This window comes from Bhargavaea cecembensis (genome assembly GCF_001619585.1).
GTDB classification, from domain to species: Bacteria; Bacillota; Bacilli; order Bacillales_A; family Planococcaceae; genus Bhargavaea; species Bhargavaea cecembensis_A.
In genome coordinates this window covers 55,156-112,017 of record NZ_LQNT01000012.1, presented here as the reverse complement: position 1 = coordinate 112,017, position 56,862 = coordinate 55,156, and the positions used below count along the sequence as shown (strand labels likewise).

The window sequence follows — 56,862 nt, the reverse complement described above, 5'->3', positions numbered from 1 at the left end:
GGACGGATTGTCCCGGTAAAATTTCACGGTCCCCTGCGGGAGCGGGAAGCCGAGGCCGGCCGCCTCAGTATTGTCGAACTCAAAGTAAATGCCCGGGTTGCGGTCATACGGGCCTGCTTCGTAGATGGTGCGGCCCTTCGCCCCCTCCGCGCCGATCAGCCGGACCTGCTTTTGCTGGCGGTCCTTGATGGTGACCGTGCCAGGGATCGTATAAAGGTGATAGTCCGCAAATGATTCGTGTTCCGGCATGCCCCGTTCCTCGACAGCGCTGTAGAGGATGAACCGGTCAGGCCCCTCCGCACGGTGGACCTCCCCTGCCAGCACGCGGAGAACCGCATCCTCATACGTCATCCCCGACTCATTCCGGAGCGTCATCCAGCCGGTCAGGCTAAATGTCTCCTCGTCGGCAGACTCAGCAGGGAGTGCGATGACATAATCCGTTTCCCACGTCATTCCCTGTGTCAGGTAGCTGACCCGAACTTTATCCGAGGCGGCCTGAGCGGCGTACCACACGAGAGCGGGCGTCAGAATCAGCCCGCCCGGGAGTTCCGGCAAGCGGACCTGCCCGACCGGATCAAGGACGATTTCTCCCGTCTCCAGATCTTCTACGACCATGCCGTTCGCGACGCTCAATAGCCGGTACCCCGTCCGCTTGCCGGATTTCGGGTCAACGACTGTGAGCTCGCGCCCAATATACTTCTCCAGCAATTTATTCTTGTCCACGAGGTCGTATTCGTAGTTCATCTCACGAATGTCCAGCCCCTCCACAAGGATTGACTCCGTCTCAATGCGCTGTGCGACGTCCAGATAACGAAGTACACCGTCCGCCGGGAACTCCGGCAGTCTCCTCGTTTCCTTGACCAGCGCAAAACCGTCGTTATAGACCGTCAATGCGCGCGACAGCGTGTCCTTACCCGAAATATCAGCCGGCATGGCAATTCCCCCTTTTCTCCGATTGTATCACCGGGCTCTGCCGTGCGCTTCTATGAATCTGGAGATCACGCGGGCGAACAACTCCTCATTCAACTTACTCTCCGCGCACTTCCGGCATGATACACCTTCCACAAATGAAAAAATCGGGTAGAAGCCCGATTCCTCATGCATGAATTGCCGTATTTTCCTGCTCTGCCGTGTCCCCAAGAAAATCGAGGACCGCTCCGATGAAGGTTTTGCCAATGTATTGGATCGAACGCTCATCCACATCAAATTTCGGATGGTGATGCGGATAATCGGCCCCAATCTCCGGGTTGCCTCCGCCGACGATGAAATAGGAAGCTTTCACGTGCTCGGTGTAGTAGGCGAAGTCTTCGCTGCCGGACATCGGTTCAACATAGCGGACATTTTCCCCGCCGAAGATCGAAGCCGCCACTTTGGCGACGCGCTTTGTTTCCACTGCGTCGTTGTGGATCGACGGACAGTCGCGGACATATCCGAACTCGTAAGTTGCGCCATTCCCTTCGCAGGTGGTGCGGGTCAGGCGTTCCATTGCTTCCTCGATCAGGTCGCGCACTTCCGGATCATAAGTGCGGACGGTGCCTTTCAGAACCGCTTTGTCCGGAATGACATTCGTCGCTTCACCGCTCTGGAACGAGCCGACCGTGATCACGCCCGAACGCATCGGGTTCACGCGGCGGCTGAGGATCTGCTGGAAGTTGACGACAAGCTGGCTGCCGGTCACGAGCGGGTCGATCGTCGTGTGCGGCGCCGCTCCGTGGCCACCCTTGCCGAAGATCGTAATTTCAAAATCGTCCTGTGCAGAAGAGGCGTAGCCTTCCATTACCCCGACGGTGCCGAGCGGCTCGTCGGCCATGACATGCGCCCCGTAAACCACGTCGACTCCGTCCAGACAGCCGTCCCGGATCATGAATTCCGCACCGCCCGGTGTTGTTTCCTCCGCGTGCTGATGGAGAAAGACGACCGTGCCGGAAAGCTCATCACGGACTTCAGAAAGCACTTTTGCCACGCCGAGCAGTGTAGCTGTGTGAAGATCGTGGCCACAGGCGTGCATGACGCCCGGCACCGTCGACTTGTACGGGACATTCTTTTCATCCTGGATCGGCAGCGCGTCAAAGTCCGCGCGCAGGGCGACCGTCCTGCCGGGTTTTCCGCCCTTTAGCGTCCCAACGACCCCGCGGCCGCCGACACCCGTGCGGACCTCAATGCCGAGATTCCGCAGATACTCGGCGACAAACGCCGGCGTCCGCTCCTCGGTGTGCCCGACTTCCGGGTGCATATGGAGATCGCGGCGGATCGCGACAAGTTCGTCCTGAAGTTGTTCGTATCGGTTAATCAGTTGTTCCAACATGGTTATTCCTCCTGCCTGAAATGTGCCGGGCCGGCTCAGGCCGGCCAGACAAACAGATGCGCGACCGTGACGAAGATGATCGCCAGCGCGAACTGGATAACGAATAGTGGCGCCATCCACTTAAACCACTTGACGATCGGGATGCCGGCCATCGCGAGTGCCGCGAACAGCAGGCCGCTCGTCGGCGAAAAGATGTTTGTGATGCCGTCGCCCATCTGGAAGGCAAGAACGGCCGTCTGGCGGCTGACGCCGATCAGGTCGGACAGCGGTGTCATGAGCGGCATCGTGAGCGCCGCCTGGCCGCTTCCCGAAGAAACGAGGATATTCATGAAGGCCTGGACAACGACCATCGCGCTTGCCGCGATGACGGACGGGAGGCCCTCGACGAGACCTGATATACCGTAAAGAATCGTATCGATCGTATTGCTGTTCTCAAGGATGACGACCGCCCCGTAGGCGAACCCGACGACGAGCGCGCCGACCAGCAGTTCTTCACAGCCGCGGACGAATGCCATTGTCGTCCCGTTGACGCCCATTTTGTTCACGATGCCGATCAGGATTGCCATGATGATGAACAATGCGGAAATCTCCTGGATGTACCAGCCGTACTTGATCACGCCGAAACCAAGGGCGATGAAGGTCCCCAGAAGAATCAGCAGGGTCATCCCCTGGCTGCGCGTCAGCTTCATGTCCATTACAGACGAAGGATCGACGTCGCGTTTCTGGTCTTCTTCGAACATGATGCTTTTCTCCGGATTCTTCTTGACTTTTGCTGCATACCGCATGACAAACAGGATGGAAACCGTCATGAAGATGAGCCAGAAGAAGATCCGGGGAACCATGCCGGAGAAGGTCGGCAGTTCTGCAATGCCCTGGGCGACCCCGAGCGTGAACGGGTTCATGAACGCTGCTCCGAAGCCGGATGCGACCCCGACAATGACAACAGCAGCCCCGGTCATCGAATCAAAGCCAAGCATGATGGCAAGCGGCACGAGGATCAGGGTGAACGGAAGCGCTTCTTCGAACATGCCGATCGTGGCGCCGGCGAATGAGAAAAAGATCATGAAGATCGGAATCATGAGCATCTCCCGGCCTTTCAGCTTTCCTGAAACAGAGCCGAATGCCCCTTCGATCGCCTTGGTTTCCTTAAAGACATTAAATGCCCCTCCGACGATAAACAGGAAAAACACGATGCCGGCGCTTGCGGAAAGACCGGCATGGACCGCTTTGAAGATATCCATGAATCCGGCAGGGGTGGATTCGATCTGGTGATACGATCCGTCAACAACGAGCGTTTGCCCTGCGTCGTTTGTGGTCCGGTCGTATTCACCGGCCGGTATGACATACGTCATCAGCGCGGTCAGAAGGATGATCGTGAACAAAATGACGAACGGATGCGGAGCTTCGAATTTAAACCGCTTTTTGCGGGTAATGGGTTCTGAAATATTGGCCACCGATTGCCACTCCTTTTGACGCATGCAATCAGCGTCTAGAATATGTATAAATATACAGTTATACGGATTTACAGTCAATATGAAATCCACAAAAATAGAATGGAAATCCCCTCTACCTAATGGGCCAAAATGGAAAAACCGGGCATCGCCCGGTTTTTTGCATATTGTATGAAGGATTCTCTTATACCGTCTGCCCCATCTGCTCCCGCAGCTTCGCCTTGAGGAATTTGCCGACGGACGTTTTCGGGATTTCGTCTAGGAAGACGACGTTGTCCGGGACCCACCATTTGGCGAACTGGCTTTCCAGATAGTCCAGGAGTTCCTGCTTTTTCTCATCACTCCGACCGATGCCGTCTTTGAGCACGACACATGCGAGCGGACGCTCGAGCCACTTTTCATGCGGGATGGCGATGACGGCGGCTTCGAAAACATCTTTGTGCGTCATGAGTGCGTTCTCGAGGTCGACCGAGGAGATCCACTCGCCGCCCGACTTGATCAGGTCCTTGGTCCGGTCCGTGATTTTAATGTAGCCTTCCGGCGTCATGACGGCGATGTCGCCGGTGTAGAGCCAGCCGTCGCGGAAGGCGTCTTTCGTGCGCTCATCCTTGTAGTATTCATCTGCGATCCACGGGCCGCGGACGGTCAGCTCGCCCATCGTCTTGCCGTCCCACGGCACTTCCCCCTGCTCGTTGATGATGCGGGTGTCGATGCCCGGAATGGTCATGCCCTGCGAGGCGCGGAGGTCAAGCTTTTCTTCCGCCGAACGGTCTTCAACCGAAGAGGTGAAGTTCGACAAGCTGACGAGCGGCGACGTTTCGGTCATTCCGTAGCCGACGATGAATGGGACGCCGTATTTTTCCTCGAACGTCTTGATCAGGCCTTTCGGCGAGGCGGATCCGCCGCACACAATGGTGCGCAGCGAGCTGATGTCACGCGGTTTCTGCTCGAGTGTCTTCAGCACGCCGAGCCAGATGGTCGGCACGCCTGCCGTGAGTGTCACTTTTTCCTGCTCGATCAGGTCGAGCAGAACATCCGGGTTGAATCCGCCCGGTCCCGGCAGCACCTGCGTGATGCCGAAGAAGACGCCGGCAAAAGGCAGCCCCCATGCATTCGCATGGAACATCGGAACCACTGACAGCGTGATGTCGCGCTCCGACAGGCCCATGCCGTCTGCCAGCCCGAGCGCATAGCTGTGGAGAACGAGTCCGCGGTGCGAGTAGACGACGCCCTTCGGATTGCCGGTCGTTGCACTTGTGTAGCACATGCCCGCAGGCGCGTTCTCATCCAGATCATCCGGGAATACAAAGTCGTCCGCCGCTTCCGACATGAGCGCCTCGTAGGAGTGGACGTTCTCGAGGGCCGTTTCCGGCAGCTTGTCCGAGTCCGACATGACGACGATGTGTTTGACCGTCTTCAGCTGCGGCGCGAGCTTCTCGATCAGCGGGAACAGGTCATCGTCGACAAGCAGGATCTCGTCTTCCGCGTGGTTGATGACATAGACAATGTGCTCCGGCGACAGCCGGATGTTAATCATATGAAGGATTGCGCCGGCGCACGGGACGCCGAAGTAGGCCTCCAGGTGGCGGTGAGTGTTCCAGGCGAATGTGCCGACCTTCGTCCCCCGTTCCATGCCGAGTGCGGTCAGGAGTGACGCGAGTTTCCGGGTGCGCTTGGCGAATTCGCGGTACGGAATACGATGCGTCTGTGTGGCGGTTTTCGAGATGATCTCCTTGTCCGGGAAAAACCGCTCCGCGCGGTCCACGAACGTTTTCAAGAGCAGCGGCGTCTTCATCATTTGAATCCATCTCCTTTTGTATGGCGGATTGGCGATGGTGAAGGTCTGGTTGAGTTGGAGCTGCATGGGACTGGCGACTGTCGGCTGTGAGTTTGAAGATTAAGCCTGCGAGTTTGAAGATTACTGGCCTGAGTTTGAAGATTGATGTCCCGGGTTTGAAGATTACGTCCCGTTCAGCCCTTCTTCCAGTGCGGATGATCCTCAAGCTCGCCCGGACGCAGAACCGGGGTCAGGCAGAAGTCGGTCCGGAGCGAGACGTCAAGCCAGTGGCCGAGGGGTTCCGCCCCGAAGTAGCGGGCGACGTCGTCGTGGACATCATCGCGTTCCTTCCATTCCGGATGTCCGGCGAACTCACAGAAGGCATTCCAGAACTTGTCCTCAAGTGCACCGAGCGCGACGTATCGGCCGTCGGATGTCGGATAGATGGCGTAACGGGCTCGGGAGCCGTCAAGATCCGGCACCCCGCGGTCCGACAGGCCGGCTTCTTCGAACGCCTTGTGGACGCTTTGCCAATGTGTGAGTCCGTCGGTGATCGACACGTCCAGGCGCGCACCTTCCCCGGTCTTCATTTTCCGGACAAGGGCGGCCAGGACGGCCTCCGCAACAAAGTGACCGCCGGCAAAATCGGCCAGCGTGTTTTTAGGCTGGATCGGCCGGCCGCTTTCATCGGTAAGCTGCGACAGGACGCCCGACAGCGCCAGATAATTGAGGTCATGGCTGCCGGCCCTGGCAAACTCGCCCACGAGCCCGTAGCCGGTCATCGAGCAGTAAATCAGTCCGGGGTTCAGCGAAAACAGCTCGTCCTCGCCGAAGCCGAGCCGCCCCAGTGTGCCGGGGCGGAATGACTCGATCAGGACGTCGGTTTCACGGATCAATTCCCTCATCAGCCTGTTGCCTTCTTCGGACTTCAGGTCGAGCTCGACAATCGTCTTGCCGGCATTCTTCTTTTCATGGATCAGACCGCCGGCAAGCCGGCGGGCGGGTTCCCCGCCGGGCGGCTCGACCTTCGTGACGTCGGCGCCCATCTCGGCGAGGCGGTAACTCGAATACGGTCCCGGCAGATAATATGTCACGTCCAGTACCTTTATGCCTTCGAGGAAGCCGCCGCCGGGCGGGCGGACGGCATTCTGTGTGCGTGTTTCCTTCATGCTGGTCATGCCTTCCTTCCTCCCGACAGCCCCATGTTTTTCGCGATGATCGTCTTCATGATCTCGTTTGTACCGGCGTAGATCGACATGACCGGGATATCGCGGTACCAGCGGGCAATCTTGTATTCTTCCATATAGCCGTAGCCGCCGTGGAGCTGCATGCATTCGGCCGCTGCCTTCCGCGCGGTCTCGGTGATCCAGTACTTTGCCATCGATACCTTTGTCACGATGTCCTTGCCTTCAAGATGGTCTGCGATCAGCGACTCGAGGAATGCCTTGCCGAGCTCGGCTTCCGTTGCGAGTTCCGCCAGCTTGAATTGCGTGTTCTGAAACGCAGCAACCGGCCGTCCGAACGCTTCGCGGGATTTTACGTAGTCGAGCGTGATCTCGAGCATGTCCTCCATCGCGGTCTGGGCGCCAATTGCGACGGTGAGCCGCTCCTGCTGCAGCTTTTCCATCATGTACTTGAAGCCCTTGCCCTCTTCGCCGAGCAGGTTTGTGGCCGGAACCCGGCAGTCCTCGAAATACAGCTCCGCCGTGTCCTGCGAATACATGCCGACCTTGTCGAGCTTCCGGCCTTTCGTAAAGCCAGGGGTCCCTTCTTCAATCAAAAGCAGACTTACACCCCGGTGCTTCGGCTCGGCTTTCGGATCGGTCTTTACCGCAACCAGCGCCAGGTTCGTGTTGATCCCGTTCGTGATGAACGTCTTCTGGCCATTTACAATGTAATGGTCGCCGTCTTTGATCGCGGTCGTCCTGATGTTGGCCAGGTCCGATCCGGTCCCCGGCTCGGTCATCGCAATCGCGGTGATCAGGTCACCCGTCACGCAGCCCGGCAGGAAACGTTTCTTCTGCTCCTCGGTCCCGTATGCTTCGATATACGGCACGACGATGTCATTGTGCAGTCCGACACCGGTGAGTCCGGCGCCGACACGCTCCATCTCTTCTTCGATCACAACACCGAAGCTGAAATCCAGTCCGAGGCCACCGTACTTCTCCTCGACTTGCGGGCAGAGGAACCCCATCTCCCCGAGCTTTTTCCAGAAGGATTTTGGTATGAGGCGATCGTGTTCCCATTGTTCATAATGCGGCACGGCTTCTTTTTCGAGAAATTTCCGGAGTGACTCCCGGAACAGATCATGCTCTTCGGTTTCCCAGCGGTAACGCGGCATGGCGACCACTCCCTTCTTTCGATATGGCGGGTTAGGTGGGGCAGGAGGAGGATATTTGCGACGGAAGCGGGTGATTTCGCGTCGGCAGGTCGTGTTTTCGCGTCTGCAACTCATAAATCCGCGTCGGCAGCTTTGTTCGCGACCGCAACATCACATTCCGCGTCGGCAACCTGTAATTTCGCGACCGCAACCCGCCATTTCGCGTCGGCATCCCCGTATTTCGCGACGGCTCCCTCCTTTCCCGCTCCCTTTTACTTCGGCTGCATCCGGATCGCGCCGTCCAGACGGATGACTGTCCCGTTCAGCATGCGGTTTGTCACGATCGATTCGACGAGCTGGGCGTATTCTTCCGGCTCGCCTAGGCGTTTCGGGAACGGGACGGTCTGTTCGAGGGCGGTGCGGGCACTGTCCGGCAGGCCGTCGAACATCGGCGTGTTGATGAGGCCCGGGGCGATCGTCATGACACGGATGCCATAGGCCGCGAGTTCGCGGGCGATCGGGAGCGTCATTCCGGCGACGCCACCCTTGGACGCGCTGTAGGCGACCTGGCCGATCTGGCCCTCGAATGCCGCGACCGAGGCGGTGTTGATGATGACGCCGCGTTCGCCGTCCTCTCCCGGTTCGTTGTCCGTCATTACATCAGCGGCAAGCCGGATCACGTTGAAGGTGCCGGTCAGGTTGACGCGGATCACCTGCTCAAACTGATCGAGCGGGTGGACGCCCTTCCTGCCGATCAGCTTGCCCGGCGTGCCTATGCCGGCGCAGTTGACGACGGTGTTGAGGCCGCCCATCGCTTCCTTTGCCGCCGCCACGTTTGCCGTGACGGCTTCCCCGTCGGCGACGTCCGTCTGATAAAAGAAGGCGTTTCGCTCTGCGAGTTCTGCAGCGTACGCTTCGCCTTTCTCTTCATTGACATCAAAGATGGCAACCTTCCCTCCGGAATCCACAATCCGTTTTGCGGTCGCGCCGCCGAGACCCGACGCCCCGCCGGTGACGATTGCTTTCACATTGTTCATGTCCATCTCAAATCCCCCTCATCTGACTGAATGCTCATTCGGTAAAAACCTAACGTCTCAATCCAACCGCTCGATCACCGTGGCGTTCGCCATGCCCATACCCTCACAGATCGCAAGCAGGCCGTAGCGGCCGCCGGTCCGTTCGAGCCGGTTTACAAGAGTCACAAGCAGCTTTGTTCCGGTAGCTCCGAGCGGGTGGCCGAGTGCGATGGCACCGCCGTCCACGTTCAGTTTTTCCGGGTCTGCACCGGTTTCCTTGAGCCAGGCAAGCGGAACAGGCGCGAAGGCTTCGTTCACTTCATACGTGTCCATATCCCCGATCGAGAGACCGGCTTTCTTCAATACTTTCTCTGTCGCAGCGATCGGTCCCGTCAGCATCAGAGTCGGATCTGAACCGACCACCGAACGTGCGACAATACGGGCTTTCGGTTTGAGTCCGAGCTCATCCGCCTTTTCGCGGGACATGAGGAGCACCGCGGAAGCACCGTCGCTCATCTGGCTGGCGTTGCCGGCCGTGATCACGCCGTCTTCCTTGAACACCGTCTTGAGTCCGCCGAGCACTTCCGGCGTCGAGCCTTCGCGCGGTCCTTCGTCCGTGTCGAACACGTTGCCTTCCGCCGTTTCCACGGGAACGATCTCGTCCTTGAACCGGCCTTCCCCGATCGCCTCAAACGCCCGCTCATGGCTTGTCGCGCTGTATTCATCAAGTTCGGTGCGGCTCATGTCCCACTTTTCCGCGATGCGTTCAGCGGACAGGCCCTGGTTGATGATTTCGTACTGCGATGTCAGCTTTTCGCTCGGCCTGACATCTCCGACATTCGAGAACATCGGCTCGCGCGTCATGCTTTCGACGCCGCCCGCGATGACGATGTCCATGTCTCCCGCGGCAATCGCCTGCGCGCCGAAGTGGACCGCCTGCTGGCTCGACCCGCACTGGCGGTCAATCGTGACGCCCGGCACCTCGATCGGGAATCCTGCGATCAGTGCCGATGTTCTGGCGATGTTGCCGCCTTGTTCGCCCGACTGTGTCACGCAGCCGAGAATCACGTCTTCCACCTGTTCCTTGCCGACACCCGCGCGCTTCACCAGTTCATCCAATACGGCCGCCGCCAGCTCATCCGGCCGGGTTCCGGAAAGCGCCCCTTTTCGCCGGCCGACTGCCGTACGTACGCCTTCCACAATCACAACTTCTCTCATTCTCTCTCCCCCTTTATCACAATAGAAAGACTATTCTTAAAAGAATCGTATCATGAAAACGCTGTCATCGTCCATAACATTTGGAGCTCGGAACGGCCATGTCGGTCCGAGTGAAAATCAGCCTCTGGACCTAGACGGAAATCAACATCCGGTCCGTTCGGAAAACTTGAGTTCCTGACTACAATAAGGTTAACAACGAAAGGAGGCGGAAACCTTGAAGAAATTTCTGCTGATTACCATCGGAATCGTCGCAGGGATCACCATCCTTGCCAACCTCGGCGCGATCATCGGTCTCGCCATCTCGGCCGCCATCATGTATGCCGGCTACCACTACTACAAGCGGAGCACATCCGGCTTTGCGCGCTTTTGCTGGGCAGCGGTCGGCATCATCGGCCTCTTGACTGCCATCGGCAACATTCCGGCATTTGTCGGTCTGCTCGCCATCGCGGCACTCTGGTACGTGTACCAGAAGTGGAATGGCCGTGAAGCAGTCCTGTTCGAAAAAGACAGCGACCCGTTCGCCAACTTCGAACGCGAATGGAAAAACATCACGAAATAAGATCCCACCAAGGAGGAATCGTTATGAGCTCACTGTTCAATCGCATCAAGTACTCCGTCCAGGCCGACCTTCATGAGCTGCTGGACAAAAAGGAAGAAAAGAACCCCGTCTCCCTTCTGAATGAATATCTCCGACAGGCTGAAAAGCAGACAGAAGCAACAGGCCGCCTGCTTGACCGGCAGGCGAAGCTGAAAGAAGAACTGGAGAAGGAATGGAAAGAAGCGGCCGATATGCTCGAGAAGCGCCGCGGCCAGCTGGGGGTTGCAGAGAAAGCGGGCGTGGAAGACCTGGTCGCCTTCGCCCGGGACGAAATCCGCGCCTACGGGAACCGGGTCGACGAGCTTGACCGCACCCTTGCCGAGACCGATGCCGAGCTGATCGGCCTCGAACGCAAGTACGAAGAGATGAAGCATAAAATCAAGGACATGAAAGTGCGGCAGCTTCAGCTGATGGGCAAGGAGAATGTGACGCGGGCGCACCGACGCATGGACCAGGTCATCCAGGATGAAAGCAGCGGGATGGCTCCTTACACAGAGATGAAGGCGTACGTCGAACAGCTTGGCGGGACGATCGAGAAAGAACACCGCCATGACACGATGGAGCGCCGGCTGGATGCCCTCGCCATCATTGAGCAGGCTGAAAACACCGGCAAAGCCGATAAAGAAACCGTCTGACGGGGACATCGGCGAAAAGATTTTGTAAGATGGGAAGGGGGATCTCCCCCTTCCCTTAACATTAGCCTAAAATTAGCGAGAGGGGCGGCTGCCCGCTCCCGTTTGGTCCTTATTCCGCCCGAAAGGAGGCCCCGTCATGCATGTGTCGTCCGATCAGATCCGTTTTATCCTCATTGCCTTTGTGCTGCTCGTCTTTGTCGAGGCTGCGTTTTTCCAGGACGGCAGCTTCATCTTTGTCATCATCGGCGGCGCGCTGGCTTATTTCGGTTTCCGGCACCGCAACAAATGGCTTCTCTGGACGGGCGTATTCTTTCTCGGAATCGCGGTGCTGTCGCTATGGAGCCTAAGGCTGCTGGTATTCGGCGTGCTCGTCTATATTTTCCTGAGCCTCTGGAAAGGCGTGCCTGCCGAGGAAATCACCCGGCCGCTCCGCGAAGCGCGTTCCGAGACACCAAACGGCATTCTGAAAAACCGGCTGTTTTCCGTCCAGTCGACCCCGTTCAGCTCCTATGAATGGGAAGACGTCCATGTTCAGGGGCTTTTCGGCGACATCCATGTCGACGTGACGGAGACCGTGCTTCCCAAAGGGACATCTCTGATCTCCATCCGCCAGGGCATCGGCAAAGTCCGGGTCGACGTACCGTATGAAATTCCCGTCCGTGTGCACTACACGACACTTCTCGGCGACTCCAGGCTGTTCGGCCGCCACCAGAACCGACTGTTCAATGAACAACTTCATATGAAGGATGGCTACGGCACGGAAGAGCGTCCGGCGTCCGAGCTGATCATCACCGTCGCCACCTGGTTCGGGGACGTGGAGGTGTCACGGAAATGAGGCAGATCATCGCACGCGGCATCACCTTGTCCGCCCTGTTCCTCGCCGTTTCGGCGGGAGTTCTCTTCCTTTTGCTTGGCGTGCCGGGCGAAGATTGGTGGTTCCTCATTCAGGAGGAACGCTACGGCCTGCCGGCTGCCATCTGGATTGCAGCCGGTTCGCTTGCCTCCGGCTGGCTGATTGCTTTCTGGGCATCCGGACTCGTCCGCTCGAACATCCGCGCGATTGAGCAACGGCTCTACGGCCTGCTTGAGTCGGCACCCGCAAAAAAAACGCGGACGCTCCCCCGCCCGACCGAACGCGCAGTCGGTGAAGTGGAAGGGCTGCTCAACACCCAACGCGAGCGCCTTAAGGAAATCTCCGACAAGCGTGCGGAAAACCAGGAACAGATGGTTCAGGAGCGGCTTGTGCAGGAACGTCAGCGTCTTGCCCGCGAGCTTCACGACTCCGTCTCCCAGCAGCTGTTCGCAGCCTCGATGCTGTTGTCCGCAATGGCGGAAAAGGAACGGGCGGAGAGCGGGGCACCATCCCGGACGCTTGAACAGGTCGAAAAAACCGTCCAGCAGGCACAGCTTGAGATGCGGGCGCTGCTCCTCCACCTGCGCCCCGCCCCGCTTAACAATAAAACCTTGTCGGAAGGACTCCGTGGCCTTCTGCACGAATTGGATGAAAAGGTCCACTTTACGATCCGCGGGCGAATCGAAGACGTTCCACTCTCCAAGGGTGCCGAGGACCACCTGTTCCGGATCGCCCAGGAAACGCTGTCGAACACCCTTCGCCACGCCAAGGCGACCGAGCTCGACGTGCTGTTCGTCGAGCGGGATGGCCTTGCCATCTTCCGAGTGCAGGATAATGGCGTCGGTTTCCGTGACGGTGACGGCAAGAGCGGTTCCTACGGCCTGCGCAATGTGCGTGAACGCACGATCGAGATCGGCGGCACATGCAAAATTGTCTCTGTACCTTCGCAGGGTACGATCGTCGAGGTAAAACTGCCGGTGACCCGCCCCGATGAAGACGGCCAGCCGGAAAACGAAGCGGAAACCGCCCCTCTTCCCCACACAGAGGAAAAGGCGGACGGCCAGCCAGAAGAAACGGAGGAATTGAGATGATCCGGGTATTGCTTGCGGATGATCATGAAATGGTGCGGATCGGCGTATCTGCCTACCTTCAGGTCCAGCCCGACATGGAAGTGGTCGGCGAGGCCTCCAACGGGCGCGAGGCAGTCGATCTCGCGCTCCGGCTGCGGCCGGACATCATCCTGATGGACATGGTCATGCCGGAGATGAACGGAGCGGAGGCGACTGCCGCCATCATAAAGAAGTGGCCGGAGGCGAAGATCATGGTCGTCACGAGCTTCCTCGATGACGACAAGGTTTATCCGGCTCTCGAGGCCGGCGCGTCCAGCTACATCCTGAAGACGTCAAAGGCATCACGCATCGCCGACGCCATCCGCGAAACGCTTGGCGGCCGGACGGTGCTCGAGCCGGAAGTGACGACGAAGATGATGCAGCGCATGCGCGGCACGGAGCGTGCGCCTCACGACGGACTAACCGCGCGCGAAATGGAAATACTCCTCCTGATTGCAAAGGGCAGGACAAACCAGGACATCTCCGACGAACTCTTCATTTCCCTCAAGACCGTCAAGACACACGTCTCCAATATCCTTTCGAAGCTTGGCGTCGACGACCGTACGCAGGCCGCGGTGTACGCCTATCAGAACGGCCTCGCAGAATAAGAAAATCCGCGAAGCCTTTGGCAGTCGCGGAAAAGCAGGTGCATGTCATTGAACAACAAGAACAACCAGAATTCCGCACTTATTCCGGTGGCGGTCATCCTGATGATTGCTGTCATCCTGTTTCTGAATATCGTCCTTCCCGCACTTCCTTTCCGGTGGATGATGGTCATCATCATCGCCGTCATCGGCATTGCCGGAGCGCTTGTGATTTTGTGGATGAAAAGGCGGGGCGGCGGACGCGGCGAGTGAGCAGCCGAAGACACAGGATGCATACCTCCATACTCCCCACCACATAAAAAAGCCGCTCCCCTGCCGGAAGCGGCTTTTTCGCGTATTTGGTTATGCCTTTGACAGATGCACCATGGCGTTCAGGATGCCCCCGTGGACGCCTTCGTGCCAGACGGTGAATTGCAGGAGTTTTTCTCCTGTGTCCATCCGATGTCCCGCAATCTCCAGCGGCTGGACGAGCTGGCTGTCAAGCTTGCCTTCAAGCGCCCCCGCAATGCGGTCGTTCTGCTCCTTAAGCGCCGACAAAAGCTCATCGTTCGATGGGACACCTTCGCTGCAGCTGTATGGGCTGGTTCCGGTGTTGAAGAGGCCGTTCCATTCCGGGTTGACAGTCTCATAGTCCGGGTTGATCATCTTCGTGAAGTTTTCGAGTGATACGAAAATGTGGCCCGCGTTCCACCGGATGTTGTTGCTGAATCCCGGGTGCTTCTGATCCCAGTCGGCCCCTTCCAGCTGTTTTAGCTGCCCGAGGGTGTAGCCGCGGGCAAATTTCATCTGTTGAATCGTTGCCATATGAATTCCTCCTTCTAAGTACTGCATCCATTGTCGCCCAACCGCCGAATTTTTTGAACCGAAACACACACAAAACCGCTGCCCGTCATGGGCCAGCGGTTTTGCTTCACTCTTTCCCGGTTATCGTTCATTTGGGGAGGTGTCGTTATTCCCCTTTATCCGGACTTTCATCACCCTCGAATGCGGACGGTTCGTCGTTGCCGGTATCTTCGTTTTCGTTTTCACGGAAGATATCCGTCGAGTTGGATTCGGACGGATCGGCCAGCGGCAGCTCGCCCTCGTTCCGGTCGCCGCGCTGCGGATCATAATCACGTGCGTTCGGATAGTTTTCGTGTCTTGTCATGATTTCCGCTCCTTTCCCCGGCTGATCGGGCTTCAGCCCGTCAGTCCATGCATCTTTAAGTTCGGACTGATGTCCGTCCTGTCCCGTCGGTCCATGCCTATCCCTGTCTGCTGCAATCACCCGGCCTTCTCTAATAGCCTCTTCGTGATTCCCATTTAAATTCCTGCTTAAAATTTCAAATTTACAAAAACTCAACATAGCCGGAACACAGCGAGCAGGCATAAAATGGTAAACCGTGATTGACTATTCCTCTTTCATGCTTTTTCCTAAACCTGCACCTCCAGAAATAGACAATAAGCCCCGCACTGCCGTGTCAGGGAAACGCAATCCGGTCCAAGATCAGTCAATCGTCCCGTTCACCTTCCCGTCAATCGAGGTAATGCTGTCCTCATTGCCGGCGATGATGAGTTTGTCCCCGGCCCTGAACCGCTCATCGGGATCCGGGTTACTGAGAACGCCCTCTTCCCGTCCGATTGCAAGCAGCGTGATGCCGAATTCACGGCGGAGGTTAGCTTCTTCGACGGACTGGCCGGCAAGCACGCATTGGTCGCTGAGAATGACCTCTCCGACGACAAATTCCTTTTTCTCGGCTCTCATGAGGTTATTGATGAAATCGATGCCGGACGGGCTTACGACAGACATGGCAAGTTCACGTCCGCCGATGCTGGACGGGTTGATGACCCGGTCGGCGCCTGCCCGCTTCAGCACTTCCTCGGAACCTTCCTTCTCGGCACGCGCCGCAATCTCGATATTTTCGTTCATGCCTTTTGCCGTGAGTGTGACGAATACATTGTCTGCATCACTGTCGAGTGCGGCAATCAGACCTCTGGCATTGCCTGTCCGGGCCTTTTCGAGGATGTCCCTGTCAGTGGGATCACCGATCAACCGGAGCGTCCCCTGATCAACCACTTCGAGGAGTTCCTCTTCGTTGTCATGTATGTACAGAACCTTCAATTCCCCATCCATATCGCGCAGTTCCCGGTACACCTGCTGGGCGACCCGGCCGAATCCGCACACGATGATATGGTCTTCGAGCTTGTCGATTTCATGGTCCATCTGCTTATCCCACACTTTCTCCGACAATTGTTTTTCAATCAGATAGGAAGCTGCGGTGCCGAGCCCGTACGTGACAACTCCTGCGCCGAACGGCACAATCAGCAGCGCAAAGCGTCGTCCCTCATCGGTCACCGGATACATGTCCCCATAACCGATCGTCATGACCGAGATGATCGTCATCCAGAGTGCATCGAAGAATATGAGACTCTCGTAATGCATGAACCCGATAATCCCGACCCCGACGAGGAGAATGACCAGGAGGCTGAGAAACAGCAGCCGCCGGTAACCGGTCGGGATGTCGAGCCATTTTTTCTTGAACATAAGCGCCCTTCTTTCCGGGGTCTGGTCTTTTTCCTTACCCCGGAAGACATGCCGGTAACCGCAACTCTCCGGCGGACCGCGCGTCCTGTTACTCGAAATGACAATCACTTCGGCCGGAAGGAGAGAATTCCGATGAAGAACCTATTGCTCGCAGCATCCATAGCTGCCATGGTGCTGATTTCCGGCTGCGGGGCACCGAAAACCGCCGCAGACCACGGCAGTGGCCTTTCTGTGGAAATGCAGACCGGCGGACAGTACCGCCACGTCCAGCTGATCCGCTACGAAAACGGCGAGAAGGTGCCGGATGAAAATGTGGTTAACGCAGATGGCAGTCAGTTCGAGGACGGTGAGGTCATCTGGTTCGATGTCCAGCCGGGGGAATGGAAAGAAACGACCGCATTCGCCCTGTCTGTCAGCACGGACGGAACCGGAACCGGTGCCCGGCAAACCAAGCCAGTCAAGCTGGAAGGCGGCAAGGAATGGGCACATGCCGTTTTCAATGATGACGGACTGACGATTGAACAGGCTGAATGACGGCCGCTAGTGTGTCCCTTCGCAGAAAAATCACCGCCGCCTCCCTGACAGGGGCGGCCTTTGCCGTCCTCCTCGGCATCGTTGTTCCGGACCCATTCGGGGAATTCCCCGCAGCGCCCGGCGGCTTCTGGAATGCATTCACACTGTCCGTCCCGGTCTATATGATGTACAGCTTTCCGGTCATTCTTTTGTTCGGCGTCCCGGCATCATTGCTTGCAGACTTTCTATCGGCGCGTCTTTCGCGCCGGTTAAAGAAACCGACTGCAGAGCCGGTAATCTCCGGTGTGCTGCATGCCGTGTTCGGGCTGGTCGCGCTCGGCTCCGGCATGGCCGCTGCGCTTATCGGCTTTACCGCCGACCGGCTGCTCCGGAAGCGGCAAGAGCACAGTTGGTCGGGTGCCCTCAAGAGTCTTGGCATGCCGGCCTTCGTCTGGCTCTTCTTTATGTTCATCGTCTACCTGAAGGAACTGCCCGGCGACCTTCCCGCCCTTCTTCAAACCGTCAACCTTTACTGCAACTAGCCTGTTCTTATTTCCGTCCTATCAGAATATAGGGAGGCGGTCGAATGAAGCGGGGACTGATCATCGCGCTGGCGGGAATCATGATATTGCTCTGGGTCGAGCAGGGACTCTCAGTCTCATATGGATGGAAGACGCTGGCGAAGATTGTGCTCTTCCTCATCATTCCTCTGCTTGTATTCCGCGGAGAAGTCCGGCGGTTCATAGCTTTTAGAAGAACCGAACCCCGACGGGTCCGGATTGCGCTCTGGACGGGAGCAGGTGTGATAGCAGTGATCCTCGCCGCATATCTTCTGCTCAGCAGCCTGATCGATGCGGAGGCACTTACCGGGGACCTTGCCGGACGTGTCGGGGTGACGGGCGCGGTTTATCCGTTTATCGCGCTCTATATCCTGTTCGGCAATTCATTGCTCGAGGAATTCTTTTTCCGCGGCGTGCTCCCTGCACAGTTCAGAAGCCGCCCGCGGCTTGCCCTCACCGTCCCGCCGCTCCTGTTTGCTGTTTATCATGTTGCCATTTTCCTGCCCTGGTTTGACCTCCCGATTCTGCTGCTGGCCGTGGCCGGTCTGTGGGCAGGCGGGGTCATTTTCCAACTGGCGAACGGCCCGGACGGCACCATCCTGCCGTCCTGGATCATCCATATGGCAGCCGACCTGGCCATTCTTGTGATTGGGGCTGTGATGATTTACGGGTAATCCTCTTGCCCCGGCAAGAGGATTTTTTGTTCATTCAGAGAATGAATGATTGACTGGAGGCACGGCCATGGCATGTAAAATTCATATCATCGGCGCGGTCGGGAGCGGGAAAACGACATTGGCGCGGGAACTATCAGAAAAGCTCGGAATCCCTTACTACGAAATAGATAATGTGGCCTGGGAACGCCGGGCAGGCGGTGATGTCCGGAGAATTCCGGAGGATCGCGACAAACTGCTCCATTCAATCGTTTCCAGTGATACCTGGATCACGGAGGGCACACACCCGCATGACTGGGTCCTGCCCTGTTTTCGGGAAGCGGAGCTGATTGTGTTCCTCGACCCTCCCTACCGGGTACGGGTAGAGCGCATTATCAAGCGCTTCGTCCTCCAGAAAGCCGGCATCGAAACCGCTCATTACCGTCCACATGGACCATCTTCCGAAAGATGTTCAAGTGGAACCATGCCTTTGAGCGGAGAGACAAGCCTAAACTGCTGGCACTTTTCCGGCAGCGCTATCCCCAAAAACTCGTCATCATACGACGGGCGGAAGAACTGGATCTTTAGATAAAAGAAGCGCTCCTGCAGAAACGAGATGCAGGAGCGATTTATTTTAGGGAATACCAAGCCCCACAGTACGATTAGCATATTCCGATTCCGATGCGCTTACAATCCGGCCATGCCTGTCCCACAAGATGCCCTTCATTAAGAATGAATAGCCGCCTTAAGGCAGCGGAATAGGCATTCACCTAATCAGCCTCATTGAATACCTTATTTGAAATGCTTATTTTTAGGGGGAATCGGTGTGGGATACTATGTTACTGTTGAACCCGGCGTAAAATTATATGTGGAAGATCTCAATTCGGAGGGCAGTAAGACAATTGTGTTTTTACATGGCTGGCCTCTAAGCCATAAACAGTTTGAATATCAATTTAATGTCCTTCCCTATATGGGTTATCGCTGTATCGGAATTGACTGGAGAGGCTTTGGAAAATCAGATAAGCCAATGAGCGGATACAGTTTTGACCGATTGGCGGATGATATTCGTGCAGTAGTTGATGTTCTTCAATTGGAGGATTTCACTCTGGCAGGCCACTCTACAGGCGGAGCCATTGCGATTCGGTATATGTCCCGACATAACGGTTACGGAGTATCCAACCTGGTGCTGATTGATGCTGCAGCTCCTATAGGATTTTCTGAAGAAACTGCGGCCAGATTCCTCACTGAAGCGTTAAATGACCGCCCCAAGATGATGCGGGAAGTGACAGAGAACTTTTTCTTTCAATATATTACAGAACCCTTCTCTGAGTGGTTTCTCCAATTGGGCCTGCAAGCAGCAGGATGGTCAACGGCAGCGATCATCATGACATTGAGAGACGAGAAACTTTATTCAGATTTGCCAAAAATACTTGTCCCTACCCTGATTGTTCATGGCGTTCACGACAAAGTGATTCCATTTGAACAAGCCCACGAGCTCAATCAGCAGATAAAAAATTCACGGCTTGTTCCGTTCCATTACAGCGGTCATGGTCTTTTCTGGGAAGAGCGTGACAAGTTCAACAAGCTATTAGGGAAATTTATTGGCTGATCGTACATACAGGTTCTCGGCATGTTCCAACGTCATTCGCCACACCAGTTTCGTCATCCGACTCGACCGATTCCCACTCACACTTACAGCACAAGAACAATAAGAAAAGTGCTCCCGCAGAACAATCTGCAGGAGCACTTTTTGTCTGTATCGTTTCCGGGTACGGCTCCATTCCGCCAATTAGCGCAATGCCACTCACGCCCTCGGCACCGCAACGGTCACCTTGAACAGATCCCCGTCCAGATCGATTGTCATCCGGCCGCCGTGCAAGTCGACAATTGACTGCGCGATGGCGAGGCCCAGGCCGGAGCCTTCTGTATGTCGGGAGGCGTCGCCGCGCTTGAAGCGCTCGAACAGTTCGTCTGCGTTGTCGCCAAGCTCATACTTCGAAACGTTCTTGATCGTGAACCGGACTTCTGGGGAACCCCCCTTTGTCTCGTCCAGCGAGACATATACGCGTGTGCCCGGCATGGCGTATTTGAGTGCGTTCTGGATCAGGTTGTCGATGACACGCCACCATTTCTGGCCGTCGACCGATGCCGGCAGCGGACCTTCCGCAATGTTGATCCTGAAATCGAGCGGAGACGCGGCGATTTCCTCACCGTGTTCGGCAATCCCTTGTCGGATGAGCTCGACGAGATCGACGCGCTGACGGTTCAGCTCCACATTGCCGGTCGCCATTTTGGATACGTCGAACAGGTCATCGATCAGCGTCTTCAAACGCTGTGATTTCCGGTCGAGGACATCCACGTATTCCGCACGCTCCTCTGCAGAAAGATCCGGTTTCTTCAACAGATCCGTATAGGTAATGATGGACGTCAGCGGCGTGCGCAGGTCGTGGCTGACGTTGGTGATGAGCTCCGTCTTGAGCCGCTCGCTCCGTGCCTTTTCGGACATCGAGAGGCGGACGCCTTCCCGGAGGCGGTTCAGGTCCGAAGCGTGCCTTGCGAATACATTTGTTCCCTTTACCGGAATCTCTTCTGTCAATTGGCCTGCCGCCATCCGGCCAGTGGAATCAATGATCCGGTTCAGGTAACCGGTCCGCCGCAACATCAGAAGCAGCACCGGCAGGGCAATCGTGAAGAAAAGGAACAGCCAGATGGCTCCAAGCACCACGCCTTCGCTGCCTCTGAGTCCAAAAAGAATGACGCCTCCGAACCCGAGGCCGGCAAGGAACACAACGATGAGCAGGAACAGCACCTGCGTACCGATTTTCCGGTTCAGGAAGAACGCCCGCATATCATCGGCAGCTCTCCTGATGTAGGCCCGCTCAAGGTCCTGCCCGATCCGTGAGCTGTCCGAAAACCGCCGGACAACATGCAGGATCAGGAGCACGGCCGCGCCGAGTGCAAGCACGAAAAATACGGCGTTCACGGACAGTTCCGAGTACAGGAAACTGCCTGTATGATGGACAAAATTCATGAAGGATTCTTTCATGTATTCCGCAAAGGCGATCGCGATCAGCGATGCCACGGCTGCCGCTGCTGTCACGACATCTATCGGGAAACGGTCCAATTTCAGTGACAGCGCACTTCCCGTCCAAACCGTAGGCTGGAGCCGGAACACCGTGAGCAGAAGCGCAAGAGCAAGAATTCCTGCCAGCCAGACCCCCATGTACGCCCGCTGTTCCGCTTTGAACACGGTATATCCCCAAGCGAGCTGGTCATCATTCAGGTAGACGGCATCCGTGATTCCCCGATCTGAAGCTTCGTTCAGCACCGATTGTGGAACAATCACCGTTCCCTCAAAGGTTTTCACTTCATCCGCGATCAGGCTCCTGGCCTCACCTGTATAGTCCAGGTCCATAGCGATTTGCGAAGCCCGGAGGTAGCCGTCCTTCTCGTTAAAGGTCCGCTTGTAGGCCGCTTCCTCCCGGATATTGCCGTTCGTGTAGGTCTTTCCCGTTGCCGTGTCGGTCAGCTCGTAATAGACATGGCGCACATGATGTTCAAAGGAAGCCCGGTTCTCCCGGAGGGTCTTCATATACTCATCGATGACCCGGCCCTTTTCGGCGCGGACTTTCTCCGCGACATGTTCATCGTCCAGGAAGTTTTGCCGGATGTCCTCAAGCTTCTTGTTCCGTTCCGCTATAAGCACTTCTTTTTCCTCGTCGCTCTCCGCGCCGATCCGGCCTTCATACTGGTCCCTGATCGATGCCAGCTGATCTTCCAGGTTTCCGTACCGGTACCTGTGCTCATCCAGCTCCTCTTCCGTAACCCCGATGCCTTTCTTCGCCTCTTCCGGCTCGACCGGGTTCAGGACGTAAGGGCCGATCTGATCATAGAAGAAATTCAAATTGTTCCGGAAGTCATCCGACTCCGTATACGACTTCCCGATGATCCGCGGTCCCGCCTCGATCAGCACCATCAGGGAAAACAGGACAAATGCGGCAAGCAGCAGCCAGACGGCCTGTGTCCACTTATCCTTAGGCATCACAGCGCACTCCCTTTCAGCACGTTGCGCAGCTGGGCAATCGTCTCTGCCGGATCCACGCCGCGGCTGTCAAACAGGAGCCCGATAAAGCCCGAGCAGTAGATGAGGCTCGCGGCTGCAATCATCAGCGCAATAACTGACAGCCAGATATCACTTTTCGATTTTGTAGCCAATTCCCCACACCACCTTCAGGTATCTCGGATTTTTGGGATCCGCCTCAATCTTCTCGCGGATTTTCCGGATGTGGACCGCAACGATGTTGTCGGCGTTGTACGCCTCTTCGTTCCACACCCGTTCGTAAATATCATTGATGGAAAACACACGGCCCGCGTTCTGCATGAGCAGCTCGGTGATCCGGAATTCGATCGGCGTGAGTTTTGCCGGTTCGCCGTCCACCAGCACTTCTTTTGACTCAGGGTTGAGCGTCAGGCCGCCGACGCGGATCTCGCCTCCCGTTTCAGCATACGTGCCGAGCCGGACATACCGCCGGAGCTGGGACTTCACGCGTGCCATCAGTTCCATCGGGTGGAACGGCTTCGTCACGTAGTCGTCCGCCCCGACCGACAGCCCGTGGATCTTGTCCGTCTCCTCGGATTTCGCGCTCAGCATGATAATCGGGATGTTTCGCGAGTCCCGGATACGGAACGTCGCCTGAATGCCGTCCATCTCAGGCATCATGATGTCAAGAATGATCAGATGCACCTCATTCTCCTCCAGGAGCCGGAGCGCCTCGAGTCCGTCGCCCGCCTTGAGCACAGCGTAGCCTTCATTCTTCAGATAAATTTCGATGCCGTCCCGGATTTCCTTGTCATCATCGACGACCAGCACCCTATACTGTTCCATACAGAGCCGCCCCTTTCATGTTGAGTTCATTGTACCGCGGAAAACTGAAGAAAAAAGAAGGGGAAAGATGAAGATTTTCTTAAGGAAGAAATGCGGAGCAGGTTCTGACCTGGCGGGCTGATGAATGAAGCGCTCCCTTCCCGGGCATTCTGGAATCGGAGGTGCATCATGAGCAAAAACAAGAAAGAGCACAAAAAACCCGGCAACACGAAAAACCGTGAGGAATACGGCTACGGCTATGACATCAGCATCGACGACATGGGCGTCATCGGTCAGAATGAAGCGGCTAAAAAGCAGAAGCCCCGGAGCGGGAAAAAAGAAGAATGAATGAAACGGGCAGCCGTCAGAGACGGCTGCCCATTTATTTTTATTCCTTCTTTGTCCGGATCCCCTTGCGGAAATAGGGCGCTTCCACCTCATCGGGGCCGCGCTTGCCGACTGTCAGGACGATCAGTCCCCCAAGCAGCAGCCCGACGCCCATCCAGGCGAAGAAGTTGAGTTCCTCGCCGACAATGGCAACGCCGAGGATCGCAGCCGTGAGCGGCTCGGCGAGCGACAGCGTGACGGCGGTGGCCGCCGGGATCTCCTTTAATCCTGATGAATAAAGCAGGTAGGCGACTGCTGTAGCGGCAATCGCGATGTAGACGATCACCGAAATCCCTTCCTGGGAACGGATGCCGTCCAACGGATAAATGAACAGAAACGGCGACAGGATCAGGGCACTGATTGTGAAGATGACACCGACCGACGCTGCCGGTTCCGCAAACTCCAGTACGATCTTGCTTGTCATTGAATAAGCAGCAAATGTAAGACCGGCACCGAGCGCGAGCAGGATACCTGCAGGATTGACCGTGACATTATCGCCGGTCAATAGAAGCAGGGCACACCCCAAGACGGCGAGGACCGTGGCCATTGCCCATCTATTGGATGGTTTCCGCTTCAGGATGATCCATTCAATGAACCCAGCGAAAACCGGCGCACTTCCGATTCCCGTAACCGTGCCGACCGCGATGCCCGTCAGTCGGACCGAGCCGAAGAAGAACGGCTGGAACAGAGCCATGGCAATGGCCGCAACCAGCGTCGCCCGCCATGGCCACTCCCCAAAGTTCACCTGGCGCATCGCAAACGCGAAGAACAGGAGGATCAATCCGCCGCCGGCAAGCCGGAGCGCACCGACCGTCAGCGGCTGGACGCTCTCGGGAAGGTAGGATTGCGCGGTACCTGTCGTTCCCCACAAAATAGCGCCGATCAGCACACTGATAAACGGCAGCAGATTCATCATGACTCCCCCTTTGTCCCATTATTCTGATTCGACTATATCATAACCAGATGGCCGTCCGAACCTTCATTTTTCCTTAAGCCCGTTTACAATCGGTTTCTGTTTTTGTTAAGGTGGGTAACTGTATTCATAATCACTTGCACTTTTAAAGGGGGAACCATGAAAAAAGTCACGAATGTCTTTTACATTACAATCGCACTGATTGCCGCAGCCGTGTTATTCGGTGTCATTGTGCCCAAACAGTATGAAACGGTCACGGGCAACATCCAGTCCTTTATCCTCACGAATTTCGGATGGTATTACTTGCTGATCATGGCCGCATTTGTACTGATCTCTCTGATTATCGCTCTCAGCCCGTACGGCAGGATCCGGCTCGGGAAAGATACCGACCGCCCGGATTTCTCGACACCCACATGGGTGGCCATGCTGTTTTCTGCAGGGATGGGGATCGGGCTCGTCTTCTACGGGGCAGCCGAACCTCTTACCCACTTTGCGGTCAACCCGCCAACGGAAGAACCCGGCACGGAGGCAGCTCTGAAGGACAGCCTGGTGTCGACTTATCTTCATTGGGGCGTTCCGCCATGGGCCATGTACGGGATCACGGCACTGGCACTCGCCTTTTTCCAATTCCGCAAAAATGAACCCGGTTTAATTTCTGCAACAATGAAGCCGATCTTCGGTGACAAGATGAACGGTCCATGGGGCATTGCCGTCGATGTGCTGGCCGTCTTCGCAACCGCCTTCGGAGTTGCCTCGTCACTCGGCTTCGGTGCTGTTCAAATTAACGGGGGACTCAATCATCTTTTTGGCGTGGAGATCGGCTTTGCCGCACAGTTCGTGATCATTTCGGTCGTGACCATCCTGTTTATGATTTCTGCCTGGTCCGGTCTCAGCAAGGGGATCAAGTACCTGTCGAACACGAACATGGTCCTTGCCGTTCTTTTGCTGATTTTTGTGGTCATCGTAGGTCCGACGCTTCTGATTCTCAACCTGTTTACGGAAACGCTCGGTACGCACTTCCAGAACCTGATCCAGCTGAGTTTCCGCTCCGCCCCGCTTTCCGGAGACAACCGCAGCTTCGTCGAAGGCTGGACAATCTTCTACTGGGCATGGTGGATCTCCTGGGCACCGTTTGTGGGCATGTTCATCGCACGGGTTTCCCGCGGTCGAACAATCCGCGAATTCCTGCTTGTTGTCATATTCATCCCGACCCTGTTCTCCATCTTATGGTTTGCCTCTTTCGGCACGACAGCGGCCCATGTCCACAATTCGGGAACGGATCTGAGCGACCTTGCGACAGAACTTGTTCTATTTAATGTGTTTGATCAGCTTCCGCTGTCGATCATCCTGTCCGGCATCGCCATTCTCTTGATTGCGTCGTTCTTTATCACATCCGCGGACTCGGCGACCTTTGTCCTGGGTATCCAGTCGACCAACGGATCACTGACTCCGCCGAACCAGGTCAAACTGATCTGGGGCGTCGCCCAATCCGGCATCGCCGCCCTACTTCTTTATGTCGGCGGGCTGCAGGCCATCCAGAACACAATCATTATCGCTGCGCTGCCGTTTTCCGTGATTTTGATCCTGATGACTTACAGTACGTACAAGGCACTGAAGATCGAGCGCCGTCGCATGGAAGAACTCGCAAAAGGGAAGCAAGTACGCAGCAAGTAAAAGTAATACCGTTCATTCCCTTCCTGCCTGGAAGCGCGTGGTTATTCTGATTTCAGGCGTCAGGATTCGTTGTCGGATGAAAATTATCACACAAATCGGTTTGCGGTTGGTTAAAAAGTCTGATATGGTGGGAAACTGATTGTCAGGCCAAACCATTTTACAGGGGGAATCATGAAAAAAGTCTCGAAAGTCTTTTATATCACACTGGCTCTGATTGCGCTGACGGTCGTTTTCGGCGTAATTGCGCCCCAAAAATACGAATCAATCACCGGCAATATCCAAAGCTTTGTCTCCACATCGTTCGGGTGGTATTATCTGCTTCTGATGGCGGTCTTCCTTGTGATGGCGCTCATCATCGCGATCAGCCCTTACGGAAGAATCCGGCTCGGCAAAGACACTGACCGCCCGGACTTTTCCACGGCCACCTGGATCGCCATGCTGTTTTCCGCCGGGATGGGCATCGGGCTCGTTTTCTACGGCGCATCCGAACCGCTATCGCACTACGCCATCAGTCCTGCAACGGAAGAGGCCGGCACCGGTGCCGCGCTGAAAGAAGGGCTTACCATTTCCTATCTGCACTGGGGGGCTCCAGTATGGGCGATGTATGGCATTACCGCGCTCGCACTTGCCTTTTTCCAGTTCCGAAAAAACGAACCCGGGTTAATTTCTTCAACATTGAAGCCGATTTTCGGAGACAAGATGAACGGACCCTGGGGAGTTGTCGTTGACGTGCTCGCCGTATTCGCGACCGCATTCGGCGTTGCGACTTCCCTCGGCTTCGGTGCTGTCCAAATTAACGCAGGCCTGAATCATCTGTTCGGGCTGGAGATCGGATTCCTGTCCCAGTTCATGATCATCGTGGCGGTGACCGTGCTGTTCATCGCGTCCGCATGGTCCGGACTCAGCAAGGGAATCAAATACTTGTCCAACACGAACATGGTGCTTGCCGTCCTGCTGCTCATCATCATCCTGGTCGTCGGACCGACGCTGCTCATCCTGAACCTCTTCACGGAGACATTCGGCATGTATCTGCAGAACCTGCTGCAGATGAGCTTCCGCACCGCTCCGCTTGGTGAAGATAACCGCAGCTTCGTGGACGGCTGGACCATCTTCTACTGGGCATGGTGGATTTCCTGGGCGCCGTTTGTCGGGATGTTCATCGCCCGCGTCTCACGAGGACGTACAGTCCGTGAATTCCTGCTCGGCGTGATCATCATCCCAACCGTGTTCGCGTCATTCTGGTTCGCTGCGTTCGGCACGACGGCGGCATTCGTCAACGACTCCATCACAGACCTGAGCGGCTTCTCCACGGAACTGGTCCTCTTTAACATGTTCGACCAGCTGCCGATGTCCATCGTACTCTCGATTATCGCAATTCTTCTGATCGCGTCGTTCTTCATCACTTCAGCAGACTCGGCGACATTCGTCCTTGGCATGCAGTCAACGCACGGCTCACTGACGCCGCCGAACACCGTAAAGCTGATCTGGGGCATTTCCCAGTCCATGATCGCCATCCTGCTGCTGTATGTAGGCGGCCTGCAGGCGATCCAGAATACAATCATCATCGCCGCGCTTCCCTTCTCCTTCGTCATGATCCTCATGACCATCGGAATCCTGAAGGCCCTTAAGGAAGAGCGGCAGCGGATGGAAAAGCTCGCTAAAGGAAAATAATCAACCCGCAATACCCGCCGGCAATCAAAGAAGAAAAAACGGAACGTCCGCTCCCTGATGGAGCGGACGTTCCGCTGTTTTATTGTTCGGTCTGACCCGGGTGTGCATCAGAACGAAGTGATCATCATCAGACCTAAATAGGCCGCCGCGATGAAACCGATCCCCAATAAGGCGGAAAGCCACTTCGGAAAATCCCGCCGGCCTCCTATAAAGAACAGTGCAAGCAGCATCAGCGAGATCAACAGGAAGAGGATTCCCTCCAGAGACGGGTTGAACCGGGAATCAATCGGCATAACCGGAGGACCTGACAACCATTCCGCCAGCGGTGCCGCTCCCTCCGACCGGAATGTCGAGTCGATATCATGGGGCGGTGACTGCTTGCTCATAAAAGCCGTAAAGAACAGGACAAGCAGCAGCATGAGACTTTCCGTCTTTAGCCACCCTGAAGGCGGATATTCCTTTTTTGCAATAAACCCATTAATCGCTGCTGCCGCCAGAAGCGGGATGATGCTTAAATGCTTGAGCAGCAGCATCTGACCATATGGCAGAATCCAGGAGCTCGCATAATCCCCTGCTTTCATCACAAGCAGCATAAGGAAGATTCCTGTACCGATCATAACCGCCATCAGCCCTGCTGCAACCGGGGTAAACCATTTAAGGAAACCCCGCCAGTTTGAAACGGTATCAGGCTTTGCCGCAACAAGAAATAGAATGCCCGCCCAGACGGACAGCGCTGTCAGATGAACCCCATGGGCGATGATGCCGCCCGGTTCATCAATAGTCGCGGAATGACTGCCGTAGGCGATCGCTCCAAACGCCGCCAGGACAAGAAGGGCCTGGAGGATCCGGTTCATTCCGAATCTGAGCACCACCAACAGAAGGAAGGCGGCTGCCGATAGTGCGAGAAAGCTGTGTCCGGAACGAAATCCCGTGGAAATGTCCATAAAACCCCGCAGCCGGTAGCCCTCGGGCGCAAGGAGGAACGTCAGCTGAATGACGGGAGCTGCTCCAAGAACCGGAATGGCTGCGGCGAGCAGAGCCTCAGTCCTTTTGCCCAGTTGTACGTCCGGCCTCAGGCTTTCGGGAATGAATCTGAGTGTAATGGCACCCGCCAATACTGCCATCACGATATACAGCAGAAAATCGGACAGTGCGGTGAACGCGGTCATCATTTCTTCCTGCGAATAGCCCTGAAGATCACGCCCAAGAGAATAATGACAATGACTAACAGCACGACTGTCAGAAGAAGATTCCCGCCTTCTTCCTGCTGGTTCGAGTCATTTTCCTGATTGGCAGGAGTTTCTTCCGTCATTTCCTCTCCGTTGTCGGCAGAATCTGTCCCGGTCTCTTCCTCATCGGCTGCATTCTCTTCTGTGACTGTATCCTCTTCCTCTGCGCCGTCTGCGGAGATGCCCGCAGCCGCCTCAAACGTGATTTCTCCATCGATCGGATGGCCGTCTTCACTGATGACATTCCAGAGAAGCGTCCACTCACCATCCGGCAGGGGCTCGGCAAGCGTACCGGTCAATTGGGTTCCTTCAATGATGATATCTGTAAACGCGATCTCTCCTTCCGCTCCAGTCAGGGTTAACGTGCTCCCCTCTTCGATACCCGCACTGAACGTCAGGCTGACCTCCTCAAGCGGCTCAGTCACCGTCGCGCCGTCTTCCGGCACTGACGATTCCATGTGGGAATGAGCCATTGCCGCACTTGGCAAGGTTAGGGCTAAAACGATAGCCAGAAACAGTTTTTTCATGCGATCTCCTTCTTTCAATAAGTGATTTGAGAGGTCAGTCATTATATTCACTCCCGGCTGCGGGCGTGTTCGTCCATCTTCTCCTCGATCGTTGGCAGCACAATCGGACCTCCTCGCTGCTTTAATTTAAAGCAGCGAACCGCGATAAACAACATGCGAGTGTGTCATTTTGCCAGATACAGATGAACTCTGACATCCAGATGACAAATCACCTCTTGCCATCATTCCCCATTGACCCGGATGTCCAAACTGTAATACCATTGAACTTCGGGCTTTTTACATCCCGCGCGGTTCGTAACCATCCCGCGATAACAAAACTAAGGGAGAGAAAACCATGAAGATCAAAACGATGGCTGTTAATGCCGTCATTGCTGCACTATATCTCGCCGTCACCGCGCTGATTGCGCCGTTCGGCTTTACGAATATCCAGATTCGTGTATCCGAGATGTTCAATCACCTCGTCGTGTTCAACAAAAAGTACCTGATCGGAATCGTCCTCGGCGTGTTCATCTCGAACCTGATGCTGTCGACGCTCGGCTGGTATGACCTGACATTCGGCGTGGCCCATTCACTTATTTCGCTGACCATCACGATCCTGCTGTGCAAGTTTGTAAAAGGGCGCGTAAAAGGAATGGTTGCGAACACGCTCGTGTTCACGTTCACGATGTTCATCATCGCGATCTCGCTGAACCTGGCACTCGGCTTCCCGTTCTGGTTCACCTATGCCACGCTTGCTATCAGTGAGTTTATCGTCATGATTGTCGGCGTGCCGGTCATGAATGCCTTGAATAAACGGATCGATTTCAGCAGATTGATTGAAGACTAAACCAAAAATAAATCCTCGGCCTCCATGCCGGGGATTTATTTTTATGGAACTGTCCGCGGTCTTCATCCGTATATAAATAAGAAGGAGTGATCGAGATGAGAAAATTTTACCGATCCACACGCGAAAAACAGCTTGCAGGTGTACTGGGCGGCCTCAGCGAACGGTACGGGATTGATGTAAGCATCCTCCGGATCGTAACCGTCCTGTCCGGGTTTTTCACTTCCGGAATCACCTGGATGATTTACCTGGTTGCAGCCATCGTGATGCCGACAGATAAACATTTGGATGGATGATCATTCGTGTCACTTCAAAAAAGCGATGCCGCCGGGGCATCGCTTTTTTTGGTTATTCCTTATCCGCTACAAGTCCGTCGAATTCTGGAGCTTCCTTCAGGAACTCGAGTTCATAGGAAGAGTTTCCAAATTCCTTAAGGACTGCTTCGTTGACTTCTGTCGTGTATGTGACGCGGCCCATCGCCTGCTCCACAATTTTCGCGTCCATTTCCTGGTTCGTGAGGTCCTTGATGGAGTCGATGGCGATTTTCTGTGCCTTTTCAGGGTTGTCGTTGATGAACGCAACCGATTCATTGTGCGCTTCCAGCAGCTTCGCCGCGAGTTCCGGCTTTTCTTCCGTCAGTTTGTTGTTTGCAACGAGTACCGTGTTCGGAAGGTTTTCACCGTAGGCAATCTCTTCCGTGCTGATGATGACTTTCGCGCCGTTGTCGACGAGAATCGAAGCCCATGGCTCCGGAACTGCCGCAAGGTCAACCTTGCCGGATTCAAACATCGCCTGATAGGACGCCGGGTTACCTGTCACGTGATTGAGCGAGCCGCCGATCCGTGAAGAAGCGAGCTCATCATTGCCGAGCTGCTGGAGATACGTTTCGAACTGAACGTCATGCGTGCAGCCGATACCCGGTGTGATAAATGTTTTGCCTGCCATATCTTCAACCGACTCGATGCCGCTTTTCTCGCTCGCAACGACGACCGTACCGCCGGAAGACGCGCCGGCCAGGACTTTCACATCCGCGCCGTTTGAGAAGTTGTTCAGGACAGGGCCGGGACCAACAAGCCCTGCATCGATTTCACCCGACTTGAGTGCAGCCATGAATGTGCCGCCGTCCGGGAATGTGATGTACTGCAGTTCGACGTCATCGCCGAGCTGTTCTTCGTAATAGCCATTTTCCCTTGCCACCATCGCAGGCGCGTGGTCAATGTTCGGGAAATAACCGATGACCATCTTCTCTTTGTCCCCGTCTGCTGCGTTGTCTCCGCCCCCGCATGCCGCGAGCAGCGTGATGATGCCGAGCATGAATGCTCCAAGCCACCATTTTTTCAATTTCAACATCCCCTTCCCGGGACTTTCCCCGGTTATGAATTTTAATGAAGTTACTCCACAATCGGTAAACTCCGTCACACAGACGGTTCAAGCCCCCACTTTACCCGTACCTGCTGCTCAAATCGCTGGAACAGGAGCAGATCGACTGTGACGCCGATGATGCCGATGACGATCATGATGCCGAGCACCATGTCCATCCGCCCAAAGTCGGAAGCGTATTTCAATGTGTAGCCGAGCCCCGGACCGGTGCTGAGAAGCTCGCCGGCCATAAGAGCGCGCCAGCCGAATGCCCAGGCAAGGCGCGTGCCGGTGACGAAATATGGCACCGATGCCGGCAGCATGACCCGGAAAAACAGATCCGGGCCTGATGATCCCATTGTCTGTGCCGCTTTGAGGTAGATCGGCGACACGTTCTGGATGCCGGTCCGCACGTTGATCGTCATGACGATCGCGGCACCGAGCACGATAATGAAAATAACCGATTTTTCATTGAGGCCGAACCACATGATCGCAAGCGGCAGCCAGACGATGCTCGGGATACTCTGGAGTGCGAGAATCAGCGAGCCGAGCGTGTCATCAGCCGTCTTTGACTTCGCCAGCAGAATGCCGAGCAGCAACCCGATCAGGAGGGCGATTGCAAGTCCGACCAGAAGCCGCATGAAGCTGGCCCCGAGGTCGCGGAACAGCGTGCCGTCCGCAATCATTTCACCTAGAGCACGGAACACGTCGGTCGGCGCCGGCAGGAGAACCGCCGGAATCTGAAACAGCCGGACCGCAAGTTCCCAGACAAGAAACAAAGAAACGAAGAAGACGAGCCGCTTAATAACCAACCGCATGGTTACGTTCCTCTTCTTCCACTTTGTCGTTTTCCGTTTTCAGCATATCGAGAATCGATTCCTCATAGGCCGCCATCTCTTTCAGATGCCCTTCCCTCGGGCGCCCGAGCCTGACCTCGATATCCTTCAGAACACGGCCCGGATGGGTACCCATGACGATGATGCGGTCCGAAAGCCGGACGGCTTCCTGGATGCTGTGCGTGACAAAAATAATCGTCTTTTTCGTCTCCATCCAGATTTCTTCGAGCACGCCCTGAAGGCGCATCCGCGTCTGTTCATCCAGCGCGCCGAATGGCTCATCCATCAGGAGAACCGCCGGGTCCATCGCAAGTGCACGGGCAATCGATACGCGCTGCTGCATCCCGCCCGACAGCTCATGAGGGTGATGGCCCGCATACTGGCTGAGCTGCACCAGCCGGAGGTATTTCTTGGCGATTTCACGCGCTTTTTCTTTCGGTATTCCCTTCAGAGGGAACATAACGTTCTCCTCGACGGTCAGCCAAGGGAATAGAGCAGCCTGCTGGAACACCATCCCCCGCTCTTTGCCCGGCTTCACGATGTCGCGGCCATCCAGCTGGAGAACACCCGAATCCGGACGGTTCAGCCCGGCGACAATGTTCAGCAGCGTCGACTTGCCGCAGCCGGATGGACCGAGCAGCGAGACGAACTCGCCTTCCCGGACATCGATGCTGATATCCTTGAGCACCTGCTCCCGCCTGCCGTCCTTCCCGAAGCTTTTTTGTATTCCATCTATCTTAAGGAACATCATTGCACTTCCTTCTAGTCTATAATTATAATCCATATGGATTTACTAAGTTTTAAGTATGATCATACCCGAAAAAGCTGATATGTCAATGGATGTAACTTGGAAGTCGGATTGTTGCTGGAGATATTTTTTTAATCTATACTTTATAAATAGGAATTAACTCCATCGTATGTGAGAAAGGCGGAATCTGCCATGAAAATTGTACAGTCCATTCTGGATCTGATCGGCAACACTCCCGCCGTCCGGCTCAATAAAATTCCGGATCCGGATGGTGCGAATGTATATATCAAGCTGGAATCGTTCAACCCCGGCGGCAGCGTAAAAGACCGTGCCGCACTGAACATGATTGAGCGTGCGGAAGCAGAAGGCAAACTGATTCCCGGCAAAAGCACGGTCATCGAACCGACGTCCGGCAACACTGGGATCGGCCTCGCCATGGTGTGTGCGGCAAAAGGCTACCGGTGCATCATGACGATGCCGGACAATGCGACCGCAGAACGGGTCAAAATCCTGAAGGCATATGGCGCGGAAGTATACTCGACCCCGGCAGCCGAGCGCATGAATGGCGCCATCGCCAAGGCGGAAGAGCTGGCCGCGGACATCCCGGATGCCTTCATCCCGATGCAGTTCGAGAACCCTGCTAACGCGGACGCCCACCGCGGCACGACTGCCGTGGAAATTTTGGAAGCCTTTGACGGCAAGCTCGATGCATTCGTCCTGACGGCAGGAACAGGCGGCACCGTGACAGGAACCGGAGAAGAGCTGAAAAAACAGATCCCCGACCTAAAGATCTACGTTGTCGAGCCGAAAGGATCTCCCGTGCTGTCCGGCGGGGAACCCGGTCCGCACAAAATTCCGGGCACCGGCCCCGGATTCGTCCCGTCCATCCTTAACCGGGAGATCTATGATGAAATTCTCCTGATTGAGGATGATGACGCCCAGGTGATGGCGCGCCGCCTCGCAGCGGAAGAAGGTATTTTCGTCGGTGCTTCCGCCGCGGCCTCCGCGCACTTCGCCGTCCAGGTTGCCAAGAAACTGCCGAAGGACGCCAACGTCCTCTGCCTCGCTCCGGACACCGGAGAGCGGTATCTGTCATCCGACCTGTTTCCGGAATAAAAGGAGGTCCCCGCGATTTTGGGGACCTCCTTTTTGCTGGCCGCTCGGATTCTTCAAACTCAGGGGGCTATTCTTCAAACTCGGGCGGTCATTCTTCAAACTCGGGCACTTATTCTTCAAACTCAGAGGGGTATTTTTCAAACTCGGATTCCCACATAAAAAAGCGATGCCCCTCCGAAAGGGCATCGCTTTTCTTCCTTACTTCGTCACGAGTTCGCGAAAGGTGGCGGGTTCCCGCAGCAGTACTGCCGCGTCCTCCACCATGACGCTTGCAGTCGGAAGCATGCCGGCGCCCGGGCCGATGACGGTGAGCGTCCCGGCATAGGCGGTTTCGATGGCAACTGCATTGTCCACGCCGTCAATACCGTAGAGCGGATGGTCCGGTCCGATCAGTACCGGGCCGACGGACGCCTGGATGGATCCGTCTTCTCCGCGGCGGACATCCGCGATGTGGCGGTAGCGGAGGCCCTGGCGGTCAGCATCGGTCACTTCTTCGAGCGAGAGCGAATCGATGCCTTCCATCGGCACGTCTTCCCAATCCGGCTGTTCGCCGAACGACAGGCCGCTCAGGATCATCAGCTTGCAGAACGCATCGAATCCGGATACGTCATTGGTCGGATCCGCCTCGGCATAGCCGAGTTCCTGTGCTTCCTTCAGTGCCGACTCGAATGTGCACGATTCTTTGCGCATCTTCGTCAGGATGAAGTTTGATGTGCCGTTCAGGATGCCCTGGATTCCGGTCACTTCATTGGTAAGGTTCAGGTTTCCGATCGTCTTGATTACCGGGACTCCGCCTGCGACGGTTGCCTCGTATCCGACGCCTGTACCCTGTTCCTTGGCTTGCCGTTCAAGTGCGGGAGCGGCTTTGGCATACATGACCTTGTTGGCCGTGATGACATGGCAGCCGGCCGCGATCGCCTGCTCCAGATATGTGGTTGCCGGCTCTTCACCGACGATTGCCTCGAAAACGACCTTCAGATCCGGAATGGCGAGGATGTCCTCAAACCGGTCGGTGATGAGGACTCCCGGGGTCTCAGGGCGGGTTTTATCCAAGTCGCGGACGAGGATGCCAGCAATTTCAATCGGGGATCCGATTGTTTTCTCAAGTTGTTGTTTCCGTTCATTCACGATTGTATAAATGCCTTGGCCGACCGTACCGAATCCAAGGATGGCCGCTTTCACTGGAGCCATGGGCGAAACACCTCCGACACAAAGATTCCTTCCAATATAACAAGTTCCGCCCCGTAAGGAAACCCCCGGGGCGGGAAAAGTTTAAAATTGTTCAAACATTCCGCATGTCTTATGCGTTTACGGGTGCCGCAGTCTCGATCGCCTGCTTCAGGTCGGCAATGATGTCTTCGACGTTCTCAAGTCCGATGGAAAGGCGGACAAGTTCTTCAGTCGTGCCGGATTTCTTCAAATCTTCTGCAGACAGTTGCTGGTGCGTCGTGGAAGCCGGGTGAATGATCAGCGAGCGAGCGTCGCCGACGTTTGCGACATGCGAGAACAGCTTCACATTGTCGATCAGCTTGCGACCCGCTTCGCGTCCGCCCTTGATACCGAAAATGAGGACCGACCCTGCGCCGTTCTTCAGGTACTTTTTCGAGAGTTCGTACGACGGGTGCTCTTCGAGTCCGTTGTACTGAACCCACTCGACGGATGGGTGATCTTTCAGCCACTCGGCAACTTTCAGCGCGTTTTCATTGTGGCGCTGGATGCGGAGGTGAAGCGTCTCTAGCCCCTGGAGGAAGAGGAATGCATTGTCCGGGCTGAGCGTCGGGCCGAAGTCGCGGAGCAGCTGCACGCGGAGGCGTGTTGCGAATGCTGCCTGTGCCGTATCGATGCCGTAGCGGAGGCCATGGTAGGTCTCGTCCGGCTCTGTGTAGCCAGGGTGGCGTCCCTGTGTCCAGTCGAATTTGCCCGCGTCAACGGCTACGCCGCCTACACCGCGGCCGTGGCCGCCGATCCATTTCGTCGCGGAGTGGACAACGACGTCCGCACCGTGCTCGATCGGGTTCGATCCGTAAGGCGAAGCGAACGTGGAATCGATGATGAGCGGCAGGCCGTTTTCATGTGCGATGTTCGCAACAGCTTCCACATCCAGAACATTCAGGCTCGGGTTACCGATGATTTCGCCGAAGATCGCCTTTGTCTTGTCGGTAATGGCCTCGCGGAAGTTTTCAGGGTTTGTCGAGTCAACAAACTTCACGTTGATGCCGTAACGAGGAAGTGTCACTGCGAACAGGTTGTACGTTCCGCCGTACAGGTTAGCCGCGGAGACGATCTCGTCGCCTGCCTGGGCAACGTTCAGGATCGAGAACGCGATGGCCGCCATGCCGGACGACAGTGCAACTGCAGCTGTTCCGCCTTCCAGTTCAGCGATGCGCTTCTCGAAAGCGTCAACCGTCGGGTTCATGATGCGGGAGTAGATGTTCCCCGACTCTTTCAGGGCGAACAGGTTTTGAGCGTGTTCAGTGTCACGGAATGCATAAGCTGTCGTACGGTAGACCGGTACCGCGATTGCGCCTGTTGCCGGGTCCGGCTCCTGGCCGCCATGTACGAGAATCGTTTCTGGTTTGAATTGGTTAGTCATATTGATTGCCTCCTAAAGGTGATGGTTTCGATGGAAACACGCTAGGAGAGGAGGATTTATCTTTTCGGAAAAATGAAAAACCCTCTTCGCTGATAGGAAGAGGGCCGATGCGAACACGCCGCATGCCTCCCCTTATCTGCCAGATCCGCTCCCGAATCTGTAGGAATTAGCACCTTTGCAGACATGGTCTGCCGGTTGCCGGGCTTCGCAGGGCCTATTCCCTCCGCCGCTCTTGATAAGAGTATTCTGATTTTGTTTTCCATCTGGTAAACAGTATAGGACTGTGCTGCGGGCGAAGTCAAGTGTATTTTTCAGAAAAAACATGAAACGTTTTCAAGTTTCATCCGTTAACATAGTAGATTGCCATTTCTAGGAGGAATTCGATGAAAACGTGGAGAGAGAAATTCGAAGCAAATGGACTTGCCGAATACGTTGCTCCATTTTCCGAGCTGACAAAATCAGGCTTCATCCTGGAAAAGGAAGACGCTGCCGGAACGCTCGCGCCCGGCGCATCAAAGTTTGGCGGAGCGCCGGACTTGCCTCCGGATACAGAGATTCCGTCCAAAGACGGCAAGCCGCTCACGCTCATCGCCCAGCTTAACCTGGAGGACGCAGCGCTTGCCGGCAACGCCCGCCCACTCCCCGGTTCCGGTGTTTTGTCATTCTTCTATGATACAGAGGAACAGCCGTGGGGCGGAGAAGAAGACGACAGAAGCGCGTGGAAGGTGCTTTACTTTGAAAACCATGAGGAGCTTGAACGGCGGGAAGTGCCCGAAGAAGTCATGCTGCCGGAGTTTGCCGCTTCGTTCCGCGAGCAGGAAACGTTGGACACAGACGCCGTCTTCGGGATGGACTTTGACGATGACACCGGAGAGGCGATCTTCGAGCTGCTGGAGGAAAGCGCTCCCCATCACCGTGTACTCGGGCATCCGTTCGCTGTCCAGAACCCGGTGTTCCCGGAAGTCGCCCACTACTGCGATGGGATTAAAGACTGGGATGCTGCGGAGAAAGCGGCCGAAGACTATGTTCTTCTCTTCCAGATGGACAGCGACGATGAACTTGATGCAATCTGGGGCGATCTCGGCATGCTGTACTTCTGTATCCGGAAAGAAGATCTTGAGGAAAAACGATTTGACCGGACTCACATGATCATGCAATGCGGGTAACGAATCACCCCGCCTTATATTAGGCTCAATCAGGCTTAATATAAGGCACTTCAAAATAAGGAGGCTGACGATATGCCCGAACAATTGGGCTGGTTATGGATCATTATGGCCGTGGCGGCCGGCTATCTTATAGGAAATATCCACGGTTCCACCGTTGCCGGATGGCTTTCCGGTGTGAACCTTAAAGAAACGGGCGTTAAAAACGCGGGCGCGTCAAATGCCGCCATCGTCCTCGGCAAGAAATACGGTGCCCTTGTCGCCGCCATTGATATCGGAAAAGGGACCGCGGCCGTGCTTCTTGCCAGATGGATTTCCTCGGAACTGGCACTTGGACCCGATGCGGGTGCCCTTCTTGTCTTTGCGATGGCCGCTGCAACGATTCTCGGACATAATTTCCCGTTCCATATGCGATTTAACGGAGGCAAGGGTACCGCAACGGTGATCGGTGTGCTCCTGGGCTTTGACTGGAAGATCGGGCTCGTGGGGCTCGCCCTCCTCATCATCATTTCTCTCATCACCGACTTCCTCGTCTTCGGTGTGCTCATGCTGTATGTCACCTTTACCGCGACTGCCGTCTTCTTCGCCCCAGGCATCGGGCCGGATCTGATCGCCATCGGATTGTTCGGGATGGCGGTATGGAAACACCTCGAGAACTTCCACAGGATGAGGGTCCACGAGGAAAATCGGGTGTCGTCGGTGTTTGGGAAGAAGAAGACGGCATAAGAGAAGGCAGGAGAAAAAGTAACGCATTATCAGTTAAGCACCGCTAACATTAGCACTCATACTAAAAGGGGGACCTGTCCAGGACAGGTCCCCTTCTTCCATGTTCAGTTATGCTGTGCGACCTTCTCGATCAGGTCGAGAAGATCGGCATGCTTATACCCGAGGTCTTCCGCTACGCTCTTGTAGGTGACACGGCCGGCGTAAGTGTTGAAGCCCTTGCGGAGCGGCTCGTTGTCGAGTGCCGCCTGCTTCCAGCCTTTGTTTGCAATTTGGAGTGCGTATGGAACGGTGACGTTTGTGAGCGCCATCGTGGATGTGCGCGGCACAGCGCCCGGCATGTTGGCGACGGCGTAGTGGACAACACCGTGCTTTTCATAGATCGGGTCATCATGTGTCGTGATGCGGTCCGATGTTTCAAAGATGCCGCCCTGGTCGATCGCGATGTCGACGAGCACGGAGCCCGGCTGCATCGACTTGATCATCTCTTCCGTGACGAGTTTCGGAGCCTTGGCACCCGGGATCAGCACGGCACCTACGACGAGATCTGCATCCTTCACCGCTTCGGCAATGTTGAATGGGTTCGACATGAGCGTCTGGATGTCATTGCCGAACTGGTCGTCCAGCTGGCGGAGGCGTTCCGGGCTCAGGTCGATTACGGTAACCTGGGCACCCATGCCGACTGCAACGCGGGCTGCATTCGCACCGGCCATGCCGCCGCCGATCACGGTCACCTTGCCGCGCTGGACGCCCGGTACGCCGGACAGGAGAATGCCCTTGCCGCCGTGGATGCGCTCCAGGAACTGGGCGCCGATCTGTGTCGCCATGCGGCCCGCCACTTCGCTCATCGGCGAAAGGAGCGGAAGCGTGCGGTTCGGCAGCTGGACCGTTTCATAGGCGATGGCTGTTACGTTCTTCTCGAGAAGCGCGGCCGCCAGTTCAGGTTCTGCAGCCAGGTGCAGGTACGTGAACAGGATCAGGTCTTCACGGAAATAGCCGTATTCTTCCGGCAGTGGTTCCTTGACCTTCATGACCATATCGGCCGCCCATGCATCGGAAGCCGTTTGCGCGATCATCGCGCCTTCGTTGGCATATTCCTCATCGGTGAATCCCGAGCCGAGGCCCGCCCCCTTCTCGATGATGATTTCATGGCCTGCCGCGGCCAGTGTCGCTACTCCTGCAGGCGTCATTGCGACGCGGTTTTCATTGTTTTTGATTTCTTTAGGTACACCGATTCTCATTCCATTTCCCTCCATCATAAAGGGAGGCAACCGCCTCCCGGATATTAGATCCCCAATTGTATAATTTCAACGATTCTCTTCAAAAACCTTCTTCAGGACAGAAATAATAAAATCGACATCCTGGTCCGTGCAGGCAAGCGGCGGGGACAGGGTCAGGATATTGTTGTGTCCGGCAACCGTGTCTCCGTTTTTGCCTACGATCAGGCCGTTTGCCTTGCAGTCTGCGATGATCTTGCCGATGCGTGCGGCGCTTGCCGGTTCGCGTGTCTGTTTGTCCTCGACCATCTCGATGCCGAGAAGGAAGCCGATTCCCCGGACTTCACCGACATTCGGATGCTCTTCCAGATGCGCAAGTTCCGCACGGAGACGCTCGCCGTGGCGGTCTGCGCGCTCGACGAGACCTTCACGCTCGATGATTTCGAGGTTCTTAAGCGCTACCGCACATGCTGCCGGGTTGCCGCCGAATGTATTCACATGGCGGAAGTGGCTGTTTTCCGCACTGTCCTTAAATGTCTCGTAGATATCTTTGCGGACCGCTGTGACCGACAGCGGGAGGTAAGCGCTTGTGAGCCCTTTTGCCATGGTCACGATGTCCGGTTTCACGCCGAAGTTCTGGTGGCCGAACTTCTTACCCGTACGGCCGAATCCGCAGATGACTTCATCGATGATCAGCAGGACACCGTGCTTCTTGCAGATTTCCTGTACCTTCTGGAGATACACCGGATGCGGGATGAGGATGCCGCCGCCCGTGATGAGAGGCTCCATGATCACCCCGGCAACGGTTTCTTCCTGCTCCCAGATGATCTTCTGCTCTAGCTCTTCGGCACGCATGATGTTGTAGTCCTCAACACTCATGCCTTCCGGACGGCGGTAGTTGTCCGGCGGTGCCACATGGAGGAAGCCCGGTGCAAGCGGCTCATACTTGTACTTTCGGAGCGACTGGCCCGTCGCGGCAAGCGCACCCATCGAGCTGCCGTGGTAGGCACGGTAGCGGCTGATGAACTTGTAGCGCGAAGCCTCGCCCTTTTGCTGGTGATACTGGCGTGCGATTTTGAACGCGACTTCGTTCGCATCAGATCCGCTGTTGGAATAGAAGATCATGTAATCGTCATCGAGCCATTCGTTGAGCTTTGCCGCGAGCTCGATTGCCGGCTCATGGCTCTGCGTCATCGGCACATAGCACAGTTCCTTCATCTGATCGTAGGCCGCTTTCGCAAGCTCCTCGCGGCCGTAGCCGACGTTGACGCACCAAAGTCCGGACATGCCGTCCAGGTAACGGTTCCCCTCATGATCCGTCACCCAGGCGCCTTCCCCTTTTGCCCAGATCATCGGCGGGTTCTTCTCAACATATGGAGAAATGTGATGCCACACGTTCTGCCGGTCCTTTTCGACTAGCGTTTGGGCTTCCGTCTTTACAACGGTCATCGTACTATCCCCTCTCGGATAAATTCGTTTAAAAGTCAGCCGCCCCGGAGGCGGCTGCTTGTTGGTCTTTCGTTATCGCTGCTTGGTCTTTCGTGACCCTTGGTTGGACTTTCGCTGAGTCTGCTTGGTCTTTCCCAAGCCCCCGTTGGTCTTTCGTTGATGGACGCTCCGTTTATCTATCAGTGACGCTGTGTGAGCATCTTCTTGCGTGTATAGAATTCGATGCCGTCTTTGCCGTTGGCGTGGAGGTCACCATAGAAGCTCTTCTTGTAGCCCGAGAACGGGAAGAAGGCCATCGGTGCCGGGACGCCGAGGTTGACGCCGAGCATGCCGGCATCGATGTCGTCGCGGAATTCGCGGATTGCCGATGCGCTGTCGGTATACAGGCAGGCGCCGTTTGCAAAGTCCGAGGCGTTCGCAAATTCGATCGCTTCCGTGAGGGTTTCTACGCGGACAACCGACAGGACCGGCGCGAAGATCTCGTCCTTCCAGATCTTCATTTCCTGTGTCACATCGTCAAAGATTGTCGGTCCGACGAAGTAACCGCCTTCGGAGCTGGATTTGTCATTGCGGCCGTCGCGAACCAGTTTCGCGCCTTCTTCAACGCCCGACTCGATGTAGCCGATCGTGCGGTCCTTGTGGGCCGGACGGATGACAGGTCCGAGGAACACATCATCTTCGAGTCCGTTGCCGATTGTGATGTCGTCCGCTGCCTTTTTCAGCCGGTCGACGAGCTTATCCGCCACGTCACCGACCGCCACGACGACTGCCGCAGCCATGCAGCGCTCGCCTGCGGAACCGAATGCCGCACCTGTGATGTTCTTGACGGCATTGTCGAGGTCCGCATCCGGCATGACGATGGAGTGGTTTTTCGCGCCGGCCAGTGCCTGGACACGCTTACCGTGTGCCGTACCTGTCTTGTAGACATATTCCGCGACCGGCTGGGAGCCGACGAAGGAAATAGCCGGAACGTCTTTGTGCTCGAGCAGGCCGTTGACGACGTCATGCGCACCGTGGACGATGTTGAACACGCCGTCAGGCAGGCCCGCTTCTTTTAGGAGGTCCGCAAGCCGGTTTGCCAGCAGCGGCGTGCGCTCGGACGGCTTCAGGACGAATGTGTTGCCCGCGACAATGGCGAGCGGGAACATCCATGCCGGGACCATCATCGGGAAGTTAAACGGTGTGATGCCGCCGATGACGCCGATCGGATAGCGGTACATGCCCGATTCCATGTTTTTGGAGATGTCAGGAAGCTGCTGCCCCATCATGAGGGACGGCGCACCTGCCGCGAACTCGACGCATTCGATGCCGCGGAGCACTTCGCCGTGTGCTTCCGTAAAGCTTTTGCCGTTCTCGATTGTGACGAGTCGAGCAAGCTCATCCCAGTTCTCGACGAGCAGCTGCTGGAACTTGAACATGATCCGTGCACGCTGTGGCACAGGCGTCTTTTTCCAGGTCTTGAATGCTTCTTTCGCCACGGCAACTGCCTTGTCCAGGTCTTCCTTTGTGGAAATCGGGACTTCCGCGATGATTTCGCCTGTTGCCGGGTTTGGAACTTCCTCATATTTTTCTGTGGCCGATTTGACCCATTGTCCACCGATATAGTTTGAAAGCGTTTGCGTTTTTACGGTTGCTGTTTCCATTGATAACTCCTCCTCTTGGTTAAATGGTCATCTTGACGGGCTGACTTGTTCACTTCATAATCTACTGTACAAACTATCAGAATGTTTGTCATTTTACAATGTGTCAAATAGTGAGGCTTTGGGATTTAACGAAAGGGTGGCTGATTGTGAAGAACATCGAGCTGACTGTGCGGGACGTACTGGAACGGGAGTCTTTCCAAAAAGCCAAACTGGCAGCAGGTGCAACAGGCCTTTCCCGGAAGATCCGCTGGTCGCATATTCTTGAAGTACGCGAGTTTGAGTCTCTCATCAATGGCGGTGAGCTGATTTTGACGACCGGCCTCAGCATGGCACTTGGCCTCGAGGAGCAGCTTTCCTATATCCGGAAGCTAAACGAACTGGGGGCATCCGCACTGTGCATTGAACTGGCGGACAACTCGAAACAGATCGCTCCGGAGCTGCTGGAACTGGCGGACAGGCTTGGCTTCCCGATCATCGTATTCGAGGAAGTGATCCGCTTTGTCGACATCACGCAGGATCTCCACACGGCGCTGATCAACCGGCATCATAAGATGATCTCCGAAATGGACCGCCTGTCGGGGCGATTTATCGAACTTTCCTTAATGTCCAACGGCATTCTGAAGATTCTCCAGGAGCTCCATGAATACTTCCGGCGGGAGGCCATCTTCATCTCCGACCGTCCCTCCCCTTACTTTTATCCGTCGGAGGCCAAAGAGAGCGAAGCCGCACTTCGGGACATTCTTGAGGCAGAAGGCGGGCTTGAAGGTGTGGGAAGATACTTGGAGACATCGGACAACCGTTACGCCTCAGTGCCCGTACGGGGACCCGGACAAGTCTGGGGGCGGCTCTTCCTCTGTATGGATGAGCCTCTCCAGGATGACTTTTACTTTCTGATCCTGGACCGTGCAGGTCTCGCTATTTCACAGGTGCTCCTCCGCAACCGGACAATCGAGGAACGCAAGCAGAATCTCGAAGACAAGGTCGTCCGGAACCTCATTAACGGACAGCGCATGGACCCGGAAACCGTGCGTGCCGTACTGTCGGCCCGCGGCAAAAACATGTACTACCGGGTGTTCAGCATCCGCATGCCGGAAATTCCTCCATTCCCGTCACAGGACCTTCTTGAAGAAGAGCTGGTCCAGCGCGCGCTGCTCATCCGCAGTCTGTTTCAGCGGCACGGTTTCTTCCCTGCCATCACTTCCGGTGAAAGCGAGATGGCCGTCATCGCCTTTTTCATATCGGAAGAGCAGCAGAGCCGGCGGAACGACCGCTTCCTGCCGCTGATCCGGGAATTCCGGAACATGTCCGCCCCGCAGTTCGAAGGTAGCCGCTTCGGCATCGGCAAAACCTATCAGGGCATCGCCGATGTCCGCCGGGCCTACCGGGAAAGCGAGGACGTCATCCGACTTCAGGAAGAGGGCATCACAGATTCGGAGTTCTATGAAGGACTCGGTATCCACCGGCTGCTGCTGTTGCTGAAGCGAAGCGGAGAACTCGAAACGTATGTCGAGGATTACCTCGGAGCACTGCTGGAACACGACGCCCGGCATGACAGCCGGCTGTTTGAAACGCTGGTGGTCTATCTGGAGTGCGGCGGCGTCAAGAAAGAAGCGGCTGAGCGGCTCTTTATCGTCCGCCAGACCCTTTACCACCGGATCGGCAAACTCGAAGGGCTGCTCGGTACCGACTTCATGGAGCCCGCCAACCGGCTCGCGCTGGAAGTGGCGGTGCAGGCGTACCGGATGCTGGAGCAGACTGAAGCGGAGAAGCGGCTTCCGGTACATTGATGGATTTCTGTTCTGCCCAATGTTTAAATAACGGGGATGTCCTTTTACAAGGACATCCCCGTTATTGCTGTCAGGCTCTATTCTCTTCCAACACCTTGTTCTCTTGCAAACCGGCACTCCGGTCCAGCTTTAACACTGTATTCAGGAGAACATCGGCGCCTTTTGCGCAATCCTCAAACGATGTATATTCATCCTCACGATGACTGTAGCCTTTGGCACTCGGAACAAATATCATGGCTGCCGGAATATAACTTGCGATAAATTGGGCATCATGCCCGGCTCCACTATACATTTTGCGACTCTTGAAACCGAGCGCTTCAGCTGATTCTGAGACTGCTTGGACAATGTCCCGATTAAATTCAACAGTGTCCCTTCCCCACAACTTCCTGGAACTCAACATGCACCGCTCCACCATTTTGGGGAGATGTTCAATCATCTTCTCGACTTGGCGGATAACGTCCATGTTCGTATGGCGGGCCTCAATCGTAAACGTGACTTCATTCGGAATGACCGTGTGTATATTTGGATAGGCATTGATCCTGCCGATTGTGTAAACGAGATCCTCCGGAAGCTTCTTGAGCTCCCGCTGAAGTTCGACCATGATTTGTGCGGAAGCAAACATCGGATCCTTCCTCATCGGGATCGGTGTGGTGCCGGCATGGTTCGACTCGCCTTTAAGTGAAATTTCATAGCAAGCCATTCCCATAACCCCTTCTATAACGCCAATCTCCTCAGCGTTATGTTCAAGAACCGGGCCCTGTTCAATGTGAAGCTCTACAAATGCAGCTGCTTCCTTGAGACGGTTCCCGACTTCTCCCGCGTACCCGCTTTGTTCAAGTGCTTGGCCGAATGTCATGCCTTCGGTGTCTGAAGACTGAAGCATGTCTTCTTTTGCAAACTTCCCCGCCAGCACTCCGGAAGACATCATCGCCGGGTCGAAGCGGGCACCTTCTTCATTGGTAAAGTTAATCACTGTGATTGGATGTTTCGTCTCGACGTTTCGCTCTACGATTGTCCGGACCACTTCCAATCCGGCCACTACGCCCAGTGTTCCGTCGAACCTTCCCCCTTTTACGACCGAATCCAGGTGCGAGCCCATCGCAATCGGCGGCAGATCTTCTTTTCCGGGCAGAGTTGCATACAGATTCCCCATATCATCCACTGTCACCGACAACCCGATTTCTTCGCTGATTTCGATGAACTTACCGCGTGCTGCAAGATCTTCTTCAGACAAGGAAAGTCTGCTCACTCCATTTTTTCCGGTTGCCCCGAATGAACTGAACTGTTCCAGCAAACCTTGCAGGCGCTGGCGATTGATCTTTTCCAATTGGCATCCCCCTAAAAGTGATTGAACGGCTATTTTGAAAGAGCAGGATCTACACGTCCTGTTAGTAGATTACTCTTCATCAATGATGCAATTTGTTGCTCATCCGAGTTCTTGCTTTTCTTAAGTTGCTCTATGACCAGTTGTTGTCGATGGATGGGATGGTTCTGGCTTAACTTCGCTTTCCCTTCGATTTTTGTTATGTTGATTTTGAATCCCTGAACTCCTTTGGTCATTCCGCCGATGAACTCCGGATCTGCGTTGTCCAGCCTGTACATGCTGTCAGGCGCCTCATATTTAAGAACGAGATCATTCAGGTGTTTTGTTAATTCACTCCCGTGTTCAACCAGTTCAACCTCCCCAAATACGTGAACAGTCACGTAATTCCATGTCGGCACCGCCTGGTCGGTCTCATACCAGGAAGGCGAAATGTAACAATGGGGTCCCTGGAAGACGGCCAATACAGTTTGGCCGGCAATGTCTTCCCATTGAGGATTCTGGCGGGCAAAGTGCCCATAAAGAGATGCATGATCTTCACCTAATATTAGCGGTAAGTGCGTGGCAAAAGGCGCTCCATGATGCTGTGAGAACAGAGTGGCAAAACTATAAAGATCAATCATTTGAATATTCACTTCGTCATCCGTGATTTTAAACTTCGGAGGAATATACATGACTGCCAACTCCTTTCCGATGATCCCCGCTTGCACAAAAGGAATAGCACCGGTTCAGAAACTCCTTGAACCGGCGCCTGCTTCACATGCCCTTCCTGTGCGATAGTCAAACGATCCGGTGGTGAGGTTCATCACGATGCTGAAAACAGTCTCCATCTGCATGTGCTCCGGATGGGCCGGGTTGATGTGCCTGCAAATGGAATCCGGATAGTGTTCATGATCGGACAGCACGCCAAACATCTGTTCAGCGCCTGCTTTTTCATCCAGCCCGCTCATCAGCTTTTTGATCCGATTCAGCCTGGGGGCAGAATCCGGAATCGGAAAATCAGATACGGCCTCTTGCATCCGCGGATCGCAAATATGGTTTGTATGGACAACCGCTCCGTCCTCGGGCGGAATGGCTGCAGTATGGACAGGAGACACCTCTGTTCCCGCCATCTCACCGCTTTTGGAGGCAATGAGGAAGTGCGCGGGGGAGGCCATCCGTCCGTCACTTACCGCTTCAGAAGCTTCCCCGAATGTATGGGAATCCAGAACAGCGCGCAGCCCAAGGTGGATCGGCACTTTCGGCTGCCAGGTCCTTGTCATGAGTGCGTTCAGACAGACACCCACGCCGGCACTGTTGCAGCCGATTTTCCCAATAATACCGCCTTCCGTGATCATTCGGACCGAGGGTTTCCCTTCCTGCCCGATTTCAATATCCAGCAAGGAATCAATCTGGCTGCTTTTCCAGTCCCAATTCTGTCCGAGCCAGACTTCGCCCTGCTTTAGGTAAGCAAATGATGTACAGCCATCCGGGGTAGCCGTTAGCGCAATCTCACTTCTCGCATTTAATGCCAGGATGTCCTCGAACCGGACACCGGCACCGTCGGCGACGCCTTGCATCTCTTCCAGATATTCCGGCCGGAATGCCGATATTGCGTCATGGTGAAGCAGTGCCTTTTCACAGGCATCTTGCCAGGACATCCCCGTGTACCCGCGGAAAAGTGCCTCATATGTGGTCAGGCTATTCCCGATTTCTCTCTTTCCCTGCTCCCCGTGGCCGCGGCCGATCTCATAAGGCGAGCCGCTTAGATGGATTTTTCTGACCGTCCGGGTATCGTTCATGACCGGACCGCCTCTCCGCTCCGTTCAAAGACCGTCTCTCCACCAATGATTGTCCTGTCGACCAGAATATCCGGGATTTCGTCAATTTCAGCATTCAGAATGGAACGGTCAAGGATGGCAAGGTCGGCAAGCTTGCCGGGTTCGATGGATCCGGTGCTGTCCTCGCTGAACCCTGAGTACGCCGCATTGATCGTGCAGCAACGGATGGCGTCGAGCAGGCCGATCCTCTCCGCTTCCCCGACCACCTGACCGGAAGGCGCCTTTCTCGTCATCGCGCTGTGGATGCCCCTCATCGGATTAAAGTCTGTGACCGGGCAGTCCGCCGTAAGCGTTGCCGGAACGCCTGCATCACGGTAGCTGGCGAGCGGGTACATGATCTGCGCACGTTCACCGTAGTTCTTTACATATCCGTCCGCGTACTCGTGGAAAAATGCAGGGTTCGGTGTCGGGACAGCGCCCAATTCCTTCATCCGTTGTACCTGGTCTTTTCTTGCAAGCCCGGCATGTTCGATGCGATGGCGCGCATCCTCGCGCGGATGGAGGCGGAGTGCCTTGTCGATGGTGTTCAGCAGCTGATCGATGGCCGCGTCGCCCTGTGCATGGGCCGTGATCTGCCATCCTCTTTCATGTGCCGGAACGAACAGGTCGTCGAGCTCTTCCTGTGTCAAATAGTGAATGCCGTAGTTTTCCGGATCACTTGTATACGGTTCCGTGGTCCAGACGGTCGGCCCGCTGCTTGAACCGTCAAGAAATACCTTGACCGGCCCATACCTGAACCGGTCGTTCCCATCACCGGTTCGGATGTCTTTTCCGAGGTAGTGCCGGACGACCCGGTCCGGATTGTTCAATGCCCCGACCATCGCATAGACACGCTGTGCGATGACTCCCTCCTCGGCATCCTCACGCAACGCTTCAATATTATCGATGCCATAACCGGTTGCATCATGGACAGATGTAATTCCTTTTTCCGCAAAATGACGGGAAGCGACCCGATGGGCTTCGCGGATCTCATCACGGGTGTGCGCGGCAAGCTGATACAGGTTCATATGCGCATTTTCAATGAGTCGTCCGTCAGGCTCGCCATTGGCATCCCGGCCGATGGTTCCGCCTTCGGGATCGGGCGTATCACGGGTAATCTCTCCGACTTCGAGTCCCCTGCTGTTGACCGCGGAAATATGACCGCATGCACGGACCACCATCACCGGGTGCCGGTCTGTTACACCATCCAGCTCTTTCCTGGTCGGAAAACGGCCTTCAGCTATGGAGTTCTCATTGAAGCCCCAGGCTCGTACCCATTGTCCTTCAGGAACTGAAGCCGCTTGCTCACTCAACTTGTCCAGGAGATCCGGAATGGTCCGGATCTCCGGGTCCTTGCAGGAAACGGCAAGGACGTTGGCCCCATACATCGTAGTATGAATATGTGATTCGATGATTCCGGGCATGAGTGTGCGACCTTCAAGGTCCGTTACCACCGCTTCCCCGTCCTGCAATTCCAGAATTTCTTCCGTTGTGCCGACGGCGAGAATCTTTCCGTCCTCCACGGCAACAGCTTCCGCAATTTCGTTCTGTTTGTTAACGGTCAAGACTTCACCGTTGATCAACAATTCCCTTGCCATAATGGCATTTCCCCTTCCATGAACAAATTCATATCAGATTGACGCCGGCTTGGTTGTCGTTTCCGGGACTTCTTCATAAAGTTCATCGACCATATCCGGGAAGAAGTCTTCGACTGTCTTCTTGGAGACCGGCTCGGTCAAGAGAGAGACAATAAAGAAGATCGGCAGGTTGACGAACAGTCCCCATATTCCGGCGTGAATGCCCAGCGGATGCGGGAACCAGACCGAGAAGGCAAGAGTCACGACAAAGCCGGCTGCCAGCCCCCAGAATGCGCCCTGCTTTGTTGCACGCGGCCAGAAGAACATGCCGACAAGTGCCGGGAATGCCTGTCCAATGAAGCCGTAACCGATCAGCAGGATGTAGACAAGGCTGGCAGGCTGCATGATTGAGATTGGCGCAACGATCAGACCCATGATCGGGAAGATGAGCCAGCGTGTCATTTTCCCTGCCTTCTCATCAGAGATTTTAAAGATCGGCTGGATAATATCCTTGCTGTAGCTAAGTGCAGTCCCGTGAATACACGGCTCACTCGAGGACATGGCCGCCGCCAATGTTCCCGCTCCCAGAAGTCCTGCAATGACGACAGGCATGCTGTCCATCGCCATTTGGATCGCGACCGTGTCGGCTTGGGCGAGCGATGGGTAGACGAAGATGCCGATGAATCCCACGACCAGCATCGGGATACAAACGATGTAGTAAGTCGGGAGCATCGTGGCTGCGGTACGGATCGATTTTTTAGTGTTGGCACCCATCCACTGGATCCAGTGAGTCTGCCATACTGATACCATGGAGATCAAGATGGATGTCGTCCAAAACGCAAAGCCCATATCTCCTAAATTGCCTGGGAGTGTCAGGAATTGTGGTGCATCTTCGCGGACCCGCTCAAACACCGGAGCAAATGAATAACCGCCTGTAAACTGTTTGACCGCCCAAAGTCCGAATGCCCAGGAAACAACGAACATGAGCGCCCCCTGAAACGCATTGGTGATCCCGATTGCACGCAGACCGCTCTTGAACAAATAGATTGAAATGACGGCCAGTGACAAGATCACGCCCAGCCAGACAGGTATTTTCCCATGGCTCATGACATTCAGAATATAAGCCGATCCGGTGGTTTGAAGAACCGCGTATGCAAGAACGCCAATTGAAGTGACAAAGGAAGCAAGGGCCCCCAAGGCTGGGCTTTCATAACGATGCGTGATCGCTGCCCCTTGCGTCACATGGTTGTACTTCACGCCAAGGTCCCACACTTTTGGACCAAGATACCAGGCGGTTATTCCCATAAACGTCAGATAAACGACGACGTACAGAACCGGAACGCCTTTGGAATAGGCCCAACCAGGCGCTCCCATGAATGTGTAAGCGCTAATTCCCCCCGCGCCTACCAGCAGGTACATAACGAGAGGACCAAGACTTCGGCCGGCTACTCCCCATTCTTCCACCTTGTTCATATTGCGTCCCTTGCCTGCCCCAAAGCCCAGCCAGACCGCAATCACCATATAGGAAACCGTAATCATAAAAGGAACCCACTGTGCCATCAATCATTCACCCCCATCTTATTCAGTAGCATCAGAATTCCTGTGGTCAGGAAAATCAGGATGACTGACCAAGTCATGAGAATCGGCATGCCGAATACGATCGTTTCATGGTTCAGCAGCGGAATGACCGGCCAGCTCCCCAATAATACGATCGTCAGAATAGCAAATAGACCGATCCACCCCTTGTACGTCTTAGGCGTTTTGAATGTTGCTTTCATGCATTTCCCCCCTGCGATTTTGGTCCGAGATGACAACGCTTTCAATATAGTTGAAGCAAGTCTTCAGGAACTCTCACTAACCATCGTAATGGATAGAAGATTCTGATTCTTCTATATTTGTGTATAAAGAACACTCCAATTCTCTGGACAGTCTGTCTAACATTCACGGATACCCTTACCAATTCAGGCAAATTCCATCTGATTGAACGGCCGTGGTCCTATTGGGATTACCGTAGCCGATACGACTGCCATCCGTTTGGTATCGGCTAGGCATTGCTATGCCGCAAAGAATCTTTTTACATTCCGTCACCGATTCCGAACGAGCATTTGACGTCCTGTCTATTCCTTTAATCCTTCCGTTTCACTATGATAAAGAAAGGTCAGTATCTTCAAACAACTTATGAAAGCGCTTCCCGAAGCGCCTATAGCAGAAAGGGGATTTTATAATGACCTTACAGAACCAGACAGAACCCGGTGCAAGTACACAGCCGGGTATGAAATCAGACCTGAAAACCCGCCACATCACCATGATTTCTATCGCGGGGGTGATCGGCGCCGGGCTCTTTATCGGGAGCGGCGCAGTCATCAACTCCGTCGGGCCGGGGGCCATACTTTCCTACGCGTTTGCCGGACTCATTGTTGTCCTGGTCATGAGGATGCTCGGTGAGATGGCCGCCGCCTACCCGACGAGCGGTTCGTTCTCGACCTACGCGAATGAAGCAATCGGACCCTGGGCCGGATTCACGATCGGCTGGCTGTACTGGTTTTTCTGGGTGGTCGTCATCGCCATCGAGGCGCTTGCCGGTGCGGCCATCATCCAATATTGGATCCCGGACTTCCCGATCTGGCTGATGAGCCTGATTCTGACGGTGGCGCTGACTGCTACGAACCTGTTCTCCGTCAAGGCGTTCGGTGAATTCGAATATTGGTTCTCCCTCATCAAAGTCGTCGCCATCACGCTTTTCCTCGTGCTTGGCGTTGCCGTCCTGTTCGGCTGGTACCCGGGCATCGAGGCTCCGGGCACAGTCAATCTGATTGGTGAAGGCGGGTTTATGCCGTCCGGATTCGGCGCCATCATGCTTGGAATCACTGTTGTCATCTTCTCGTTCATGGGCACTGAAATCGTTGCCATCGCTGCCGGTGAATCAGAGAACCCTGTACGCTCCGTACGTACAGCAACCAACAGCGTCGTCTGGCGGATCCTCATCTTCTATATCGGTTCAATTGCCGTTGTTGTGACACTCCTTCCGTGGAACTCGGCGAACATCCTCGTCAGTCCGTTCGTTGCCGTACTCGACCACATTGGCATTCCTGCGGCCGCTCAGATTATGAACTTCGTCGTCCTGACGGCGGTGCTAAGCTGCCTGAACTCGGCACTCTACGCAAACTCCCGGATGCTGTTTGGAATGGCCAAAAAAGGAGATGCGCCGAAGTACTTCCTGAAGCTCAGCAAAAAAGGCGTCCCGGTGCGGGCGATCCTGTTCAGTACCGTCTTCTCTTATGTCGCCTGCATCATGAACTTTATTTCACCGGATAAGGTCTTCCTGTTCCTGATCAACTCATCAGGTGCGGTCGCCCTTCTCGTCTACCTGATCATCAGCTTCTCGCAGCTGCGCATGCGGAAACGGCTTGAGCAGGAGCGTGGCCACCTGCCGGTCAAGATGTGGCTGTTCCCTTACCTGACATACGCGACGATCATTGTTGTCGCGGGCATCTACCTGGCGATGTTCTTCATCCCGTCGATGCAGATCCAGGTCATCCTGACCACCCTCGTCGCCCTCGGAGTCATCGGCATCTACTTCCTGTTCTACCGCAGGAAGCAGGAAGCAACAGGACTCGGACAGGCCCCGGCCCAGGTGCAGCGGTCGCCTGAATGAATTTAAAAGTCAAAACGTCCCCCTGCGATATAAACCGCAGGGGGTTTTTGGTGGGGGTCTTACTCCATTGGGCGTGAAAGCGGGCACCCGATGGGTTGAATTCATAAAAAAGCGGCCGGATTTTAATCCGGCCGCTCTCCTTGCTATCAAAACCCAAACTTCTCCGGAGCGCGATAAACCCGCCCCTTATCTGTTCAGGAAGCGCAGTGCCGCATCCCGGTAAATCGCAGTCGTCTCGGCAAGTTCCTCGATATCGACGTATTCGTCGATCTGGTGGGGAATGTCCCGGTCGCCTGCCCCGATTGTCACGATCGGGATACCGTGCACGTGGAGGAAGGTGCCGTCGGTTGCACCCGGCACGCCGTTGTAGATCGGCTGCTTCCCCGTCACATGCTGCACCGCTTCATAAATCGCCCGGACAACGGGCTCATCCTTCGAAGTTGCAGTTGCCGGACGGTCATCGAGAACGGTCAGTTCGCAGTTAAAGTCCGGGTCTTCCGCCTTTAGCTTTTCGATGATGGCATCAATCTTTCCTCGCAGCTCTTCATGGTCCTGCGCGGGGACAGTCCGGATATCCAGTGTCATCCGGCAGTGATCCGGGATGACATTGATCTGGGCATCACCCTTGACCGGTGCCTGAAGGATGGTCGGCGTGATCGACGGCCATTTCAGGTATGGATCTTCACCCAGACGTTCCTGCTCCGCTTTCTCCAGCTTTTCCAGCTCGACGATCAGGCGGGCCATCCGCCAGTTCGGGTTGATCCCGCTCCAGGAAATCGCGCCGTGGGCCATCTTGCCGTACATGTCGACCTGGATGCGCATCGCGCCGCGCTGGGCGATGCAGACGTTGTTTTCCTCCGGCTCGCAGATGATGGCGCCGTCCACACCGTCCGCCCAGCCTCTTTCGATAAAATGCTTGATCCCGATCATCATGCCTTCCTCGTCACACGGGATGCAAAGGATAATCTTGCCCCGGAAGTCTTCTCCGTCCTGAAGAAGCGAGTGGACGGCAGTGATCATGCAGGCAAGGTTGCCCTTCGTGTCATTCGTGCCCCGTCCGTACATACGGCCGTCGATGACTTCCGCGCCGAACGGGTCGTATGTCCAGGCTTCCCGGTTCCCTTCCGTCACGACATCGGTATGCCCTTCAAACAAGAGCGTCGGGCCCGGTTTGCCGGAGTCCACAATTCCGATGACGTTCGGCCTTCCGGGAACAACTTCTTCGACGTATGTCTCGATGGCAAAGCCACGGAGTACATCCGCCACATAGTTCGCAACCTTTTCTTCATTTCCGCCAGGGATGCCTTCGCCGCGGTAGACGCTTTCGATCCGGACGAGCTCTTGTGTCAGGCGGATGACCGCCTCACGGTCTCTCAGATAGGTCACGCTCTTCATTTCGGTCTTCATGCAATCTCCCCTTTTCTGATCCGTTCATAGTCGTAGGCTTCCTGCTTCATGACCAGGCTGAAAATGATGAAGGCGACAAATGACAGGAGGATCGGCAGCGTCACCGTATGCACGCCGAACAGATTGCCGTTCGCCTGGTTGTAAAAATGAATGGCGATATAGCTGCCGATACCGACAATCATCGAAGCGATGGCCCCGTACTTGTTGGCATATTTCCAGTAGAGCCCCAGGACGATCGGCCAGATAAACGCCGCCTCAAGACCGCCAAATGCAAACAGGTTCAGGAAAATGAGCAGATCGGGCGGGTCGAGTGCCAGGATGTAGACGATGATCCCCAGAACAGCCGTCACCCCGAAGCTCGCACGTTTGATTGCCTTGATGCTGGCGTCAGGCTTGATATAGTTCAGATAGACGTCCTTTACGACAGTGGAGGAAACGAGTATCAACAGCGAGTCGACGGTCGACATGATGGCCGCCATCGGAGCGGCAAGCACGATTCCAGCCAGCCAGGCCGGCAGCACTTCCATTGAGATGAGCGGAATGACCTTGTCGCCGACATCGATGCCCGGCAGGATCGGCCGTGCAAATACACCGATCAGGTGCATATTCAGCATGATGACTCCGGTGACGACCGTGCCAATAATCAGCGCGCGGTGCATCGACTTGGAGCTTTTGTAGGACATCGAGCGGACCGCAATCTGCGGAAGTCCGACGACACCGACACCGACCAGTATCCAGAACGAGGATACGTATGCTTTTCCGAGATTCCCGTCCGCCCCGAACGGCGTGACAAGATTCGGGTTTTCAGAAACGAGATCATTGATAATATTCGTTACGCCGCCGCCCGCTATGACCACTCCCCCCAAAAGAATGAGCGTTCCAATCACCATCACGCCGCCCTGGACAGCGTCCGTCACGGCGACCGCGCGAAACCCGCCGATGGTAACGTAGACGAGGACGGAAAGGGCGAAGATGACGAGCGCCGTATGGTAGCTCAAGCCGGTCAGGGATTCGACAAGACGCGCCCCGCCGATCCACTGTGCGGCCATTGCCGAGAACAGGAAGATGATGATGGCAGCGGCGGAAAGGATGACGACCGGCGCACTGTTATAGCGGGCCTTCAAGAAGTCGACAAGTGTCAGAGCCTGATACCGCCGCGCCATAATGGCGAACTTTTTTCCCAGCACCATCAGGACGAAATAACCTGTCACGACTTGTGACATCGCAAGGAGAACCCAGCCAAAGCCCATCGTGTATGCCGTTCCCGGCCCGCCGAGAAAGCTTGAAGCACTGCCGTAGGTCGCGACCATCGTCATCGCGAGTACAAATCCGCCAAGTTCCCTGCCTCCCAAGAAGTAATCCTGCAGGAAGTTTTCATCCGAAACCTGTGCCCCCTTGCGGCTGGACCAGACTCCGATAAAAAAGATGATGACGAGGAAAATAAGAAGAGGAATGATGACCTCCCAATTCATTGCATTTCCTCCTCTTCCTCAAACGGGACTTCTTTGAAAAATACTGTCACGACAAAAATGACGAGTACCGTGGTCAGAATAAACCCGACCACACAGCTGTAAAAGAACCAATCCGGCATTCCCATTATGTATGAATATTCCTCCACCGGCCTCGACCCCATCCCGTATGCAAAACCGAACCACCAGATGAAATTGAGCAGCGCCAAACCACATCCGATCAGCGCCTCCCGGTTGGCGACTTTAAATCGCCAGTCTGTCTTGTCCCTGTTATCCATGCTGTTCCCCCTTTTCCAATCCTCTATTGTGGATTGAATCTGTGTGAATGTCTGTTGATTCTACTGAAATTGCTGCTCCATTAAAATGGGCCTTCGGGTTCTTAATGACGGACACGCCTCCCTTAAATATTATAGGAAAGAATATTCTGATTCGCCTGTCTATCTGTTCAAGAATCCTAAACTACATTTGACGTTGTGTCCATACAGAATTCCGGCACCCGCACACCTGCAGTCAAATATTGCTTATATCAGGAAACAGCAAAATTATACAAAGTATGCTATAATGGTAGTGGACAACCTGTCCGGAGGACCGGCAACTTCGCCGTTCCGTACTCGCGCTTGGGTCAGACCCGGGCTTTTTCTTTTTACTGATAATTTCAAAGGGGTGGATCAGGATGGCTTTTCCTGCCAAGCAGAAAGATCAGTCGCCGTTTGTTGCAGCACGGAAAGTGGGCGAGGTGATTTCTTTCGTCCGTAACGATCACGAGGTCATCGGGAAG

Annotated in this window: 56 protein-coding genes and 2 riboswitches (2 of these 58 cut by a window edge); of the genes, 22 read left to right on the top strand and 34 right to left on the bottom strand. The window is 55.4% G+C overall.

What is annotated here, in order from left to right; translation table 11 throughout:
• From AV656_RS14505 to AV656_RS14470, 8 genes are all read right to left on the bottom strand, one after another.
• Positions 1-933, bottom strand: partial view of a DUF4139 domain-containing protein gene (locus tag AV656_RS14505; protein ID WP_063183288.1) — the 5' portion only. The gene continues 372 nt to the left of window position 1, outside the view; only the first 933 of its 1,305 coding nucleotides appear in the window; the start codon lies at positions 931-933; its stop codon lies beyond the left edge, outside the window.
• A gap of 163 nt (positions 934-1,096) precedes the next feature.
• Positions 1,097-2,305, bottom strand: coding sequence for a M20 metallopeptidase family protein (locus AV656_RS14500; protein WP_063183285.1), 1,209 nt, complete (start codon positions 2,303-2,305; stop codon positions 1,097-1,099).
• A 35-nt stretch (positions 2,306-2,340) separates the two neighbouring features.
• On the bottom strand, positions 2,341-3,759 hold the full coding sequence (locus AV656_RS14495) for a YfcC family protein (protein ID WP_082818778.1): 1,419 nt from the start codon (positions 3,757-3,759) through the stop codon (positions 2,341-2,343).
• 181 nt (positions 3,760-3,940) lie between these two features.
• On the bottom strand, positions 3,941-5,554 hold the full coding sequence (locus AV656_RS14490) for a long-chain fatty acid--CoA ligase (protein ID WP_063183281.1): 1,614 nt from the start codon (positions 5,552-5,554) through the stop codon (positions 3,941-3,943).
• Between the two features lie 173 nt (positions 5,555-5,727).
• A complete protein-coding gene (locus tag AV656_RS14485) occupies positions 5,728-6,711 on the bottom strand; it encodes a CaiB/BaiF CoA transferase family protein (protein ID WP_063183278.1) in 984 nt (327 codons plus the stop codon).
• A complete protein-coding gene (locus AV656_RS14480) occupies positions 6,708-7,874 on the bottom strand; it encodes an acyl-CoA dehydrogenase family protein (RefSeq protein WP_063183275.1) in 1,167 nt (388 codons plus the stop codon). Before AV656_RS14480 ends, AV656_RS14485 begins: the two co-directional genes overlap by 4 nt.
• A 251-nt stretch (positions 7,875-8,125) precedes the next feature.
• On the bottom strand, positions 8,126-8,896 hold the full coding sequence (locus tag AV656_RS14475) for a 3-hydroxyacyl-CoA dehydrogenase (protein ID WP_063183273.1): 771 nt from the start codon (positions 8,894-8,896) through the stop codon (positions 8,126-8,128).
• 51 nt (positions 8,897-8,947) lie between these two features.
• The gene (locus tag AV656_RS14470; RefSeq protein ID WP_063183271.1) at positions 8,948-10,087 is read right to left on the bottom strand and encodes a thiolase family protein; all 1,140 of its coding nucleotides are present in this window, start codon (positions 10,085-10,087) and stop codon (positions 8,948-8,950) included.
• A 214-nt stretch (positions 10,088-10,301) separates the two neighbouring features.
• On the opposite strand from AV656_RS14470, the gene AV656_RS14465 reads away from it, so the two are divergent.
• From AV656_RS14465 to AV656_RS14440, 6 genes are all read left to right on the top strand, one after another.
• Positions 10,302-10,646: a hypothetical protein gene (locus tag AV656_RS14465; protein ID WP_063183269.1), complete on the top strand. Its 345-nt coding sequence runs from the start codon at positions 10,302-10,304 to the stop codon at positions 10,644-10,646.
• Between the two features lie 23 nt (positions 10,647-10,669).
• Positions 10,670-11,320 carry a PspA/IM30 family protein gene (locus tag AV656_RS14460; protein ID WP_063183266.1) on the top strand — a complete coding sequence of 217 codons (651 nt, stop codon included), beginning with the start codon at positions 10,670-10,672 and terminating at the stop codon, positions 11,318-11,320.
• Positions 11,321-11,456: 136 nt separating this feature from the next.
• On the top strand, positions 11,457-12,155 hold the full coding sequence (liaF, locus tag AV656_RS14455; RefSeq protein ID WP_063183264.1) for a cell wall-active antibiotics response protein LiaF: 699 nt from the start codon (positions 11,457-11,459) through the stop codon (positions 12,153-12,155).
• Positions 12,152-13,264: a sensor histidine kinase gene (locus AV656_RS14450; RefSeq protein ID WP_063183262.1), complete on the top strand. Its 1,113-nt coding sequence runs from the start codon at positions 12,152-12,154 to the stop codon at positions 13,262-13,264. The genes liaF and AV656_RS14450 overlap by 4 nt, the downstream gene beginning before the upstream one ends.
• Positions 13,261-13,890 carry a response regulator gene (locus AV656_RS14445; RefSeq protein ID WP_063183259.1) on the top strand — a complete coding sequence of 210 codons (630 nt, stop codon included), beginning with the start codon at positions 13,261-13,263 and terminating at the stop codon, positions 13,888-13,890. The genes AV656_RS14450 and AV656_RS14445 overlap by 4 nt, the downstream gene beginning before the upstream one ends.
• A 48-nt stretch (positions 13,891-13,938) precedes the next feature.
• Complete coding sequence (locus AV656_RS14440; protein ID WP_156484883.1) at positions 13,939-14,139, top strand: hypothetical protein; 201 nt, start codon at positions 13,939-13,941, stop codon at positions 14,137-14,139.
• Positions 14,140-14,229: 90 nt separating this feature from the next.
• On the opposite strand, the gene AV656_RS14435 is transcribed toward AV656_RS14440, so the two are convergent.
• The 3 genes from AV656_RS14435 to AV656_RS14425 all read right to left on the bottom strand — a co-directional run bounded on the left by AV656_RS14435 (position 14,230) and on the right by AV656_RS14425 (position 16,411).
• Entirely contained in the window at positions 14,230-14,691 is a 462-nt protein-coding gene (locus AV656_RS14435; protein WP_063183255.1) for a DinB family protein, read from the bottom strand.
• Between the two features lie 145 nt (positions 14,692-14,836).
• A complete protein-coding gene (locus AV656_RS16435) occupies positions 14,837-15,034 on the bottom strand; it encodes a hypothetical protein (protein WP_156484882.1) in 198 nt (65 codons plus the stop codon).
• A gap of 339 nt (positions 15,035-15,373) precedes the next feature.
• Positions 15,374-16,411 (bottom strand): potassium channel family protein, encoded by a 1,038-nt coding sequence (locus AV656_RS14425; RefSeq protein WP_063183250.1) that lies wholly within the window; start codon positions 16,409-16,411, stop codon positions 15,374-15,376.
• 132 nt (positions 16,412-16,543) lie between these two features.
• On the opposite strand from AV656_RS14425, the gene AV656_RS14420 reads away from it, so the two are divergent.
• From AV656_RS14420 to AV656_RS14400, 5 genes are all read left to right on the top strand, one after another.
• On the top strand, positions 16,544-16,945 hold the full coding sequence (locus AV656_RS14420; protein ID WP_063183248.1) for a hypothetical protein: 402 nt from the start codon (positions 16,544-16,546) through the stop codon (positions 16,943-16,945).
• A gap of 11 nt (positions 16,946-16,956) precedes the next feature.
• On the top strand, positions 16,957-17,466 hold the full coding sequence (locus AV656_RS14415) for a hypothetical protein (RefSeq protein ID WP_063183246.1): 510 nt from the start codon (positions 16,957-16,959) through the stop codon (positions 17,464-17,466).
• 44 nt (positions 17,467-17,510) lie between these two features.
• Complete coding sequence (locus AV656_RS14410; RefSeq protein WP_063183244.1) at positions 17,511-18,158, top strand: CPBP family intramembrane glutamic endopeptidase; 648 nt, start codon at positions 17,511-17,513, stop codon at positions 18,156-18,158.
• A gap of 67 nt (positions 18,159-18,225) precedes the next feature.
• A complete protein-coding gene (locus AV656_RS14405; protein ID WP_231877315.1) occupies positions 18,226-18,726 on the top strand; it encodes an AAA family ATPase in 501 nt (166 codons plus the stop codon).
• A gap of 234 nt (positions 18,727-18,960) precedes the next feature.
• On the top strand, positions 18,961-19,743 hold the full coding sequence (locus AV656_RS14400) for an alpha/beta fold hydrolase (protein ID WP_063183242.1): 783 nt from the start codon (positions 18,961-18,963) through the stop codon (positions 19,741-19,743).
• A gap of 195 nt (positions 19,744-19,938) precedes the next feature.
• On the opposite strand, the gene AV656_RS14395 is transcribed toward AV656_RS14400, so the two are convergent.
• Genes AV656_RS14395 through AV656_RS14390 form a run of 3 tightly spaced genes read right to left on the bottom strand, consistent with a single transcriptional unit; the run spans position 19,939 to position 23,019 of the window.
• Entirely contained in the window at positions 19,939-22,176 is a 2,238-nt protein-coding gene (locus AV656_RS14395; protein WP_063183240.1) for a HAMP domain-containing sensor histidine kinase, read from the bottom strand.
• Positions 22,176-22,349, bottom strand: coding sequence for a hypothetical protein (locus tag AV656_RS16430; RefSeq protein ID WP_156484880.1), 174 nt, complete (start codon positions 22,347-22,349; stop codon positions 22,176-22,178). Before AV656_RS16430 ends, AV656_RS14395 begins: the two co-directional genes overlap by 1 nt.
• Entirely contained in the window at positions 22,327-23,019 is a 693-nt protein-coding gene (locus tag AV656_RS14390) for a response regulator transcription factor (protein ID WP_063183237.1), read from the bottom strand. Before AV656_RS14390 ends, AV656_RS16430 begins: the two co-directional genes overlap by 23 nt.
• 168 nt (positions 23,020-23,187) lie before the next feature.
• Here AV656_RS14390 and AV656_RS16530 point away from each other — a divergent pair, with 168 nt between their 5' ends.
• Positions 23,188-23,346 carry a hypothetical protein gene (locus AV656_RS16530; RefSeq protein ID WP_197462260.1) on the top strand — a complete coding sequence of 53 codons (159 nt, stop codon included), beginning with the start codon at positions 23,188-23,190 and terminating at the stop codon, positions 23,344-23,346.
• A gap of 40 nt (positions 23,347-23,386) precedes the next feature.
• Here the strand turns inward: AV656_RS16530 and AV656_RS14380 are convergent, their stop codons facing one another.
• Positions 23,387-24,298, bottom strand: coding sequence for a DMT family transporter (locus tag AV656_RS14380; protein ID WP_063183233.1), 912 nt, complete (start codon positions 24,296-24,298; stop codon positions 23,387-23,389).
• Positions 24,299-24,457: 159 nt separating this feature from the next.
• Here AV656_RS14380 and AV656_RS14375 point away from each other — a divergent pair, with 159 nt between their 5' ends.
• Both AV656_RS14375 and AV656_RS14370 read left to right on the top strand, forming a co-directional pair.
• Positions 24,458-25,972: a BCCT family transporter gene (locus AV656_RS14375; protein WP_063183230.1), complete on the top strand. Its 1,515-nt coding sequence runs from the start codon at positions 24,458-24,460 to the stop codon at positions 25,970-25,972.
• Between the two features lie 171 nt (positions 25,973-26,143).
• Complete coding sequence (locus tag AV656_RS14370; RefSeq protein ID WP_063183228.1) at positions 26,144-27,643, top strand: BCCT family transporter; 1,500 nt, start codon at positions 26,144-26,146, stop codon at positions 27,641-27,643.
• A 107-nt stretch (positions 27,644-27,750) separates the two neighbouring features.
• On the opposite strand, the gene AV656_RS14365 is transcribed toward AV656_RS14370, so the two are convergent.
• Positions 27,751-28,812 carry a copper resistance D family protein gene (locus AV656_RS14365; protein ID WP_063183225.1) on the bottom strand — a complete coding sequence of 354 codons (1,062 nt, stop codon included), beginning with the start codon at positions 28,810-28,812 and terminating at the stop codon, positions 27,751-27,753.
• Entirely contained in the window at positions 28,812-29,399 is a 588-nt protein-coding gene (locus AV656_RS14360) for a copper resistance CopC family protein (protein ID WP_063183223.1), read from the bottom strand. The genes AV656_RS14365 and AV656_RS14360 overlap by 1 nt, the downstream gene beginning before the upstream one ends.
• A 281-nt stretch (positions 29,400-29,680) precedes the next feature.
• A riboswitch (PreQ1 riboswitch) is annotated at positions 29,681-29,726 on the top strand.
• Positions 29,727-29,733: 7 nt separating this feature from the next.
• Here AV656_RS14360 and AV656_RS14355 point away from each other — a divergent pair.
• Both AV656_RS14355 and AV656_RS14350 read left to right on the top strand, forming a co-directional pair.
• Positions 29,734-30,225 carry a QueT transporter family protein gene (locus AV656_RS14355; RefSeq protein WP_063183220.1) on the top strand — a complete coding sequence of 164 codons (492 nt, stop codon included), beginning with the start codon at positions 29,734-29,736 and terminating at the stop codon, positions 30,223-30,225.
• A gap of 95 nt (positions 30,226-30,320) precedes the next feature.
• A complete protein-coding gene (locus AV656_RS14350; RefSeq protein ID WP_063183217.1) occupies positions 30,321-30,518 on the top strand; it encodes a PspC domain-containing protein in 198 nt (65 codons plus the stop codon).
• Between the two features lie 52 nt (positions 30,519-30,570).
• Here the strand turns inward: AV656_RS14350 and AV656_RS14345 are convergent, their stop codons facing one another.
• From AV656_RS14345 to AV656_RS14335, 3 genes are all read right to left on the bottom strand, one after another.
• Positions 30,571-31,572 (bottom strand): ABC transporter substrate-binding protein, encoded by a 1,002-nt coding sequence (locus AV656_RS14345; protein ID WP_082818775.1) that lies wholly within the window; start codon positions 31,570-31,572, stop codon positions 30,571-30,573.
• A 65-nt stretch (positions 31,573-31,637) separates the two neighbouring features.
• A complete protein-coding gene (locus AV656_RS14340) occupies positions 31,638-32,399 on the bottom strand; it encodes an ABC transporter permease (protein WP_063183210.1) in 762 nt (253 codons plus the stop codon).
• Complete coding sequence (locus AV656_RS14335; RefSeq protein ID WP_063183208.1) at positions 32,383-33,165, bottom strand: ABC transporter ATP-binding protein; 783 nt, start codon at positions 33,163-33,165, stop codon at positions 32,383-32,385. The genes AV656_RS14340 and AV656_RS14335 overlap by 17 nt, the downstream gene beginning before the upstream one ends.
• A 192-nt stretch (positions 33,166-33,357) precedes the next feature.
• Between AV656_RS14335 and cysK the strand changes: the two genes are divergently transcribed.
• The gene (gene cysK / locus AV656_RS14330; RefSeq protein ID WP_063183205.1) at positions 33,358-34,281 is read left to right on the top strand and encodes a cysteine synthase A; all 924 of its coding nucleotides are present in this window, start codon (positions 33,358-33,360) and stop codon (positions 34,279-34,281) included.
• Between the two features lie 198 nt (positions 34,282-34,479).
• Here the strand turns inward: cysK and AV656_RS14325 are convergent, their stop codons facing one another.
• Together AV656_RS14325 and AV656_RS14320 are read right to left on the bottom strand one after the other, a co-directional pair.
• Positions 34,480-35,472 (bottom strand): homoserine dehydrogenase, encoded by a 993-nt coding sequence (locus AV656_RS14325; RefSeq protein ID WP_063183203.1) that lies wholly within the window; start codon positions 35,470-35,472, stop codon positions 34,480-34,482.
• A gap of 109 nt (positions 35,473-35,581) precedes the next feature.
• Positions 35,582-36,874, bottom strand: coding sequence for an O-acetylhomoserine aminocarboxypropyltransferase/cysteine synthase family protein (locus AV656_RS14320; protein ID WP_063183201.1), 1,293 nt, complete (start codon positions 36,872-36,874; stop codon positions 35,582-35,584).
• Positions 36,875-37,003: 129 nt separating this feature from the next.
• Positions 37,004-37,116, bottom strand: a riboswitch (SAM riboswitch).
• A 141-nt stretch (positions 37,117-37,257) separates the two neighbouring features.
• Here AV656_RS14320 and AV656_RS14315 point away from each other — a divergent pair.
• The gene (locus AV656_RS14315; RefSeq protein WP_063183198.1) at positions 37,258-38,040 is read left to right on the top strand and encodes a YwqG family protein; all 783 of its coding nucleotides are present in this window, start codon (positions 37,258-37,260) and stop codon (positions 38,038-38,040) included.
• Between the two features lie 72 nt (positions 38,041-38,112).
• Positions 38,113-38,763, top strand: coding sequence for a glycerol-3-phosphate acyltransferase (locus AV656_RS14310; RefSeq protein ID WP_082818774.1), 651 nt, complete (start codon positions 38,113-38,115; stop codon positions 38,761-38,763).
• 104 nt (positions 38,764-38,867) lie between these two features.
• Here the strand turns inward: AV656_RS14310 and ald are convergent, their stop codons facing one another.
• The 3 genes from ald to AV656_RS14295 form a co-directional block, all read right to left on the bottom strand.
• Positions 38,868-40,001 (bottom strand): alanine dehydrogenase, encoded by a 1,134-nt coding sequence (gene ald, locus AV656_RS14305; protein ID WP_063183196.1) that lies wholly within the window; start codon positions 39,999-40,001, stop codon positions 38,868-38,870.
• Positions 40,002-40,067: 66 nt separating this feature from the next.
• Entirely contained in the window at positions 40,068-41,426 is a 1,359-nt protein-coding gene (locus tag AV656_RS14300; RefSeq protein ID WP_063183193.1) for an aspartate aminotransferase family protein, read from the bottom strand.
• A gap of 179 nt (positions 41,427-41,605) precedes the next feature.
• Complete coding sequence (locus AV656_RS14295) at positions 41,606-43,069, bottom strand: CoA-acylating methylmalonate-semialdehyde dehydrogenase (protein WP_063183191.1); 1,464 nt, start codon at positions 43,067-43,069, stop codon at positions 41,606-41,608.
• Positions 43,070-43,215: 146 nt separating this feature from the next.
• Between AV656_RS14295 and AV656_RS14290 the strand changes: the two genes are divergently transcribed.
• Complete coding sequence (locus AV656_RS14290; RefSeq protein ID WP_063183188.1) at positions 43,216-44,856, top strand: PucR family transcriptional regulator; 1,641 nt, start codon at positions 43,216-43,218, stop codon at positions 44,854-44,856.
• A 70-nt stretch (positions 44,857-44,926) separates the two neighbouring features.
• Here the strand turns inward: AV656_RS14290 and AV656_RS14285 are convergent, their stop codons facing one another.
• From AV656_RS14285 to AV656_RS14260, 6 genes are read right to left on the bottom strand one after another with little or no spacing between them, the layout of a single operon-like run.
• A complete protein-coding gene (locus tag AV656_RS14285; RefSeq protein ID WP_063183186.1) occupies positions 44,927-46,183 on the bottom strand; it encodes a Zn-dependent hydrolase in 1,257 nt (418 codons plus the stop codon).
• 29 nt (positions 46,184-46,212) lie between these two features.
• The gene (locus tag AV656_RS14280) at positions 46,213-46,851 is read right to left on the bottom strand and encodes an FMN-binding negative transcriptional regulator (protein ID WP_063183183.1); all 639 of its coding nucleotides are present in this window, start codon (positions 46,849-46,851) and stop codon (positions 46,213-46,215) included.
• Between the two features lie 54 nt (positions 46,852-46,905).
• Entirely contained in the window at positions 46,906-47,958 is a 1,053-nt protein-coding gene (locus AV656_RS14275; RefSeq protein WP_063183181.1) for a C45 family autoproteolytic acyltransferase/hydolase, read from the bottom strand.
• Positions 47,955-49,574 carry an amidohydrolase gene (locus AV656_RS14270; protein WP_063183178.1) on the bottom strand — a complete coding sequence of 540 codons (1,620 nt, stop codon included), beginning with the start codon at positions 49,572-49,574 and terminating at the stop codon, positions 47,955-47,957. Before AV656_RS14270 ends, AV656_RS14275 begins: the two co-directional genes overlap by 4 nt.
• Positions 49,575-49,607: 33 nt before the next feature.
• Positions 49,608-51,113, bottom strand: a complete 1,506-nt coding sequence (locus AV656_RS14265) for a sodium:solute symporter family protein (protein ID WP_063183175.1) — start codon at positions 51,111-51,113, stop codon at positions 49,608-49,610.
• Positions 51,113-51,331 (bottom strand): hypothetical protein, encoded by a 219-nt coding sequence (locus AV656_RS14260; RefSeq protein ID WP_063183173.1) that lies wholly within the window; start codon positions 51,329-51,331, stop codon positions 51,113-51,115. The genes AV656_RS14265 and AV656_RS14260 overlap by 1 nt, the downstream gene beginning before the upstream one ends.
• A 494-nt stretch (positions 51,332-51,825) precedes the next feature.
• Here AV656_RS14260 and AV656_RS14255 point away from each other — a divergent pair, with 494 nt between their 5' ends.
• The gene (locus tag AV656_RS14255; protein WP_063183308.1) at positions 51,826-53,208 is read left to right on the top strand and encodes an amino acid permease; all 1,383 of its coding nucleotides are present in this window, start codon (positions 51,826-51,828) and stop codon (positions 53,206-53,208) included.
• A 186-nt stretch (positions 53,209-53,394) separates the two neighbouring features.
• Here the strand turns inward: AV656_RS14255 and AV656_RS14250 are convergent, their stop codons facing one another.
• The 3 genes from AV656_RS14250 to AV656_RS14240 are packed head-to-tail and all read right to left on the bottom strand — an operon-like array spanning position 53,395 to position 56,362.
• Positions 53,395-54,615 carry a M20 family metallopeptidase gene (locus AV656_RS14250; protein WP_063183170.1) on the bottom strand — a complete coding sequence of 407 codons (1,221 nt, stop codon included), beginning with the start codon at positions 54,613-54,615 and terminating at the stop codon, positions 53,395-53,397.
• Complete coding sequence (panF, locus tag AV656_RS14245) at positions 54,612-56,087, bottom strand: sodium/pantothenate symporter (RefSeq protein ID WP_063183168.1); 1,476 nt, start codon at positions 56,085-56,087, stop codon at positions 54,612-54,614. Before panF ends, AV656_RS14250 begins: the two co-directional genes overlap by 4 nt.
• Positions 56,084-56,362, bottom strand: a complete 279-nt coding sequence (locus AV656_RS14240; RefSeq protein ID WP_063183166.1) for a YhdT family protein — start codon at positions 56,360-56,362, stop codon at positions 56,084-56,086. Before AV656_RS14240 ends, panF begins: the two co-directional genes overlap by 4 nt.
• A gap of 395 nt (positions 56,363-56,757) precedes the next feature.
• Here AV656_RS14240 and AV656_RS14235 point away from each other — a divergent pair, with 395 nt between their 5' ends.
• Positions 56,758-56,862, top strand: partial view of a DUF2187 family protein gene (locus AV656_RS14235; protein WP_008299381.1) — the 5' end (the start) only. Its footprint extends 120 nt past the window's final position; the window shows 105 of its 225 coding nt (coding positions 1-105); it begins with the start codon at positions 56,758-56,760; the stop codon falls past the right edge of the window.

What these genes read in the sequence shown, in the direction of transcription:
- AV656_RS14500 (WP_063183285.1), bottom strand. Translation starts at nt 2,305, where the DNA reads ATGTTGGAACAACTGATTAACCGATACGAACAACTTCAGGACGAACTT.
- AV656_RS14490 (WP_063183281.1), bottom strand. Translation starts at nt 5,554, where the DNA reads ATGATGAAGACGCCGCTGCTCTTGAAAACGTTCGTGGACCGCGCGGAG.
- AV656_RS14485 (WP_063183278.1), bottom strand. Translation starts at nt 6,711, where the DNA reads ATGACCAGCATGAAGGAAACACGCACACAGAATGCCGTCCGCCCGCCC.
- AV656_RS14480 (WP_063183275.1), bottom strand. Translation starts at nt 7,874, where the DNA reads ATGCCGCGTTACCGCTGGGAAACCGAAGAGCATGATCTGTTCCGGGAG.
- AV656_RS14475 (WP_063183273.1), bottom strand. Translation starts at nt 8,896, where the DNA reads ATGGACATGAACAATGTGAAAGCAATCGTCACCGGCGGGGCGTCGGGT.
- AV656_RS14470 (WP_063183271.1), bottom strand. Translation starts at nt 10,087, where the DNA reads ATGAGAGAAGTTGTGATTGTGGAAGGCGTACGTACGGCAGTCGGCCGG.
- AV656_RS14460 (WP_063183266.1), top strand. Translation starts at nt 10,670, where the DNA reads ATGAGCTCACTGTTCAATCGCATCAAGTACTCCGTCCAGGCCGACCTT.
- liaF (WP_063183264.1), top strand. Translation starts at nt 11,457, where the DNA reads ATGCATGTGTCGTCCGATCAGATCCGTTTTATCCTCATTGCCTTTGTG.
- AV656_RS14450 (WP_063183262.1), top strand. Translation starts at nt 12,152, where the DNA reads ATGAGGCAGATCATCGCACGCGGCATCACCTTGTCCGCCCTGTTCCTC.
- AV656_RS14445 (WP_063183259.1), top strand. Translation starts at nt 13,261, where the DNA reads ATGATCCGGGTATTGCTTGCGGATGATCATGAAATGGTGCGGATCGGC.
- AV656_RS14435 (WP_063183255.1), bottom strand. Translation starts at nt 14,691, where the DNA reads ATGGCAACGATTCAACAGATGAAATTTGCCCGCGGCTACACCCTCGGG.
- AV656_RS16435 (WP_156484882.1), bottom strand. Translation starts at nt 15,034, where the DNA reads ATGACAAGACACGAAAACTATCCGAACGCACGTGATTATGATCCGCAG.
- AV656_RS14425 (WP_063183250.1), bottom strand. Translation starts at nt 16,411, where the DNA reads ATGTTCAAGAAAAAATGGCTCGACATCCCGACCGGTTACCGGCGGCTG.
- AV656_RS14420 (WP_063183248.1), top strand. Translation starts at nt 16,544, where the DNA reads ATGAAGAACCTATTGCTCGCAGCATCCATAGCTGCCATGGTGCTGATT.
- AV656_RS14410 (WP_063183244.1), top strand. Translation starts at nt 17,511, where the DNA reads ATGAAGCGGGGACTGATCATCGCGCTGGCGGGAATCATGATATTGCTC.
- AV656_RS14405 (WP_231877315.1), top strand. Translation starts at nt 18,226, where the DNA reads ATGGCATGTAAAATTCATATCATCGGCGCGGTCGGGAGCGGGAAAACG.
- AV656_RS14395 (WP_063183240.1), bottom strand. Translation starts at nt 22,176, where the DNA reads ATGCCTAAGGATAAGTGGACACAGGCCGTCTGGCTGCTGCTTGCCGCA.
- AV656_RS14390 (WP_063183237.1), bottom strand. Translation starts at nt 23,019, where the DNA reads ATGGAACAGTATAGGGTGCTGGTCGTCGATGATGACAAGGAAATCCGG.
- AV656_RS16530 (WP_197462260.1), top strand. Translation starts at nt 23,188, where the DNA reads ATGAGCAAAAACAAGAAAGAGCACAAAAAACCCGGCAACACGAAAAAC.
- AV656_RS14380 (WP_063183233.1), bottom strand. Translation starts at nt 24,298, where the DNA reads ATGAATCTGCTGCCGTTTATCAGTGTGCTGATCGGCGCTATTTTGTGG.
- AV656_RS14375 (WP_063183230.1), top strand. Translation starts at nt 24,458, where the DNA reads ATGAAAAAAGTCACGAATGTCTTTTACATTACAATCGCACTGATTGCC.
- AV656_RS14370 (WP_063183228.1), top strand. Translation starts at nt 26,144, where the DNA reads ATGAAAAAAGTCTCGAAAGTCTTTTATATCACACTGGCTCTGATTGCG.
- AV656_RS14365 (WP_063183225.1), bottom strand. Translation starts at nt 28,812, where the DNA reads ATGACCGCGTTCACCGCACTGTCCGATTTTCTGCTGTATATCGTGATG.
- AV656_RS14360 (WP_063183223.1), bottom strand. Translation starts at nt 29,399, where the DNA reads ATGAAAAAACTGTTTCTGGCTATCGTTTTAGCCCTAACCTTGCCAAGT.
- AV656_RS14355 (WP_063183220.1), top strand. Translation starts at nt 29,734, where the DNA reads ATGAAGATCAAAACGATGGCTGTTAATGCCGTCATTGCTGCACTATAT.
- AV656_RS14350 (WP_063183217.1), top strand. Translation starts at nt 30,321, where the DNA reads ATGAGAAAATTTTACCGATCCACACGCGAAAAACAGCTTGCAGGTGTA.
- AV656_RS14345 (WP_082818775.1), bottom strand. Translation starts at nt 31,572, where the DNA reads ATGTTGAAATTGAAAAAATGGTGGCTTGGAGCATTCATGCTCGGCATC.
- AV656_RS14340 (WP_063183210.1), bottom strand. Translation starts at nt 32,399, where the DNA reads ATGCGGTTGGTTATTAAGCGGCTCGTCTTCTTCGTTTCTTTGTTTCTT.
- AV656_RS14335 (WP_063183208.1), bottom strand. Translation starts at nt 33,165, where the DNA reads ATGTTCCTTAAGATAGATGGAATACAAAAAAGCTTCGGGAAGGACGGC.
- cysK (WP_063183205.1), top strand. Translation starts at nt 33,358, where the DNA reads ATGAAAATTGTACAGTCCATTCTGGATCTGATCGGCAACACTCCCGCC.
- AV656_RS14325 (WP_063183203.1), bottom strand. Translation starts at nt 35,472, where the DNA reads ATGGCTCCAGTGAAAGCGGCCATCCTTGGATTCGGTACGGTCGGCCAA.
- AV656_RS14320 (WP_063183201.1), bottom strand. Translation starts at nt 36,874, where the DNA reads ATGACTAACCAATTCAAACCAGAAACGATTCTCGTACATGGCGGCCAG.
- AV656_RS14315 (WP_063183198.1), top strand. Translation starts at nt 37,258, where the DNA reads ATGAAAACGTGGAGAGAGAAATTCGAAGCAAATGGACTTGCCGAATAC.
- AV656_RS14310 (WP_082818774.1), top strand. Translation starts at nt 38,113, where the DNA reads ATGCCCGAACAATTGGGCTGGTTATGGATCATTATGGCCGTGGCGGCC.
- ald (WP_063183196.1), bottom strand. Translation starts at nt 40,001, where the DNA reads ATGAGAATCGGTGTACCTAAAGAAATCAAAAACAATGAAAACCGCGTC.
- AV656_RS14300 (WP_063183193.1), bottom strand. Translation starts at nt 41,426, where the DNA reads ATGACCGTTGTAAAGACGGAAGCCCAAACGCTAGTCGAAAAGGACCGG.
- AV656_RS14295 (WP_063183191.1), bottom strand. Translation starts at nt 43,069, where the DNA reads ATGGAAACAGCAACCGTAAAAACGCAAACGCTTTCAAACTATATCGGT.
- AV656_RS14280 (WP_063183183.1), bottom strand. Translation starts at nt 46,851, where the DNA reads ATGTATATTCCTCCGAAGTTTAAAATCACGGATGACGAAGTGAATATT.
- AV656_RS14275 (WP_063183181.1), bottom strand. Translation starts at nt 47,958, where the DNA reads ATGAACGATACCCGGACGGTCAGAAAAATCCATCTAAGCGGCTCGCCT.
- AV656_RS14270 (WP_063183178.1), bottom strand. Translation starts at nt 49,574, where the DNA reads ATGGCAAGGGAATTGTTGATCAACGGTGAAGTCTTGACCGTTAACAAA.
- AV656_RS14265 (WP_063183175.1), bottom strand. Translation starts at nt 51,113, where the DNA reads ATGGCACAGTGGGTTCCTTTTATGATTACGGTTTCCTATATGGTGATT.
- AV656_RS14260 (WP_063183173.1), bottom strand. Translation starts at nt 51,331, where the DNA reads ATGAAAGCAACATTCAAAACGCCTAAGACGTACAAGGGGTGGATCGGT.
- AV656_RS14255 (WP_063183308.1), top strand. Translation starts at nt 51,826, where the DNA reads ATGAAATCAGACCTGAAAACCCGCCACATCACCATGATTTCTATCGCG.
- AV656_RS14250 (WP_063183170.1), bottom strand. Translation starts at nt 54,615, where the DNA reads ATGAAGACCGAAATGAAGAGCGTGACCTATCTGAGAGACCGTGAGGCG.
- panF (WP_063183168.1), bottom strand. Translation starts at nt 56,087, where the DNA reads ATGAATTGGGAGGTCATCATTCCTCTTCTTATTTTCCTCGTCATCATC.
- AV656_RS14240 (WP_063183166.1), bottom strand. Translation starts at nt 56,362, where the DNA reads ATGGATAACAGGGACAAGACAGACTGGCGATTTAAAGTCGCCAACCGG.